Annotated in this window: 57 protein-coding genes; 43 read left to right on the top strand and 14 right to left on the bottom strand. The window is 35.0% G+C overall.

Annotated elements, in window-relative coordinates; all coding sequences use genetic code 11:
• Positions 1-22 precede the first annotated feature (22 nt).
• Positions 23-664 (top strand): hypothetical protein, encoded by a 642-nt coding sequence (locus tag ACRD7B_RS08590; RefSeq protein ID WP_430824105.1) that lies wholly within the window; start codon positions 23-25, stop codon positions 662-664.
• Positions 665-733: 69 nt separating this feature from the next.
• On the opposite strand, the gene dnaN is transcribed toward ACRD7B_RS08590, so the two are convergent.
• The 6 genes from dnaN to surE form a co-directional block, all read right to left on the bottom strand.
• Positions 734-1861: a DNA polymerase III subunit beta gene (gene dnaN, locus ACRD7B_RS08585; protein ID WP_430824104.1), complete on the bottom strand. Its 1128-nt coding sequence runs from the start codon at positions 1859-1861 to the stop codon at positions 734-736.
• A gap of 324 nt (positions 1862-2185) precedes the next feature.
• Entirely contained in the window at positions 2186-3883 is a 1698-nt protein-coding gene (gene gldG, locus ACRD7B_RS08580; RefSeq protein WP_430824103.1) for a gliding motility-associated ABC transporter substrate-binding protein GldG, read from the bottom strand.
• A gap of 12 nt (positions 3884-3895) precedes the next feature.
• On the bottom strand, positions 3896-4627 hold the full coding sequence (gene gldF / locus ACRD7B_RS08575) for a gliding motility-associated ABC transporter permease subunit GldF (protein WP_430824102.1): 732 nt from the start codon (positions 4625-4627) through the stop codon (positions 3896-3898).
• Positions 4628-4633: 6 nt separating this feature from the next.
• Positions 4634-5776: a lipid-A-disaccharide synthase gene (gene lpxB, locus ACRD7B_RS08570; RefSeq protein ID WP_430824101.1), complete on the bottom strand. Its 1143-nt coding sequence runs from the start codon at positions 5774-5776 to the stop codon at positions 4634-4636.
• Between the two features lie 28 nt (positions 5777-5804).
• Positions 5805-6101 (bottom strand): hypothetical protein, encoded by a 297-nt coding sequence (locus ACRD7B_RS08565; protein WP_430824100.1) that lies wholly within the window; start codon positions 6099-6101, stop codon positions 5805-5807.
• A 70-nt stretch (positions 6102-6171) separates the two neighbouring features.
• The gene (surE, locus tag ACRD7B_RS08560) at positions 6172-6954 is read right to left on the bottom strand and encodes a 5'/3'-nucleotidase SurE (RefSeq protein ID WP_430824099.1); all 783 of its coding nucleotides are present in this window, start codon (positions 6952-6954) and stop codon (positions 6172-6174) included.
• 262 nt (positions 6955-7216) lie between these two features.
• Between surE and pheT the strand changes: the two genes are divergently transcribed.
• On the top strand, positions 7217-9670 hold the full coding sequence (gene pheT / locus ACRD7B_RS08555; RefSeq protein ID WP_430824098.1) for a phenylalanine--tRNA ligase subunit beta: 2454 nt from the start codon (positions 7217-7219) through the stop codon (positions 9668-9670).
• A gap of 429 nt (positions 9671-10099) precedes the next feature.
• Here pheT and ACRD7B_RS08550 read toward each other — a convergent pair whose 3' ends face one another.
• The 7 genes from ACRD7B_RS08550 to ACRD7B_RS08520 all read right to left on the bottom strand — a co-directional run bounded on the left by ACRD7B_RS08550 (position 10100) and on the right by ACRD7B_RS08520 (position 17559).
• On the bottom strand, positions 10100-10690 hold the full coding sequence (locus tag ACRD7B_RS08550) for a cysteine hydrolase family protein (protein WP_430824097.1): 591 nt from the start codon (positions 10688-10690) through the stop codon (positions 10100-10102).
• A gap of 95 nt (positions 10691-10785) precedes the next feature.
• Positions 10786-11967: a C1 family peptidase gene (locus ACRD7B_RS08545; protein WP_430824095.1), complete on the bottom strand. Its 1182-nt coding sequence runs from the start codon at positions 11965-11967 to the stop codon at positions 10786-10788.
• Positions 11968-12213: 246 nt separating this feature from the next.
• The gene (locus ACRD7B_RS08540) at positions 12214-12639 is read right to left on the bottom strand and encodes a UPF0158 family protein (RefSeq protein WP_430824094.1); all 426 of its coding nucleotides are present in this window, start codon (positions 12637-12639) and stop codon (positions 12214-12216) included.
• Positions 12640-12689: 50 nt separating this feature from the next.
• Positions 12690-14435: a DUF4091 domain-containing protein gene (locus ACRD7B_RS08535; protein ID WP_430824093.1), complete on the bottom strand. Its 1746-nt coding sequence runs from the start codon at positions 14433-14435 to the stop codon at positions 12690-12692.
• 76 nt (positions 14436-14511) lie between these two features.
• A complete protein-coding gene (locus ACRD7B_RS08530) occupies positions 14512-15588 on the bottom strand; it encodes an AMP-binding protein (protein WP_430824092.1) in 1077 nt (358 codons plus the stop codon).
• 15 nt (positions 15589-15603) lie between these two features.
• The gene (locus tag ACRD7B_RS08525) at positions 15604-16650 is read right to left on the bottom strand and encodes an o-succinylbenzoate synthase (protein ID WP_430824091.1); all 1047 of its coding nucleotides are present in this window, start codon (positions 16648-16650) and stop codon (positions 15604-15606) included.
• Positions 16651-17559 (bottom strand): 1,4-dihydroxy-2-naphthoate polyprenyltransferase, encoded by a 909-nt coding sequence (locus ACRD7B_RS08520; protein ID WP_430824090.1) that lies wholly within the window; start codon positions 17557-17559, stop codon positions 16651-16653.
• Between the two features lie 183 nt (positions 17560-17742).
• Between ACRD7B_RS08520 and murB the strand changes: the two genes are divergently transcribed.
• From murB to ACRD7B_RS08315, 41 genes are all read left to right on the top strand, one after another.
• Positions 17743-18756, top strand: a complete 1014-nt coding sequence (gene murB / locus ACRD7B_RS08515; RefSeq protein WP_430824089.1) for a UDP-N-acetylmuramate dehydrogenase — start codon at positions 17743-17745, stop codon at positions 18754-18756.
• Between the two features lie 98 nt (positions 18757-18854).
• Positions 18855-19196, top strand: a complete 342-nt coding sequence (locus tag ACRD7B_RS08510; protein ID WP_430824088.1) for a type II toxin-antitoxin system RelE/ParE family toxin — start codon at positions 18855-18857, stop codon at positions 19194-19196.
• Positions 19197-19198: 2 nt separating this feature from the next.
• On the top strand, positions 19199-19528 hold the full coding sequence (locus ACRD7B_RS08505) for a helix-turn-helix domain-containing protein (RefSeq protein WP_430824087.1): 330 nt from the start codon (positions 19199-19201) through the stop codon (positions 19526-19528).
• Positions 19529-19563: 35 nt separating this feature from the next.
• On the top strand, positions 19564-20634 hold the full coding sequence (mltG, locus tag ACRD7B_RS08500; protein ID WP_430824086.1) for an endolytic transglycosylase MltG: 1071 nt from the start codon (positions 19564-19566) through the stop codon (positions 20632-20634).
• 42 nt (positions 20635-20676) lie between these two features.
• On the top strand, positions 20677-21300 hold the full coding sequence (locus ACRD7B_RS08495; protein ID WP_430824085.1) for a hypothetical protein: 624 nt from the start codon (positions 20677-20679) through the stop codon (positions 21298-21300).
• A gap of 30 nt (positions 21301-21330) precedes the next feature.
• Complete coding sequence (locus ACRD7B_RS08490; RefSeq protein ID WP_430824084.1) at positions 21331-21774, top strand: SPOR domain-containing protein; 444 nt, start codon at positions 21331-21333, stop codon at positions 21772-21774.
• A gap of 875 nt (positions 21775-22649) precedes the next feature.
• A complete protein-coding gene (locus ACRD7B_RS08485) occupies positions 22650-23846 on the top strand; it encodes an FprA family A-type flavoprotein (RefSeq protein WP_430824082.1) in 1197 nt (398 codons plus the stop codon).
• Positions 23847-24087: 241 nt separating this feature from the next.
• The gene (locus ACRD7B_RS08480) at positions 24088-24594 is read left to right on the top strand and encodes a UpxY family transcription antiterminator (protein ID WP_430824081.1); all 507 of its coding nucleotides are present in this window, start codon (positions 24088-24090) and stop codon (positions 24592-24594) included.
• Positions 24595-25074: 480 nt separating this feature from the next.
• Entirely contained in the window at positions 25075-25689 is a 615-nt protein-coding gene (locus ACRD7B_RS08475) for a Uma2 family endonuclease (protein WP_430824080.1), read from the top strand.
• A 38-nt stretch (positions 25690-25727) separates the two neighbouring features.
• Entirely contained in the window at positions 25728-26705 is a 978-nt protein-coding gene (locus ACRD7B_RS08470; RefSeq protein WP_430824079.1) for an NAD-dependent epimerase/dehydratase family protein, read from the top strand.
• A gap of 89 nt (positions 26706-26794) precedes the next feature.
• Positions 26795-27163 (top strand): four helix bundle protein, encoded by a 369-nt coding sequence (locus ACRD7B_RS08465; RefSeq protein ID WP_430824077.1) that lies wholly within the window; start codon positions 26795-26797, stop codon positions 27161-27163.
• A gap of 73 nt (positions 27164-27236) precedes the next feature.
• The gene (locus ACRD7B_RS08460; RefSeq protein WP_430824076.1) at positions 27237-28037 is read left to right on the top strand and encodes a hypothetical protein; all 801 of its coding nucleotides are present in this window, start codon (positions 27237-27239) and stop codon (positions 28035-28037) included.
• Between the two features lie 178 nt (positions 28038-28215).
• The gene (locus ACRD7B_RS08455) at positions 28216-29184 is read left to right on the top strand and encodes a Gfo/Idh/MocA family protein (protein WP_430824075.1); all 969 of its coding nucleotides are present in this window, start codon (positions 28216-28218) and stop codon (positions 29182-29184) included.
• Positions 29185-29457: 273 nt separating this feature from the next.
• Positions 29458-30045: an adenylyl-sulfate kinase gene (cysC, locus tag ACRD7B_RS08450; RefSeq protein ID WP_430824074.1), complete on the top strand. Its 588-nt coding sequence runs from the start codon at positions 29458-29460 to the stop codon at positions 30043-30045.
• A 368-nt stretch (positions 30046-30413) separates the two neighbouring features.
• A complete protein-coding gene (locus ACRD7B_RS08445) occupies positions 30414-31259 on the top strand; it encodes an ABC transporter permease (RefSeq protein WP_430824073.1) in 846 nt (281 codons plus the stop codon).
• 178 nt (positions 31260-31437) lie between these two features.
• Positions 31438-31665, top strand: coding sequence for a hypothetical protein (locus ACRD7B_RS08440; protein ID WP_430824072.1), 228 nt, complete (start codon positions 31438-31440; stop codon positions 31663-31665).
• A complete protein-coding gene (locus ACRD7B_RS08435; protein ID WP_430824071.1) occupies positions 31662-31985 on the top strand; it encodes a type II toxin-antitoxin system PemK/MazF family toxin in 324 nt (107 codons plus the stop codon). The genes ACRD7B_RS08440 and ACRD7B_RS08435 overlap by 4 nt, the downstream gene beginning before the upstream one ends.
• Before the next feature lie 206 nt (positions 31986-32191).
• On the top strand, positions 32192-32584 hold the full coding sequence (locus ACRD7B_RS08430; RefSeq protein ID WP_430824070.1) for a GxxExxY protein: 393 nt from the start codon (positions 32192-32194) through the stop codon (positions 32582-32584).
• Positions 32585-32670: 86 nt separating this feature from the next.
• Positions 32671-33978 (top strand): ABC transporter ATP-binding protein, encoded by a 1308-nt coding sequence (locus tag ACRD7B_RS08425; RefSeq protein ID WP_430824069.1) that lies wholly within the window; start codon positions 32671-32673, stop codon positions 33976-33978.
• Positions 33979-33987: 9 nt separating this feature from the next.
• Positions 33988-34938 (top strand): sulfotransferase family protein, encoded by a 951-nt coding sequence (locus ACRD7B_RS08420; RefSeq protein WP_430824068.1) that lies wholly within the window; start codon positions 33988-33990, stop codon positions 34936-34938.
• Between the two features lie 89 nt (positions 34939-35027).
• Positions 35028-36086: a glycosyltransferase family 2 protein gene (locus tag ACRD7B_RS08415; RefSeq protein ID WP_430824067.1), complete on the top strand. Its 1059-nt coding sequence runs from the start codon at positions 35028-35030 to the stop codon at positions 36084-36086.
• A 29-nt stretch (positions 36087-36115) separates the two neighbouring features.
• Entirely contained in the window at positions 36116-36880 is a 765-nt protein-coding gene (locus tag ACRD7B_RS08410) for a glycosyltransferase (RefSeq protein WP_430824066.1), read from the top strand.
• Between the two features lie 121 nt (positions 36881-37001).
• Positions 37002-38168, top strand: coding sequence for a TDP-N-acetylfucosamine:lipid II N-acetylfucosaminyltransferase family protein (locus ACRD7B_RS08405; protein ID WP_430824065.1), 1167 nt, complete (start codon positions 37002-37004; stop codon positions 38166-38168).
• 19 nt (positions 38169-38187) lie between these two features.
• Positions 38188-38928, top strand: a complete 741-nt coding sequence (locus ACRD7B_RS08400) for a GNAT family N-acetyltransferase (RefSeq protein WP_430824064.1) — start codon at positions 38188-38190, stop codon at positions 38926-38928.
• Between the two features lie 11 nt (positions 38929-38939).
• A complete protein-coding gene (gene rffA, locus ACRD7B_RS08395) occupies positions 38940-40070 on the top strand; it encodes a dTDP-4-amino-4,6-dideoxygalactose transaminase (RefSeq protein WP_430824063.1) in 1131 nt (376 codons plus the stop codon).
• Between the two features lie 346 nt (positions 40071-40416).
• Complete coding sequence (locus ACRD7B_RS08390; RefSeq protein WP_430824061.1) at positions 40417-41208, top strand: glycosyltransferase family protein; 792 nt, start codon at positions 40417-40419, stop codon at positions 41206-41208.
• A 1-nt stretch (position 41209) separates the two neighbouring features.
• Positions 41210-41851 (top strand): acyltransferase, encoded by a 642-nt coding sequence (locus tag ACRD7B_RS08385; protein ID WP_430824060.1) that lies wholly within the window; start codon positions 41210-41212, stop codon positions 41849-41851.
• A complete protein-coding gene (gene hisH / locus ACRD7B_RS08380) occupies positions 41848-42459 on the top strand; it encodes an imidazole glycerol phosphate synthase subunit HisH (RefSeq protein ID WP_430824059.1) in 612 nt (203 codons plus the stop codon). The genes ACRD7B_RS08385 and hisH overlap by 4 nt, the downstream gene beginning before the upstream one ends.
• A 47-nt stretch (positions 42460-42506) precedes the next feature.
• Positions 42507-43274: an AglZ/HisF2 family acetamidino modification protein gene (locus tag ACRD7B_RS08375; protein ID WP_430824058.1), complete on the top strand. Its 768-nt coding sequence runs from the start codon at positions 42507-42509 to the stop codon at positions 43272-43274.
• 215 nt (positions 43275-43489) lie between these two features.
• Positions 43490-43981, top strand: coding sequence for a transposase (locus ACRD7B_RS08370; RefSeq protein ID WP_430824057.1), 492 nt, complete (start codon positions 43490-43492; stop codon positions 43979-43981).
• 68 nt (positions 43982-44049) lie between these two features.
• The gene (locus tag ACRD7B_RS08365) at positions 44050-45219 is read left to right on the top strand and encodes an N-acetyl sugar amidotransferase (protein WP_430824056.1); all 1170 of its coding nucleotides are present in this window, start codon (positions 44050-44052) and stop codon (positions 45217-45219) included.
• Complete coding sequence (locus tag ACRD7B_RS08360; protein ID WP_430824055.1) at positions 45219-46361, top strand: glycosyltransferase family protein; 1143 nt, start codon at positions 45219-45221, stop codon at positions 46359-46361. Before ACRD7B_RS08365 ends, ACRD7B_RS08360 begins: the two co-directional genes overlap by 1 nt.
• A gap of 1 nt (position 46362) precedes the next feature.
• Positions 46363-47334: a Gfo/Idh/MocA family protein gene (locus ACRD7B_RS08355; RefSeq protein ID WP_430824054.1), complete on the top strand. Its 972-nt coding sequence runs from the start codon at positions 46363-46365 to the stop codon at positions 47332-47334.
• A gap of 21 nt (positions 47335-47355) precedes the next feature.
• Complete coding sequence (locus ACRD7B_RS08350) at positions 47356-48336, top strand: acyltransferase family protein (protein WP_430824053.1); 981 nt, start codon at positions 47356-47358, stop codon at positions 48334-48336.
• A 5-nt stretch (positions 48337-48341) separates the two neighbouring features.
• Complete coding sequence (locus ACRD7B_RS08345; RefSeq protein WP_430824052.1) at positions 48342-49418, top strand: glycosyltransferase; 1077 nt, start codon at positions 48342-48344, stop codon at positions 49416-49418.
• Between the two features lie 10 nt (positions 49419-49428).
• Positions 49429-50544, top strand: a complete 1116-nt coding sequence (locus ACRD7B_RS08340) for a DegT/DnrJ/EryC1/StrS family aminotransferase (RefSeq protein WP_430824051.1) — start codon at positions 49429-49431, stop codon at positions 50542-50544.
• A complete protein-coding gene (locus ACRD7B_RS08335; protein WP_430824050.1) occupies positions 50545-51177 on the top strand; it encodes an acyltransferase in 633 nt (210 codons plus the stop codon). It abuts the gene before it with no gap.
• Positions 51167-52282, top strand: coding sequence for a glycosyltransferase family protein (locus tag ACRD7B_RS08330; protein WP_430824048.1), 1116 nt, complete (start codon positions 51167-51169; stop codon positions 52280-52282). The genes ACRD7B_RS08335 and ACRD7B_RS08330 overlap by 11 nt, the downstream gene beginning before the upstream one ends.
• Positions 52283-52299: 17 nt before the next feature.
• Positions 52300-53286, top strand: a complete 987-nt coding sequence (locus tag ACRD7B_RS08325) for a CgeB family protein (protein WP_430824047.1) — start codon at positions 52300-52302, stop codon at positions 53284-53286.
• Positions 53286-54404, top strand: coding sequence for a glycosyltransferase family 4 protein (locus ACRD7B_RS08320; protein ID WP_430824046.1), 1119 nt, complete (start codon positions 53286-53288; stop codon positions 54402-54404). Before ACRD7B_RS08325 ends, ACRD7B_RS08320 begins: the two co-directional genes overlap by 1 nt.
• Complete coding sequence (locus ACRD7B_RS08315) at positions 54404-55711, top strand: hypothetical protein (protein WP_430824045.1); 1308 nt, start codon at positions 54404-54406, stop codon at positions 55709-55711. Before ACRD7B_RS08320 ends, ACRD7B_RS08315 begins: the two co-directional genes overlap by 1 nt.
• On the opposite strand, the gene ACRD7B_RS08310 is transcribed toward ACRD7B_RS08315, so the two are convergent.
• Positions 55697-57085, bottom strand: coding sequence for a glycosyltransferase (locus tag ACRD7B_RS08310; RefSeq protein WP_430824044.1), 1389 nt, complete (start codon positions 57083-57085; stop codon positions 55697-55699). The genes ACRD7B_RS08315 and ACRD7B_RS08310 overlap by 15 nt on opposite strands.
• Between the last annotated feature and the right edge of the window lie 586 nt (positions 57086-57671).

The following is a 57671-nucleotide window of genomic DNA, read 5'->3' as shown; positions in this document are numbered from 1 at the left end:
CATTAACAACAAACCTAAACTTATGATTACTTCTAAAACACCTATTCTCCTCTTTTGCATTTTGTTGCTAAGCTCATGTGCTGTGCAGCACAAGACGCTTCCTAAATTAAATATCTCCTATATCGAATCCTTTCACCTTAATGAAACGGATAGTTTATACTATGGCTATTTTAAAGACTTATTAGCCTTAACTGAGAATAGCAAACTAAAGCAGCGATGGGCAAAACGGAAGAATTATCAAATTATTGGCTTTGAAGTAATGAATACGAGTGAATCATTCACAAAGGGCTTTCAACTTAAATTTTACCATAATAACGAACGCATTATTCCACTTCGAAATGAGTGGATTGCAAAAAAGGCTCGCCAAAAAGTAAATAAGGTTTCATTAATAGCTTATCCAATGCACTTCATCGAGTTGTGTTTGTTTCCTCCAGAAAAACAAGAAGATGAAGATGGCTTTGACACAACAGATTATAGCACCGTATCATTGAAAGCTGCTGAAATGAATAACGAAGTTCGTAAAAAAGCTAATTCGGATCTACTGAAAGATTTGCAGGAAAATGATATCAGCCATAAGGTATTACCGAGAGGCCTACCAGTATATGGCATAATAATTATTGAAGGTAATATTCCTTTGGATCAACTACAAGTGAAACTGAAGTAACAAAGGCCAATAGAAAAGCCGTTTTACACAAGTTGGTAAAACGGCTTTATATATCTTAATCAATGCTTCTTATACATTAATCATCATAGGCATTAGCAACATCAACTCCTCTTCGTTTTCACCATTCTCGAAAGGTAATAAGATACCTGCTCTTGATGGATCAGACAACTCAAGAATTACATCAGATGAATTAAGGTTGTCAAGAATATCAGCTAAGAATCCAGACTTAAAGCCAATCTCCATTTCATCACCTTCGTACTGACAACTCAAACGTTCGTGAGCCGAAATACTAAAATCAATATCCTGAGCCGAAACAGTCATTTCATTACTCTCCATTCTCAATTTAACCAAGTTACTTGCCTGATTAGAGAAAATAGAAACACGACCTAGGGTATTGTGAAATTCACTGCGATCAATAATCACTTTATAAGGATTATCCTGAGGAATAACAGCATTATAACTTGGATAGTTTCCTTCAACCAAACGACACACTAACTTATAATTTGGCAAAGTGAAAAAGGCATTTTTGTCGTCAAATTCAACAACAACATCACCACTCTCCTTTGGCAAAACATTTTTCAATAAACCTGCCGGTTTCTTCGGTAAGATGAAAGAAGAAGAAAAATCAGTCTTAGCATCTAAACGACGATAGCGAACTAACTTATGTGAGTCAGATGCTACAAAAGTCATATTCTCAGGAGATAACTCAACCAAGATACCATTCATCACAGGGCGAAGCTCATCATCAGCCGTCGCGAAAAGTGTTTTGTTAATACCTTTTTGCAATAGATCAACAGATACCTGAAGGTTTGAGCTCTTATCAGCATCAAGCTGAGGTAACTCAGGGAAATCTTCACCATTCTGACCTACAACACTAAATTTACCCTTATCAGTTACGATATCAACCCCAAAACTTTCCATGTTAATGTCAAAGTTTAAAGGTTGCTCTGGGAATTTCTTTAATGTTTCCAATAAAATACGTGATGGAAGGGCGATGATGCCTTCTCCATCCGAATTATCAACTTCTAAAGAAGTAACCATGGTCACCTCCAAGTCAGAAGCAGTAAGTACTAACTTATTGTCTTTTAGATCAAATAAAAAGTTATCCAAAATTGGCAAAGTACTTTTATTGCTAATAACACGGCTTATTGCCTGCAAGTGTGATAGCAAATCTGTACTGGAAACAACGAATTTCATTAGTGTATGTATTTAAGTTTTTATCAAATATATCAAAAAAACAGATAATTAGTACCTTTTCCCTAATATCCTGCCACTTTTTGGCAGAATATTAGGGAAAAGGTACGTATGCAAAATTTATAATGCATATTACAATAAAAAGTGTATGAATTAGCATTCAAATTAAATGTATGCATTCATCTATTTTATAGCCGAAAGATACAAAAAAAGACTTTTGACAAAAGCCTGTCCTGATTCAATTTACAAAGAAGTTTTTAACAAAAAAATAAGCACCATCAAATACCTGAATATGAAAACCTAAGCATCCAGAATAAAATTTAATCGCTATTTACCGAAACGTCTTTTACGAATATATATGAATGTGATGCTTCCTGCGATAACCAATAAAATAGGTAAACCAACATTTAACCATTTCCAAAAAGCTGTGCCTTGCGACAACTTGGCTTTATCTAGTAAACGCAATGTTAAATGTCGCCCACGTAAATGCATCCACCCATCATCGTCGCACAGATAATTAACCGCATTAACTATGAAATCTTTGTTCCCATAGATTTGTTGAGAGCCTTCATCGTAACCAAGCGGTGTTATACGCGGATTACTATCTTTAAAGCGTACTTCGTTACGGATAATATCACCATCAGCCACAACCATCATTCGTGTGTTCTCACTAGATTGCTTGACCTTAATAGTTAAATCATCAAATTCTTTTGGTATAGGTCTGTTTTGGAAAACGGAAGGAAATACACCTTCCTGAATAATTGCAACCGGTTGATATGATGCATTAAACTCCGCTTGTTGTGGCTGTTTATTAACATCCGACATGTTTACAAAAACAGGCGTACCATTTAGTTTGGTGTATTGCGACGTTCGCAGAAGTACTTGACGATTCAGTGCCAAATTACTACCAACCGTATCGATGGTACAAGTAAAATCGCCTCGCACCAATTGAATATTCCGACTTATAGGGTGCGCGCTAGACGCTGCTAATAAAGGACTATACAACCAGGGTACCGGAACCAATTGTGCCTGCCCCTGAGGGCGAGCATTCATTAATATACGACCAGCCTGAATATCTTCAACCAAAACAGGATTAACTCTAATGCCATAACGAAACAGCTGATCATCAAGATTAACATCATTATAAAGGCCGATTGTTTGTGGTTGTTTGCGCAAACTATCAAGTGTCACATTCACAGCATCAATCAGATACAGTAGCCGACCACCATTCATCAAGTATTGGTCAAGAATAAATTTATCCTTCTCCGAAAAAGCCTTTGATGGTTTGGCTATAATAACTGCCTTGTAGTCATTAAGTATGGTGGGATCGGTCCCCAACCTACCTCTATCCACCTGATAATACCTTGATAATTCATCAGTGGCCTCTATCACATCCAACTCATCCAATTCGCCATGTCCTTCAAGAAATGCCACCTTTGGTTTTTCCTTAATCAACAATCGGCGTAATGCATCCGTGAATTTATATTCCAAACTCTCCATAGAGATGTTTAAATTCTCAGCTCCTCCGTAACCAGGAATGTTCTCCAGTAGATTCAAACCAATTATACGCTCATCGAAATACACCATGGCATAAGGGAAAACATAGGATTGAATTTTACGACCATCTTCGGCATTCTCAAATACTGTTTGAGCCTCAAAACCATAACTCTCCAATTCTTCCAGAAAGGCTTTCTTCTCATTGGCCGAACCTTCATTTGGATCGATAAATTCATATATCAGATGGCGCCCTGCAGTGCTTTTAAACTCTTCAAGCATCTCACGTGTAGCACGCGACAATTTTTGAAAGCCCACATTTAATTCGCCATGTAAATACACCTTGACATATAAATCAGAAGATAAATCTTCCAACAATTGCTCCGAATTTGACGACAGAGAGTGCCTTTTTTCGGAAGTTAAATCAAGTCGAAAAAACCATTTTGAAGCAATGAAGTTAAGAGCCAATAACACAGCTAATACAATAACTACATTAATTAGAACCTTTACTTTTGAATGACTAGTCTGCATAAAAAACTTGATTTATTTCTTTTGATTTGACAACACAAACTTCGTTAAAAAAACAAAGAAGAAAATAAGAGATAGAAAGTATATGATATCACGCGAGTCAAGCACTCCTCTACTCACAGAACTATAGTGACTATCAATACCAATCATACGTATGGTTTCGCTCATCGATTTTAATCCTGGTAAGGCCGCCAAGGAATCAAAACCTGTGTAAAATGTAAAACACAATACCACAGCTATCACAAAAGCTACTATTTGATTATCACTCAAGGAAGATGAGAAAGTACCGATGGCCACATACACTGCAGCTAAAAAGAATAACCCAATATACGATCCCCAGGTTCCTCCCATATCAAGGTTTCCAACAGGATTACCCAAACGCACAACACTAAACACGTACAATAAAGTAGGCAACAGGCTTATCGCAACCAGTATCAAACCGGCCAGATATTTTGATAATACAATCTGCATTTCCGAAATCGGGCGAGTTAATAATAAATCGAGGGTCCCCATTTTTCGTTCATCAGCAAATAAACGCATGGTAACAGCTGGCACAAGAAACAAGTACACCCATGGCGCCAAATAAAACAAGGATTCGAGCGAAGCATATCCCCCGAAAATGATATTCAAATCACCAGGTAATACCCAAAGAAATAAACCAGTTATCAATAAGAAAACCGATATTACCAGGGCTCCAATAATTGAACTAAAAAAAGAACTTATTTCACGTTTTAATAATGCTAGCATATTTAGTTATTTAGCTTTATCCACTTTTAAAGATTCTAACATTAGTTGAGCCGTTTTTGCACTTGAACCGGGACCTCCCATCCGTCGATGTAACTCTTCATAATCAGTTAACATCTCTTTGCGGCGTTCCGTATCAGCTAGTATCTCACCTAACTCATCCTGTAATTTTTCCAATGAAAAATCCTTTTGAAACAATTCTAATACACAAGCCTTATCCAACACAAGATTAACTAAGGAAATATACGGCACTTGAATCAATATCTTTTTCGCAATAAAATCGGTAAAGCCTCCACCCCACATTTTGTAACAAACCACTTGTGGGCAATTTAGAAGTGCCGTTTCTAAGGTAGCGGTACCTGAAGTTACCAGAGCCGCACGAGAATTTTGAACCAACTCATAGGTTTGGTTTAGTATAACTGCCACATCTTTACCTTCTGTATATTGCTTATAATCGTCCAGACTAAACGAAGGCGCACCAGCAATAACAAATTGAAATTCTGGAAATTTTTCCACCATCTGAAGCATATCGGATAGAATATATTTTATCTCTCCTTTTCTACTACCAGCAAGAAGTGCAACTTTTGGGCGATTATCCAATTTGTTACGCTCTACAAACATTTCGAAGGCCTCATTTTTATTTGGTCGGGTATCAATGGCATCCAATACGGGATTACCACTGTACTGTACCTCAACACCATGTTTCTTGAAAAATGAAGTCTCGAAAGGTAAAATGGTGAACATGCGATCAACCGAAGCTTTTATCTTTTTTACGCGTTTTTGGTTCCATGCCCAAACCTTAGGTGAAATATAATAATAGACCAATATCCCTTTAGCATGGGCATAATTGGCCATGCGTAAATTAAATCCGGCATAATCTACCAAAATAAGTACATCAGGATTATAATCAAGAATGTCATTCTGACACAAGTCAAAATTCTTACGAATGGTTCTTAAGTTCATTAACACATCCCACAAACCCATTACAGCTGTGTCTTTGTAATGACGAACCAATGTTCCTCCTTGAGCCTCCATAAGGTCTCCACCCCAATATCTGAATTCAGCCTCCGGGTCTTTTTCCTTAAAGGCTTTCATTAAATTCGAAGCATGTAAATCGCCAGATGCCTCACCAGCAATAAGATAATATCGCATTAATTCTTTTATTTAATCAAATGGAAACTTACAACATAAATTTAACAATGAGAACAACAATTGCATAAAGCAAAGTTGCCGTTACTATGCCTCTTGCAGCCAATAACCGCTCTTTATTAATGGCAATAAAGAATAATATTAAATTAGGAAGCACACTAATACTTAGCAGCTTCCCAAAACTCCCCATTCGCACCATCTCTGATAAAAAGGGCAAAAATTCCAAGCCTCCTTTATATAAGGCTGTATATAAGATTAAAGACATCAGGATGGGCACAACAAGACCAACCAGCAGACCAATAATCAGTTTATTACACTTACAGTTCATGTGTTTATAGTTTGTTTTTCATTTGCCACATGGAACTCGCCTCCATAGTCATTCTCCATTGTGAGAAAATTTACTTATGGCTCGTTTCATATGATTTCAATTCTGAGATTAAAGCATGAGCAGTTGAATCAAGTTGACATGGAACCAAGGAAGCATATCCCTGACTAAGCACATATTCATCTGTATCAGTCGCATCAGGTTCGAGGTTTTTGAAACTACCCGTTAACCAATAATAATCCCTACCCCTTGGATCTTTTCGTTCAATAAACTCTTCAACCCATCTTCCATTGGCCTGACGAACTGTTTTTAAACCTTTAACCTCATTACCATCCGGTACATTAACGTTTAAATAAGCGCCTTGAGGTAATTTTTGAGCTAACATATTCTTTATAACATCTCGGGCAATCTCAGCCGCTTTAGTAAAATCAGCCTCGTAACTATAATTAAGTAAGGAAAAACCAACTGACGGAATATCGCTTAATGCACCTTCGCGAGCTGCCCCCATAGTACCAGAATAATGTAAACTAATACTTGAGTTGGCCCCATGATTAATTCCTGAAACCACCAAGTCCGGTTTCCTATCCAGTAATTGATTAATAGCTAGTTTGACACAATCAACTGGTGTTCCATTTATTTTGTACAGCTTCAAACCTTTTTTATCCTTCACCAACTTAGCGTACAAGGGATGTTTTACAGTAATCGCATGTGCCATACCCGAGTACGACTCATTGGGTGCTGCTATCACCACATCGCCAAATTCCTTTAGAACCTTAACCAAAGCAACTAACCCTCCGGCTTTAATGCCATCATCATTTGTAACCAGGATAAGTGGTTTCCTATTTGTTTCCGTCATCCAAATATTCTTTAGAAAATCAAAGATATGTATTACGGTCTAAAGCAACAAAGCAATGTAAACATTCTCTCATGCGATTATCTTGCTAGTAGCATCATTTACTTAATGACAAACTTCACCGACATTAGGCTTAAAAATCGTTTTTATTATTAGCAATGAGCCATCAAAATCATTACTTTTGTCCGCTCCCGATAGCTATCGGGATAAGATAATCGTATTGCTATGAATACGATCTACAAATAACCATTAATGATTAATAAAAATGAATATTTCATACAACTGGCTTAAGAACTACCTTAACATTGACATGGAAACTGAAAAAGTTTCTGAAATATTAACCGACATTGGTCTTGAAGTTGGTGGAATTGAAGAAATACAATCCATTAAGGGTGGTTTAGAAGGTTTGGTTATTGGTGAGGTGTTAACATGCGAAAAACATCCCAATGCTGATAAGTTAAGTAAAACAACAGTTTGTATTGGAGCCGACGAGGCGTTGCCAATTGTATGTGGAGCACCTAACGTTGCCGCAGGACAAAAGGTAGTTGTTGCCACAGTTGGAACGGTATTATATAGTGGTGATGAAAGTTTCACCATCAAGAAATCAAAAATCAGAGGTGAACTTTCCATGGGAATGATTTGTGCCGAAGATGAAATAGGCGTAGGAAGTAGCCACGATGGTATCATGGTTCTACCTGAAGATATAAAGCCTGGCACCATGGCCAAAGACTATTTTAAGGTTGAAAACGATACCCTTATCGAAATTGACTTAACACCAAACCGTGTTGATAGTGCATCGCATTATGGAGTAGCACGTGATTTGGCAGCTTATTTAAAACAACATCAGTCTGGTGTCGAGCTTAAATTACCTGAGGTTGATTCTTTTACTGTTGACAATACAAATTTCCCTGTTGAAGTAAGTGTAGAAAATAATGAAGCATGTCCACGTTACTGCGGTGTTACTATTTCAGACGTAAAAGTACAAGAGTCACCAGAGTGGTTGCAAAACAAACTTAAAGCAATTGGACTTAGTCCGATCAACAATATTGTAGATGTTACCAACTTTGTATTGCACGAACTTGGGCAACCACTTCATGCTTTTGATGGCGCCAAGCTGAAAGGTAATAAAGTTGTAGTTAAAACATTGGCCGATGGTACCGAGTTCGAAACTTTGGACGAAGTGAAGCGTGAGCTATCGAGCAACGATCTTATGATTTGCAATGCCGAAGAAGGTATGTGTATTGCTGGTGTATTTGGCGGATCAGATAGCGGCGTGAGTGAGTCAACTACAAAAGTATTCCTTGAAAGTGCGTATTTCAATCCAGTATGGGTTCGTAAAACAGCCAAACGTCATACGCTTAGTACCGATGCAAGCTTCCGTTTCGAAAGAGGCATTGATCCTAACATTACGGTGTATGCTTTAAAACGCGCTGCCCTATTAATTAAGGAAGTTGCTGGCGGAACCATATCTAGCGAAATCATTGATATCTACCCTAATCCGGTTGAGCCATTCAAAGTAGAAGTAACTTACCGAAACATTGAACGTCTGATTGGGAAAAACATAGGAGAAGATAAAATCAAAAGCATTTTAACAGCTTTAGATATTGAAATTACGGAAGAAAGCGAAACAGGATTAAAACTGTTAGTTCCTCCATACAGAGTTGATGTATTGCGCGAAGCAGACATTATTGAGGAAATATTGCGTATCTATGGTTACAATAACATTGAGATGCCGGATGCTGTTCGCAGTACGATAGTTTATTCTCAGAAGCCAGATGACCACAAAGTAAAAACGCGTATTTCAAATCAGTTAATGTCAATTGGTTTTAACGAAATCATGTGTAACTCATTAACTAAAGCCGATTATTACGAAACGCTTGAGTCACATCCCCGCAATCAGGTTGTGGAATTAGCGAATCCTTTAAGCAACGACTTGAATGGCATGCGTCAAACCTTATTGTTTGGTGGTTTGGAATCAATTCAGCACAACCATAATCGAAAAAACAGCGATCTTAAGTTTTTTGAATTCGGTAATTGCTACACATACAAACCTGGGTCAGAAAAAACAGACTTAAATAATTACAACGAATCGCAACGCCTTTCATTATTCTTAAGCGGAAATAAGGCAGCAACTAGCTGGAATACGCCTGAAGTTGCCATTAGCTTCTTCGACTTAAAAAATCAGATTGAAAACATCCTAATTCGTTTAGGTCTTTCGTTTAATGATTTCAAAGAAGAAGAGACTAAATCAGATTTATTCTCGGAAGGATTAATATTACTATCAGGCGAAAAAGCAGTTGTTGAATTTGGTTTGGTTAATGCTAAATTATTGAAGACATTCGCCATTGACAAAGCTGTTTTCTTTGCTGAAATTAACTGGGACTTATTGCTTAAAAAGAGTGCTAAGAAAGGGATTACTTATACAGAAATTTCAAAATTCCCTGAAGTAAAACGTGATTTAGCTTTATTGCTTAATAAGGACATTAAGTTTGCTCAGGTAAAACAGATTGCGCTTAAAACAGAGAAGAAGTTACTTAAGAAGGTGTCTCTATTCGATGTTTACGAAGGAAAAAAGATTAGTTCTTCTAAAAAATCTTATGCGGTTAGCTTCATTCTTCAGGATGAAACCAAAACACTTAATGACAAGATCATTGATAAGATTATGAAAAAACTGATGGCCACCTACGAGCGTGATTTAGGTGCGGAAATAAGAAAATAATCTTAGGTATATATTTATCATCAAAGGGCAGAGCTGTAGTTCTGCCTTTTTTTGTCACAAAAAAAAAAAGAGAAGCATCGTTTGATACTTCTCTTTTTTCATCTAACCCTAACTCAAAATCCAAATCTATGAAATAAACTTATTTACTACTAAAACAGTATTTTATAAGTATTGTTCAATTTAGGACAAAAAAAAGAGGAATGTTCGACATTTCGAACATTCCTTCTTCAACCTAACCTTAACCCTAACTTATGAAGAAAGCTTCATAAATCTTTATACTGAAGTGAATTAATAAAGTTTGTTTAATCCGTTTGATTTAAACTTTTTTAACTCAGCAAAGTAATTCTAACCAACTTACTTCTTTAAACGTGCAAGCATATACTTTTGTTTACACATTTTAACATTTTCTACAAATATGACACTTTTTTTTTAAAATGGAAATTTTTTGAAAAAATCTTCCGAATTAATAACATTAGCATAACTCTTCAAAGTCGCCAAAGTTGATAAATGTACCTCTTGGGCTTCTATCGTCATATCGTTAAAAACAAGATCCCTTGTTGCACATGCATCTTCAACTAATGCAAGCTTATAACCTAAATCATAAGCGCCTCTTACAGCCCCCTCAACACACATATGCGTTTGCATACCAAGCACAACCAGGTTTTCGATACCATTTGCTTTTAGTACCTCATTTAAATTGGTGCCATTAAATGCATTTACCTCTGTCTTCTCAATAACTAACTCATCCCCTATTGGTTTTACTAATTCATAAATACCGGCTCCCGCCTTTGCTTTGTGTTTCACATGAACGACCAGCAAACCTTCCTTTCTGAAATGTTTTAAAATGGCTTGAGCCTTTTCAGCAGCCGGAATAGGTTCACTTAATTCGGCAGCTCCATCTGGAAAATAAAAATCTTGAATGTCTATTAATATTAAAGCTGTGTTTGAGCTTTCCTTTTGCGCTTGTACACTAAATCCTGCAATACAAAGAAATAGTACCAGTAATATTTTATTAATCATATCCAGAGTTTGTAGAATTTCATTAATTGAAACTTTAAGGTAACAAAAAAGGGTGACTACCGCCACCCTTTTCAATTATATTTTACGATCCTTACTTAAAGACCCAATTTCTTTTTAAGTGCTTTTGGTAAAGCATCTTTATGAATCATGATAGACATTGTTTTATATTTTACAAATGCCTCAGATGCATAAAAATAACCGTCATACTTGTTACCTGTATTCCAAGAGTTCTTCACTTTGAAATAAGTATTACCTTCTTGATCCTTTGAAATACCAGTTATTTGCATGCCATGGTCATCCGTTGTCTGGTAGTTATCGAATGCCTCTTGACGAAGCTCTGGTGTAATAACCTTTTCCTTTACTGGTCCATCAAAGCTGTAAAGTTTTTTGTTACGCTCAGCAGGTGTCATAGCTTCCCATTTTGATTGCTCAGAATCAGCCATTTCTTTAGCATCACTTTCGGGAACAATTGCAACTCCATTGCGATAAGAGAAACCTTTTTCGCTAACATCAGCAGCCCATCCAATGGTATATCCGTTCTTCAATGAGTTCTCAAAAATAGCCATTAAATCATCAAGAGCTACATTATAAACCTCTCCCCATAACCAGTTATCTGGTACTTCGATCACAAATTGCGAATACATTGGATGATGCGTATAAGACGACACCTGAATGTAATTATCAGGATTTAATCCAGTCTCTTCTTCTAAATAAGTTTGAGGTGTAAATGTTTTTCCATCTACTTCAAAAGACTCAGGCAACTCTCCTAAATAAGCATCTAAAATACCATCAAAACCATTCTTCCATGCAGGAGACAGTTTCTTATTTTTATTCTTTATAACACCATCTACATAGCTTTTAAGAACCTCATCCATTTCTCCATGAACATGATTCTCTTCACCATAATTCAAACCTGAATAAACTGATTCTGGAACCATACCATAGTTCTTCATTACATATACAGCATCCTGAAATGCTCCACCTGGTCCAAAATTTAAAGATCCATGTAAACGCACATATTTAACAGCTTTATCAGCATAACAGTGACGAACAACGAACATTTCAGATAAATCTGCTGGATTCTTTCCCAAACGTATCATTTCTGACTCGAAGAAACCTAATGCTGAAAAGCTCCAACAAGTACCCGAGCGGTGCTGATCTTTTACACATGTAGCCTCTAAATCGTAAACCGTTTCAAACTGATAACCTTCAGTTTTATCTTGAGCAATACTTGCCATAGCAAGAAATGCCACAAAAAATGTAAATAATATCTTCATAACGTATTGTTTTTTACAAATAAATAAAAGACTTGACAGACCACACATGACATAGTTCATATAATGAAACTAGCACATGCAGCTTACTGTTAAAAAAGATTAAAACACTATCAGAATTTGAGCTCTTCTACCTTTAATACCACCAACAGAAGTCTGTCTAAAAACTTTTTCAAACTGCTTGAAACTTTCATATTCAATTATCTTCCGTATACTTTATACAGTTTATTGGAAACTGGCATATAGTCTTTATTCAAATGATTCCAACTCGATTTGGTCTTGAACATAGCTAATATACCTCGAACTTTTAAAGTCAAACCATTGCTGTCGGTATTCTCCTGAATTGTCAATTTCCCATTTAAAATTTCTAAATGGTTTAGGCTTATTGAGTCCTTTTATTAATCTTTCTTTAAGTTTCAAGTCATCAATCATGTCCGTAAAGTCAACCATTAAATTAAACGACTCATGAGAACTCATTCCATGAAATTCAATGTAGGCGTCTTGATTTTCTTCAATTTCATTTATATCCTCTTCCCACGCTTCTTCCTCTGCGAGTTCCCAACTGTCTGAGTTTATGATTGTCTTTAATTCTCCGGTTTTTACATTAAAATAGCAAATCATCCCACATTCTAGATTTTCAGCTATTTCTTTAATGTTCTTTTGTGAGGGTCTCATTGATACGTATTTTTTTTGTGCCAACTAAACAATAGAAGCCACTCTTTACATTACTTAGCTAAATTCTCAAGCACTAAGCGGGCACGATCAACAGTTACATGAGCTGGTTCAGTATTAATTCCTGATAAACTAAAGCGAGATAACACATCATTCAATTCACCTTTCTGATCAGGATTAAAACCTTTGCTCAATAGACGAATCTTTTCATAGTCCTGAATACCTTCAATCAAACGTTCAAAGCGAATGGAACTTTTGGCACCCGGATAAATCAGATAATCTGCACCAGCCGGTTTACTATCTGTTCGCGAATCAATATAAGGTTCTTCTTCCCATACATTGAAACTCTCGTAATACAAGCCGTCTAAACCGTGCAATGCAGCATACCATGCTAACCAACTAGCCTCAGCAGGCTCAGAGAAAGTAAATAAATTAGGTCGCTCATTTTCACAAGTAATCACCAAACTGGTTTTCTTATTTACCGAACGTCTTTCTTTAATAATATCATCAACTAATATGTATTGAGGCGACATGGCAATATGGTTGACATAATCCAATGCTTCGGGATGGTATTTATAGGCTGCAAGATTTAGACTAAAGTTGGCTTCCGTTTCAGTATTAGCTGCTACAATCAAATTCAAATGCTCATTGCGCGTATCTTCAATAACCAAGCTCGTTTTATCGAACCACGCTTTTTGCTTTAAGTATCCAGCAAAATCTTTCATAAAGGCGTGCAGCCAACCATCTGTTAACTTCGAGGTATCGAGGTTAATGGACTCTATGGCAGTAGTTAACTCCGAGTAGTAATTTAAAACACCACTCTTGGGATAAAGTGAAAAAACATTAATATAAGCATCAATCCCTATTTCATTCATGTATTCAATCCACTGCTCGAAATTACTATAATTAAACTGCCATTTCCCATTCTTTAACTGCTTGCAACTCACAAGTGCCTTTTGCCCATTCCTAGTATCTTTTGATAAGGTTTCAAACAAATCGCACGACACACCTTTTTGTCCAGCCAGAGCAAGCAAAGCGTAATATGGTCTCATCTGCTCGAAGTGTTCTTCGCTCCATGCCTCAACTCTATGCCAATCTGCAATCGCCAATGGATCTTGCTTAAGGTTCAAATGAAAATTCCAATCAGACGGCTCAGGTAAGGTATGTTCCAATACCTCCATTGTAAACCTTAATTCTTGTGGCGAATTTTTATGTGAATAAATAAACAGTGATGTACGATATATACCCGGTGTAACATCTCTGGGTACATCAATATTTAACCACATTGGGCGAACAGTATTAGCCGCTAATTGCATACCAGGCAGTTCTTCAAGAAGGTCGCCCCTCAAACTAACATTACCTGCACTCTTATCTCTACTCCCACAGCCTTCACCGTAATTATCAGACAACACATACCTGATAAAACGAGTCTGTAAATTCTCAGCAGCTATGGTATCACCATGCTCCGAAACAATCGCAGACCACTCGCACTCCACCTGTTTAATATCACTTACAGACCACAGCACAATTTGGGATGATACACGCTCACCACGCCAAGCCGTAAAATGCTTTTCTTTGGTAACCACCTCCATTGGCACGCGATTACTTTTGTAACGCATGTTAGTTGAGGCTATGGAAGCATGCAAACCTCTACCCGTCTTTGCCCATAGTGGGTCAACAAAAGTATCTGGATTATTTGCTTCGGCATATGTCTCACAATCAACATCAGGGCGTTGATTAATACAAGCAAATTGGATAGCTAAAAACAAAAATAGAATAGTGCGAATGAACCAATTCATTGCAAGAAAATTTAAATATTATAAACTCTATTGAAATAACAAATATAGCATTTTGAGCATTCTACAAGCCCAAAAACTATTGTGAAAGTAATTCTTTAATTTCAGATCGTTTTATTTTTCCAGTAGCTGATATAGGAAATGATTTTAAGAAAATGATTTCTTTAGGCTTTTCATATTTCTTTAAATCATCAAAAATAGACTCATCAAATTCATAATGATCTCCCTCAATTACCAATACCACTCTTTGACCCCATTTAATATCAGGCAATCCAACAACAGCAATCCGTTCTTTTATAAAAGCGCTTAAAGTATTTTCAATCTGCTCTGACACAACCTTTACCCCACCCGTATTTATTACATTATCAATCCGACCCAATAAATGAAACTGTCCATCATCACTAATATCCACCAAGTCATTCGTCACTAATGGCTTCTCTAGCAAATCAGGCGCATCAATTAACAAACATCGATCCTCATTGATACTAATATCAACTCCCGGCAATGGATTAAATCCATTATTTCCCTCATCACTAATCGTTCTCAAAGCGATATGTGAAACTGTTTCTGTCATGCCGTATGTTTCCCAGCATTTAGTTTGCAGTGTAGCTAGGTTTGATTTCAATTCTTGTCCCACCGCAGCGCCTCCAATGATTAACTGAGTTATTAAATCAAACTTAGCTTTTGTTTCCAAATAAACTTCTTGAGCTTGCGCAGGAACCATGGCCACAAAATCAATGGACTCGTTCAGGTTTCTCAATGGATTTGATGACAAGCCATAATATAGAAGATTTAGTCGGCCCAACATAGAACGAAGCACCATCATCTTTCCTGCAATATATTTTGGCGATAAACACAAAAGCGCTTTATCACCGTGCTGCAAATTAAAGAAATGCAAAGTTTTTTGGGCAGACACAAGCATTGCTTTTTTGCTAACCTTAATTTGCTTAGGACGACCGGTACTACCAGATGTCTGCAAAACGATATAATCTGAACCATCTAACCAACATAGCAGAAAATCAGCTAAATCACTGAGACATTCATCACCACTACTTCTAAAAGCTGTACATAAATCAGTAATAGCAGGCGTGCCATTAAAAACATTACCCTTGTAGATAAAACTATTAACTTCAGTATGGTGAGGTACGGATTTCATATCGAACTCAACTTATTACAATTTGAAAGGATCGACCCATGACTTTTCAGCGTGATGAAACAAAGCATCGCCCTTAAGATATAGCGGTGATTGAACATTATTTGTGTAAACCTGACCAGTTCCAAGTCCCTGAGGCATCCTGTTTTTTAAAGTATAGGTCCATTGCGCTATGGCATTTAAGCCAACATTACCTTCCAATGCCGATGTTACCCACCAAGCAATATTATATTGCTGTGCAATAGCGATCCATTCCTCTGAGGCCTTCCACCCACCTAATAAACTTGGCTTTAATATTATATACTGCGGTTCGATGAGCGCTAGCAACTCTTTCTTTTTAGCAAATTGATTAACAGCAATTAATTCCTCATCCAATGCAATTGCCAGTGGTGTATTACGACATAATAGGCGCATTGCTTCCCATTGGCCTGCTTGAATGGGTTGTTCTATCGAATGTATATCAAATTGCGCAAGCTCTTTCAATTTATTACCAGCATCTTCAATCGCAAAAGCACCATTCGCATCAACTCGCAGCTCCAAAGCTTCTTTTGAGAAACGTTTTCTTATATTTTTGAGCACTTCAATTTCAGATTCAAAATCCAGTGCGCCTATTTTTAACTTAAGACACGAGAATCCTTGATCTAATTTTTGCTCAATTTGTTGATTCATATCATCAACGCTTCCCATCCATATTAGGCCATTTATTGCAATTGAGTCAGATCCGGATGTAAAAAGTGACGGGTATAATAGATAAGGATTACCAGTTTCCAATCCCTTAAAAGCCATCTCCAAAGCAAACCTTATAGCAGGCCAATCTACTAGTCGCGCATGAAAATCTTCCCGAAAGTCATTGATATGATCACAAACCAATTGCAATTGCAACTCTATTTGATCCATATTGTCAGGACTCAATCCAGGAATAAGAGAACATTCACCGATACCTATATTGCCTTTTTTATCTTCCAACTTAATATACCAACTAGGCTTCTCGTACAATACACCTCGAGAGGTACCACCCGGCTTTCGAAATTTCAATATATGTTTAGAAAAACTAGCTTTTAACATTTACAGATGTATTAATAATCCAAGCCCAAAAACCATTACAAAAACTAAAGTTGATAAGGCCAAACGCTTCAATTGAGGATCAAAGTCTTCTGATTTTTTCGCTCTATGAATGGACTTGAGATGAATCATAAATAACGGCATGGTAACAACAAACAGATAAGCGCCATAGCCCACGTCATTAAAGATCAGAAAAATAAACAAGGCCACAAAAGCCAAAACAATTAAAGTGTAGTGATATTTCTTTGCTGAGGCCAAACCAAACTTCACCACTAAGGTATGTTTACCAGCTGCTTTGTCACTGTCCAGGTCCCTCATATTATTTACATTAAGCACGCCTGCACTTAAGGCACCAACCGATAAGGCTGGAAGCATTACCATCCAATCCCAGACCAAAGCATGTAAAAAGAAAGTACCGCCTACACCAACGACACCAAAAAATAATAGCACATACAAATCCCCCAATCCACGATAGCCATAGGGGTTATTGCCCATGGTATATTTAATAGCGGCTCCAATGGCGGCTATTCCCAGTAGGAAGAATAATAAAAAGGTGATACTCAAAACATCTCCCAGAGCAATATAAACAAGACCTATTCCTGATAATAAAGAACAAGCAACAAAAACGCCAATGGCTAGTTTCATACTCGACAAACTTATCTGTCCACTCTGTACCATTCGCGCCGGCCCTTTACGTCCATCATGATCAGCGCCATTTACAGTATCCCCATAGTCGTTCGCTAGGTTGGATAGAACTTGTAAAAACAAAGTGGTTAACAAGGCTAATATAAATACAGGCCAACTAAAAACATCATAAAAACAGGCCACAAAACTCCCCATAATAATTGACGAAAACGCTAAAGGCAGCGTTCTTAGTCTGAAAGCTGTTAACCAAACTTTAATGCGAGACATAAAACTTCATTTTGAGCAAAAGTAATTAATTGTACAATTATTTAAATAAAAATCACCTAAATGCTTGCCATAGCTTTTTAACATTTTTACTACTGCACGCCATATCCTAGGCATATTATTCAATAAGGCGAAGCAATCATCTGCTAAATATTTTAATATATTTGCGACTCAAACCAACTATGTATGCCGCAGATATTAAAAAACGTCAATCTTAAACCATATAACACATTTGGCCTTGAAGTACATGCTAAGGAGTTGGCAGTGTGCTCCTCTTTAGAACAACTACTTGAATGCATTCATGATTTAAATAGCAATCCTCAAAAACACATGGTGATTGGTGGTGGCAGCAACCTTTTGTTTTCATCTGATTATAATGGCCGACTGATCCACCCGCTTATTGAAGGGATTGAAATTCTTGATCAGAATACAGAGGAGGTATGGATTGAAGTTGGTGCTGGTTTTGAATGGGATGATTTGGTACAATACTGTGTTGAAAATAATTGGTACGGTATAGAAAATCTATCCTACATCCCTGGGAAAGTAGGTGCATCTCCGGTGCAAAACATCGGTGCATATGGCGTTGAAGTGCAAGACTGTATTGAATCTGTAAAAGGAATACACTTAGAAACCGGAAAACCATTCTCTTACACAAAAGAAGAATGTCAATTTGCATATAGACAAAGTATTTTTAAGTCTGCATTAAAAAATAAGGTGGTTATTGTTTCGGTTGTTTACAAACTTTCGAAAAAAGAAGTTTTCAACCTTAGTTATGGACCTGTTAAAGAAGAAATCAACCGTATAGGCAAGCCCACATTGCAGTTAGTTCGAAACACAATTACAGCCATTCGGAAAAGCAAACTACCTGAACCGGAAGTTTTGGGCAATGCGGGGTCATTCTTTAAAAATCCAGTTGTAGAGCAAGTTGTATTTGAATCAATAGCTAGTAGATATGACAAAGTGCCTTCTTATTTATTGGATAATAACAAGGTAAAAATACCCGCAGCCTGGCTCATTGAAAAAGCTGGATGGAAAGGAAAATCTCTTGGACAGGCAGCCGTTCACGACAATCAAGCCTTGGTTATTATTAACAAAGGAAAGGCGCAAGCTCAAGAAATTATTGAGCTTTCAAAACACATCATCATGGATGTTGAAGAAAAATTCGCAATTACTCTGGAACCAGAAGTCAATATTATTTAAACGTAACTTTTTATGTACTACATTTATAATTAGCACCTTTATAAAGTTTCATTATAAGGAAACTTTTCATTAACTTTGTACAGTAATGAAATCTTAATATGAAGCAGAAATTTGAAATTATATTTTTAGATGAAGCTATTAAGTTTGTGAATAACCTTGATAAGAAATCAAGGAACAAAGTACTTTATAATATTGATAAAGCTAAATACGTAAACGACCCAAAATTACTTAAAAAACTTGAAGGTGAGATTTGGTATTTCAGAACTAAGTTTATGACACTGCAATATCGACTATTTGCGTTCTGGGATAAATCTGATAATATTGACACATTAGTAATAGCAACACACGGCGTTGTTAAAAAATCCAACAAAGTCGCAAAAGCGGAAATTGATAAAGCAGAAAGAACTAGACAAGAATACTATACAAACAAAACTCGTTAATCATGAATAAGATAAGAAACATGAAGATGATGACTTTAGACGAACTTAAAGATAAACATATTGGAAAAGTTGGTACTATCGAACGCGACGATTATGAGTTTGAGCTTAAAGTTGAGATACTTGGTGAAATGATCAAATCTGTTAGAAAAGAACGCCAATTAACCCAAGAACAGTTAGGGGAACTTGTTGGCGTTAATAAGTCTCAGATTTCCAAACTTGAACGAAATACGAAAAATGTAACAATAGAAACAGTTTTGAAGGTTTTTAGAGCACTAAAAACAAATATCAAATTCACTATTGAAAAATTAGACGAAAATTATGGACTCGTATAGCAAATTTGAGCCATCTACAATTCAAAAACAGTATTATGCCTTTGAAACAACGAACCCAACGAAAAAACTCAAATAAGTTACTGGTATTACTTTTAATAACATTAATCCTTCTATGTGTTGGTATCTTCATGGGGCGAAAGTATTACGCTTACATTTTTTCGCCCAACATAAGCATCAGTGAGAGTCAAAATGGTTTCCTACACATCCCCACAGGAACAGATTACAAAGGCTTAATTAAGCTGCTCGAACAAGGTGATTTTCTGATAAAAACGGATGGCTTTGAATGGGTAGCAAAACAAAAGAAATACGGCTCTAATATTAAAGCTGGAAAATACAGGTTACGTAACAACATGTCTAACAACGATCTGGTAAACCTATTGCGCTCAGGTAATCAGACAGCCGTAAAACTTACTTTTAATAACATTCGAACCAAAGAAGAGCTCGCAGGTGTCATAAGTAAATACATCGAAGCTGACAGCACCAGTCTGCTATATTGCTTCCAGGACGAAACCATACTGATGGATTACGGATTTAACAATCCTACTTGCCTTGGGCTTTTTATACCCAATACTTACGAATTTTGGTGGAATACATCTGCCGAAGGTTTTGTTAAACGAATGCATCAGGAATATGAAAAGTTCTGGACCAAAGAAAGAAAAGAACTTGCTCAGAAAGCCAAGCTGACACCTCAAGAAGTTAGCGCCTTAGCTGCAATAGTTGATGAGGAAACCATAAAGGCAGACGAAAAGCCAATGGTAGCAGGCTTATACATTAATCGTTTAAACAAAAAAGTAAGACTTCAGGCCGACCCCACTGTTAAATATGCGCTGGGTGATTTTAGCATCCAACGTGTCTTAAAAAAAGATCTTGAAATAGATTCGCCCTACAACACCTATAAATACGGAGGTTTACCCCCCGGCCCAATACGTATTCCGTCCATCAATGGATTAGAAGCCGTATTAAACCACAGTAAGCATAAATACATGTATATGTGTGCCAAGGAAGATTTTTCGGGTTACCATAATTTTGCACTTACACTTAAGCAACATAACCAAAATGCTGCTAAATTCCATAAGGCCTTGCAGAAACGACGCATATACAGATAGTTCAAAATAGTTTATACATTTAAGGAAGAAAATCGATGCACTATGAATGAGCCTAATACTTTAATACGTGTGCGTGACTTTATTTTTTCATCGCAGTTAAACAAACTGGACTTAAACAAAATCGCACATGGCATCAACAAGCCATTAAACGAATTATTACTAGAATTCCCACACCCCGAGGCATTGGCGAAACGGCTCTTACAACTTGATTTCGAAGAGTTAAATGCCATATTGGACAAAAACGTTTTTGAGAAAGAAGGAGCGGTCGACAGTATTATCCTAGCTAGCATTTCAATCTTTCATGCCTTCGAAACGGTTTCTCCATTTAAAAATCGATTCGTTAAGAAGCTTTACCCTGAACTATATAAAACACATTTAAAACTTAAGCTCAGTCTTATTGAAGATCATCTCTCCAACAATCTAACAAAAGGAATAAAGAATGGAGAATACCACCAAGAACTTGCAATTAATGAAGTACTAAAGAAATATATTGACCGCATTAAAGCCATTCATTCAGAGAAAATAATGAAAACTGAACACTTTACTTTTTCAGCCATATTTCATAATATTTTCGAAGATTACATAAAAGAAGTAGCTACATCTGAAAATTGGCATTATTTTCGCAACCGAAAGCAATTGATTGACGCCTTAAATTTTGGCAAATAAACACATTACACACCGATAAAAACTTATAGAATGAAACTATCAACCTTAGTGACCTTAATTTTAGCCGTATTTATTTTTAGCTCATGTGCCTCATTAAAAAAAGGCTCTTCCAGTTTCGACGATAGCGACAGCCCATACCTAAGTGAGCAAACCAAACCAACCGTTAAAAAAGAAGTTCCAAAGAAAATTGTTGTAAAAGAAGAAAAAGTAACCGTTGTTGAAAACACCAATGCCGAGGTATTCAAATACTACGTAATTATTGGTTCGTTCAAGGTACTAGACAATGCCAAAAACTATAAAAAAGAATTAAGCTCAGAAGGTTTTACACCGGTTATTCTTGAAAATGAAAAAGGATTATATCGCGTTTCTGTTTCTGCCTACAACGAAGAACAAGCATCAAGAACGAAAATTGGTAACATCCGGAGCAAATATGAGAAATACAATGATGTGTGGTTATTAATTCGAAAAAAATAGATTGATTTTTTTCCCTTAAAGCTCTTTGTCGCAAGCAAAGAGCTTTTTTGTTATATTAACTTATTTCCCATACAATTAACTTCTTATATGGAGCAGTTGACATTCTTGCAGATAAGAACTATTGATACTGAGATATAGAGCTTTTGATATCAATTGAGTTTTACTAATAAGTTTTTACGCTGGTTATATAAAAAATAAGGCAAACTCGCATTTTAGGATAAAACCTTTTGTTTTCGTAACTCTTTTAGAGAAATAATCCTGAAAAGGATTAAATATAAATAGGCCCGTACGAAGTACGGGTAATTAGAAGTGTTGAAAGTTACAACCGCAAAGTGGTTGAATTAAAGTTGTTCACAACAAAAACTTTTCATTAAATTCTATGTTGTGTTCATTTAATAGTTCAGCATATTCCTCTCTGAATGTTTTTACTTTGTGATGTTCCTGCTGGCTCTTTACATATTCAATTAAAACCTCTAAAAAGGTAAGGAGAAAATCACAATTCAACCACGTTGTGGTTGGTATTTAGTTAACTTTCCCCCTGGATTCCATCCTGGGCTAATCACATTAATCCCCATAGGGGATTTTTGAACATCATTACTTTTCCCCTTAATATGGAAAATTATTATCCTTTAAACAAACGTTAATAAATTAACACTATAGTTTATGTAAACTCTATTAAAAGGAAATAACTACCCAATAGATAATTCAGACTTTAAACTCCCCACAACAGTTTAAAGCGCCCCCTTTTAATCAAAAGGAAGAATGGTTTCAGTACGATATATCATCTTTTTTTTCTTTATAGTACATATCTTTTTTCTATTTTTGCGCATTCATTTACCGAAATAAACAAAAGACAAAGATAAAACCAGATTATAATGTATAAACAAGTTAATCTTTCCGATAAGATCTACTACGTTGGGGTAAACGACCGACGAACTGCTTTATTTGAAAACATGTGGCCTTTAGATCGTGGCGTATCGTATAACTCATACGTTATTGATGATGAAAAAGTAGCCATTATTGATACGGTTGAGGCTGGTCATTTTGAGAAATGGATTGCAAAAGTGAGAGCCATTTTAAAGGGGCGTAAAGTTGACTACCTTGTGGTTAACCACATGGAACCAGATCATTCAGGTGCCATTCGTATTCTTACCGAACTATATCCTGATATGGAAATAGTTGGCAATAAGAAAACACTGCCAATGATAGAAGGTTATTATGGCATTAACTCCAATTTCAAAGAAGTTAAAGAAGGTGATAGCATTGACCTAGGGTCAAACAAATTGACATTTTATACGGTGCCTATGGTACACTGGCCAGAATCGATGGTATGCATGGAAGAAAGTAACAATATCCTGTTTTCATCCGATGCCTTTGGTAGCTTCGGTACGCTTGACGGTGGTATTTTCGACGACGAATTAGATTTCGAACACTATGTGGACGAAATGCGTCGTTACTACTCTAATATTGTTGGGAAATATGGCAACCCTGTTCAAAAAGCCCTTAAGAAATTGGGTGGATTAGATATAAAGATGATTGCTCCCTCACACGGTCCAATCTATCGTGAGAACATCGCACGCATGATTGACATGTATGACCAATGGAGTCGTTATGAAGGCGAGGAAGGCGTTGTTGTTGCTTATGCTTCGATGTATGGAAACACAGAAGAAATGGCAGAAGTTGCCGCAAGAGCAGTGGCCGAATATGGCATCAAGAATGTTCGCGTTTATGATGTTAGCAAAACACACATCTCTCACATTATCTCTGATGTGTTCAAATACAAAGGAATCATACTAGGTAGCCCAACATACAGCAACGAGTTACACCCTAACATGGAAGCCTTTGTAATGAAATTGCAACACTTGGGCGTTGTAAACCGCTACTTTGGTGTATTAGGTTCATTTACATGGGCAGGTGCTTCGGTTAAGAAACTAAATGCTGTAGGTGAAAACCTCAATTGGGAGGCTATTGCTGAAGCTGTTGAAGAAAAGCATGCACTTAAGGAAGGCAAATACGATGCTTGTTGGCAGCTTGGTAAAGCTATGGCCGAAAAACTTATAGCAGAAAGATAGAAACATTTACTACATATCAATAAAAAAATGGAGTACTCATATAAGTGCTCCATTTTTTATATACGCACCTCACCATTCTCCAATTCACATACAACACATACCTGTTAATTATTAAGGCATTAGAAGTCCCTAAATAATTAAGGCATTAAGTGTAATAAATCATAGCATCATTGATCCTATTCAAAGGCCTGTGATTCCTTATTTTTTTATTAAATTCGTCCTTTAAATTAGAATTAAAGTTTTGGACGAACCGAATTCATATACTTGGTATGCTTTATATACAAAATCGCGTGCCGAGAAAAAAGCATTAGAACAATTAAAAGCACTTAATATAGAGGCCTATCTCCCATTACGAAAACGCTTGAAGCAATGGAGTGATCGTAAAAAATGGGTGGAAGAACCTATTATTGGCTCCTATATATTTGTTAAAATTCGATCTTGTGATTACCGTCGTGTTTTCGAAGCAAGAAGTATTGTTGCTTACGTCTCCCACAAAGGTAAAGCATGTCCAATACCCGATTCTGACATTGAGGCCATGAAACGTTGCATCGAGAGCAACCTTGATTTTGGGGTTGAAAATGAAGCAATTAAAAAAGGTCAATTAATTACTGTAACATCAGGCCCTCTGGAAGGTATAAAGGGTGAGGTAATTGATATTAAAGGTACCAAAAAGTTATCTTTAAGCATTAGTAATATTGGTTATACACTGGTTGTGGATTTAGCCGAAGCATCCATTGCTAAAGCGTAATAACAAAACACAACCGCCACATATTCAACACACAACACACTCACCCAACTGTGACTGAGGAGGCGAAGCTATGAATAAATGTAGGTATTAGGTGGTAGGTATTAGGTCTTGGGTATTAAGGGCCACTATAGAGAATGAATTAAGGATGATAGATTAATGATGAGGATTAGGAATTCAAGGTTCTCTGAACCAAACTATGTAATGAGCGAAGATTCTGCTTGTTGACTAATCCGATCCTGAAAAATAAGTCAATGTGCTAATTTGGAAATGACTCAATTTGGAAATGTGTAAATTTAAAGAAAGCGAATAACGATAAGTGATAACTGATTAACGATTAAGGACGTAAACATTCAAATAATGAATCCATGTGCATAAAGCATAATTGAAAATTGATTCATATTTCGTACACTTTTACTCAATTTTAGCGCAGGCTACAAAATGGACTACTAATACATACTTCAGCATTAGCTATAACATTCGATGTATACAAACATTAATCAACTTGATTTAAATAAGGCATACACCTTTAAAGATTACCTCACATGGCAATTCAAAGCCAGAGTGGAAATAATCATGGGTAAAACATTTAAGATATCACCTGCCCCTTCTCCACTTCATCAAGAGGTATCAGCAGCCTTGAGTGGAGAGATATATAATTTTCTAAAGGGAAAAGCATGTAAGGTTTTCACAGCCCCATTTGATGTACGTCTTGATAAGGATAAGGATGGCATTCATACAGTAGTTCAACCAGACCTAAGCATTATTTGTGACCTTGCAAAGATTGATGATAAAGGCTGTTTGGGAGCTCCGGATTTAGTTGTCGAAATCATATCTCCTTTAACAGCTAAAAAGGATTTACATGAGAAATACGATCTATATGAAAGGTGTAAAGTGCAAGAATATTGGATTATTCATCCGTATGAAAAAACATTAACAGTTTTTGTTTTAAGTAACAGTGGAAATTACATACCCTCAAAACCGTTGACCCAAGGTGATATTATAAAAAGTCAAACCTTAGAAGGCTTTGAACTTAATTTAACAACTATTTTTCCTAACCAAGCGCAGGAACCAGAGCAAGAATATAAACGATTGTGATATCAAAAACACCTAACACCCAATACCTAACACCGAAAATGAAAATATTAATTACAGGCGCAGCTGGTTTCATCGGCTTTCACCTAAGTAGACTACTTGCATCAAATGGTATAGAGGTAGTGGGTATTGATTCGCTGAATGAGTATTATCCAGTTCGTTTAAAGCTTGATCGCCTTAATGAACTGAAGCAATACAAAAGTTTCTCCTTTAAAACGATTAACATTTGTGATAAGGAGGCATTAGATGTACTTTTTGAAAATGAAAGATTTAGTACAGTCATAAATTTAGCAGCTCAGGCTGGTGTTAGATATAGCATCGATAAACCATACAAATACATCGACAGCAACCTAATTGGTTTTATTAATGTCCTAGAAGCATGTCGTAATAATCCGGTTAAGCATCTAATTTATGCCTCATCCAGCTCTGTTTATGGCAATTCTAATGATATTCCTTTTAGTACCAACGATCGTACCGATGAACCGGTATCCTTATATGCGGCCACCAAGAAGTCAAATGAATTAATGGCTCATAGTTATGCGCATTTATATAATATTCCCATAACTGGTTTACGCTTCTTCACGGTTTATGGACCTTGGGGAAGACCAGACATGGCGTACTTTTCGTTTACAAAGAAAATTCTTAAGGGTGATAAAATTGAAGTATTTAACGAAGGGAACATGGAGCGTGACTTTACGTACATCGACGATATCGTTAATGCCATAGAAAAGCTCATCGATTTACCTTTCGATAAAAATGGGGAACAAGAAAAACCATACCGTTTGTTTAACATTGGGAACAATAAACCGGTGAAACTAATGGATTTTATCAGCACCTTGGAGAAGCACATCGGTAAACAAGCCATTAAAGAGTTCTTGCCCATGCAAAAAGGTGATGTATATAGAACATATGCCGACATATCCGACTTGGAAGAACGTATCAACTTTACGCCCGCAACCAGTATAGACAGAGGATTAAAACACTTTATTGATTGGTACACGAAATATTATAGTGGCTAGGCAGTAGGTGTTAAGGGTTAGTTGTTGGGGAGGAAGGATGAAGGATTATGGATTAGGGAAGTAATTACGTTACCATAAAAGTTTGAAGTATGCAATTTAGCTTTGAAAAATTGGATGTATGGCAATTATCAAGAGAACTGGTAAAGGCTATCTATGAAGTAACAAGTACTTTTCCTGACAAAGAGATATTTGGACTAACAAGCCAACTAAGACGGGCATCAATCTCAATATCATCCAATATTGCTGAAGGTAATTCCAGATTCTCTCCTAAAGACAAAAGTCATTTTACCGAAATGGCATATACCAGCTTAATGGAAGTAGCGAACCAACTAATCATTGCATGTGACCTTAATTATTTAAACACTGAAGAATTAGAGGCGTTTAAAAATAAAATAGATACTATATCTCATAAATTAACAGGCTTATATAATTACCAACGTCAACAACCCAAACGATAAAATCATCAACCATATACTTAATCAATAATCCTTAATCGTTCATCAATACTCCTTAATCAGTAATTAATCTGCAATGCAATACGACCAAGACCTTCCACTCGAAGAATACATATACACCGAAGCACTAAAAGAACGCCACGAAGATCTGGATCGTTTTAAAACACTATTAGCTGAGGGTAACCAAAGTAATGAAGAGAATGCGGTAGAATTACTTTATGTATCAAAACGTTTATTTTATAATCAGTTTGGACTGGAAGCAATAATGGAATCACGTCAGCAAATGATGAACTTCCTTGAAATTGAAGTAGATGACGATACTATTCCGCAAAGCATGAGTGGTACACAAAGTGATGAACACGACGAAAAGATTGAAGAGCTACTGAATGCCTTGGATGACATTGAAGATTTAAAGAAGCTGAAAGTAAAAAAGCTTGCTCAAGATTATCCTGAAGTGCCTTTCTTCACATATATGCGTTTAATATTAATGCATGTTAAGGAGTTAGCCACTAAACGCATTATGGCGCAAATAGAGGACGATTTATCCATTATGACAGAAGATGTTATCCTTAAATTGGAAAAAGACACCCTCTTAGCTAGAGAAAATAAATCTTGTGAATTAATCACGGATAATCTGGTAAAAGAAGGAAGCCTCAATAAACTATTTAATAAGCGCACCAGCATTCATTCCTTCGAACTAATGACAGTCCATACAGCCATCTACGAATATTTAGTGAGTAAGAATGAACTATTATTACTAGATGCCTACATGTTTGCTACGAACGCACTTTTTCCGGAATGGGAAGATGCCTGGAGCGACAAGGAATTGTATAGCGAGGTATTGAAGGTGGAGTTTTGCAAAAAAATTATCAATTAAGGATTATCGATTAAAGATTAGTGATTAAACGAGATTTATAATCCTTAATCTCTCATCAATAAATCAACATTCACACTTCCAAAACCCCGCTCCTACGGAGCACCCCTAAAGGGGAGAAAACACAAGCGAATAAAACTAATTAAATAGCAAAAATTCGCGCAATTAGCGGACAAGAAAAATGAAAAACTTTGCACTTATAGGCGCAGCAGGCTACATAGCACCAAGGCATTTAAAAGCCATCAAAGAAACAGGTAACCAGTTAATAGCTGCCGTTGATCCCTATGACGGAGTAGGCATCATGGACAGTTATTTTCCTAATGCTGACTTTTTTGTGGAGTTTGAGCGTTTCGATCGTCATATAGAGAAACTAAAACGTGCCAATACACCTTTAGATTTTGTATCAGTCTGTTCGCCAAATTACTTACACGATTCCCATATTCGCTTTGGATTAAGAAGTGGTGCTGATGTAATTTGTGAGAAACCAATCGTTTTAAATCCCTGGAACATCGATGCCTTACAAGAGATTGAGGAAGAATCAAAAAACAAGATTTATACCATACTTCAATTAAGGCATCATCCAAGTATCATCGCTCTTAAAAAGAAAGTTGAAGAAGGTGGACCCGACAAGATATATGATATTGACTTGACTTACCTAACATCACGTGGGCATTGGTATTACACCTCATGGAAAGGGGATATAAGTAAGTCAGGTGGTATAGCTACCAATATAGGCGTACATTTTTACGACATGCTAAGCTGGGTATTCGGACCTGTTCAAAGTAATACGGTACATGTTCATACCCACGACCGGGCAGCAGGTTACCTTGAGTTCAAACAAGCCAGGGTGCGCTGGTTCTTATCCATTAATTACGATACCATTCCACAGGCTATTAAAGATAAAGGTATGCGCACCTATCGCTCCATAACAATGGACGGAGAAGAAATTGAGTTCAGTGGTGGTTTTACCGACCTGCATACACTAAGCTACGAAAGTATACTAAAAGGTGAAGGCTACGGAATTGGTGATACACGTCAAGCCATTGATATAGTACATAACATCAGAAACACTAAAGCTGTTGGGCTTGTAGGAGATTATCATCCTCTTTGTAAATTGGAACAAGCAAAGCATCCGTTTGATAGAGATTAGACCGCAGCAAGCTGCTGTTAGATAATAGATCGCTTCGCTGTTAGACAATAGAAGAATACATCGAACATCCTAGCACAATTACCTCGCTCCTGCGGAGCACCTCCCGATAATCCCGATAGCTATCGGAATCGGGAAAGGCTCTAAAAGGGAATATAATTATTTAATTCGCGACAATTCGTGGACATAAATTTACCCTGAGGAACGTTGAAGGGAAGCCGAAGGGCAATCTTGATACTTTTAAAAAAAATAATTAGCGCAATTAGCGGACAAAACATGAACAACATACACCCAACAAACATTTACCTTAACCGAGACGACAAAGAGCAATATCTCAAGCAAAAAGCTAAAGTCATCTGGATAACTGGCCTCTCTGGTTCAGGAAAAAGCACCCTGGCACATGGCTTGGAACGACGTTTAGCAGAACGTGGTTACTTAACTCAAGTATTAGATGGCGACAACATACGTACAGGTATTAATAATAATCTTGGTTTTACTGACGATGACCGTACCGAAAACGTACGCCGTATAGCAGAGATAAACAAGTTATTTTTGAACTGTGGCATCATTACCATCAATGCATTTATCTCCCCAACCACCGAGATACGCCAAATGGCGCGTGAAATTATTGGCAATGACTTTATCGAAATATTTGTAGATGCCTCTTTTGAAACATGCAGCCAACGCGACCCTAAAGGCTTGTATAAAAAAGCCCTGGCTGGTGAGATTAAGAACTTTACCGGACTGGATGCACCATTCGACCGACCTGAAAATACTGAGGTAATTGTTGATACTAACACGTTGAGCATTGAAGAAGGCGTTGACTTAGCATACCAATATATAAAATCCGAGATAAGGTGGTAAAGTTGCAAGGTTAAAGAAGAAAGTAGTAAACCTAAATAATGTTAATAAATTCACGTAACAATATTACTTTTGCACCGTTTCAATTAATTGCAATGGTGTATCCCTGTGACTCACCGAGCCGAAGGCATTGCAGTAAGTGATTCAATTCATGAAAAGAATTTATGGAGCGGCTCATTTTTAAAGAGCTTGCCAAAGAGCCGCTCCTTTTTAACCCATTCACGCCCATCCTATGGAGCAACTCCTGATAAAACAGGATTACTTGTTCCGAGCTTGACTCGGAAGGCTCTAAAAGGGAAACAAAAAACACAATAATAAATTCGCGTTAATTCGTGAATTGAAAATCAGCGTAGCTAAATTAGCGGACAACAATGAAAGATTACGACTTAATAATACGCCCCAAGCGACACGCATTCGACATCAACTTTAAAGAAATATGGTCCTATCGCGACTTATTGAAGATGTTCGTAAAGCGCGATATCATAACCGTTTACAAACAAACTATACTGGGCCCTATTTGGTTTATTGTGCAGCCTGTACTAACATCTCTAATGATGATGATGGTATTTGGGCGCATTGCAAAAATCAGTACCGATGGCACGCCTCAAATATTGTTTTACCTTGCTGGGGTAACCATATGGAACTATTTCTCAGAGAGCTTTAACACAACAGCCAAAACCTTTACTGAAAATGCTAATATTTTTGGAAAGGTCTATTTCCCTAGGTTAATCATGCCCTTCGCTAAGGTCACAAGTGGTCTCATTAAATTTGGTATACAGTTCACCTTATTTTTATTGGTCTATTGTTATTACCTATTTGCTCAGGAAGGCTCTGTTAATCCGAACTGGACCATTGCATTACTGCCAGTATACATTCTTTTAATGGCCATGTTTGGTTTGGGTGCAGGCATCATCTTTACAAGCTGGACAACCAAGTACCGCGACTTAACCTTCTTGTTAACCTTTGGTGTGCAGTTATTGATGTACGCTTCACCAGTTATTTATCCGGTTAGTACCATAGAGCCAGGCCTAATGAAGGACATACTGATGCTAAACCCCTTCACCCCTATCCTTGAAGGCTTTAAATACGCCTTTCTTGGAGCCGGTCATTTTTCATGGGCAAGTCTTGGTTATAGTGCGATTGTGGCAACGGTCATCTTATTCTTAGGCATCATCATCTTCCATAAAACAGAACGTAACTTCATTGACACGGTGTAAAAGATCCGCTAATGACGCTAATTAAACGAATTAAATTATTGGGAATAAAAATTAGCGACAATTCGCGAATTGAAAATCAGCGTAGCTAAATTCGTGGACAAAAAAACAATCACATATAAGTGAATTTAATTGACAAATCAATCCTCATTTGATATCTTGTTGCGATTAAGCGAAAACTATGAATAAGCAAGCTCTGATAGAAAATACAATACAAACTTTAAATCAACTTCCGGCCGAAAAGGTGGACGAAGTGCGTGATTTTGCTGAGTATCTGTTAAGTAAATTAGATGATTCAATCATTTCAGAAGGTGTACAACTACTTTCATCCTCTTCTTCAGCATTTAACTACCTTAACGATGAAGAGGATTTATATACGGTCAATGATTTAAAGGAAAAATATAAATGAATAAAGGCGACATTGTATTAATTCCCTTTCCATTCACTGACTTAAGTGGTGTCAAAAATCGTCCTGCCTTAGTTCTTGTAGATGACAACTCCGATGTAACGGTATGCTTTCTGACAACACAGTTAAAATATCAATCAGAATTAGATATTAAGTTAGAACCATCATCTGCAAATGGTCTTAAAAGAACATCTATAATTAGACTTAATAAGATTGCTACCATTAATAATGAACTAGTATTAGGAAGACTGGGAAACATGACAACTCCTGAAATTAAAGTACTAAATAATCACCTTATAAAGCTATTTAAAATCGATACATAGTTAGTTTTTTGAAATCATCATCTTCCATAAAACAGAACGTAACCTATCGACACGGTGTAAAAGAATCCATGCTTTTTTATTGGATTTACATGATAAAATATTAAGATCCACGAATTACACCAATTACACAAATAATAAAAAAGAAAATTAGTGCCATTCGTGAATTGAAAATCAGCGAAGCTAAATTAGTGGATAAATTAATTTATATGCCTGACCTGCTCAAACAACAAGAGTTAATATATAAAGACGAAGCTTATATAATCGTCGGAGCCTGCATGACCGTTCATCGTCAATTAGGATGTGGCTTCTTAGAAGCAGTCTATGCTGAAGCATTGGAAATGGAGCTAGCAAGTCAAGGCATACCTTTTAACCGCGAAGTACCTATTGGCATTGAGTATAAAGGACAACCTTTGAAGAAATCATACATAGCAGATTTTATTTGCTACAACAAGATAATAATTGAACTTAAAGCTGTTAATTATTTAGAAAGTGTGCATGAAGCACAAGTTCTGAACTATTTAAAAGCAACAAGACTTAGATTAGGAATACTTGTTAACTTTGGTGAACAATCGCTGAAGTATAAACGAATTGTATTATAGTCTACCTGCAATGGACTAGTAGATATAAAATTGAAAAAAACTATCCACTAATTACGCGAATCTCACTAATTAAAAGAAAAAAATTAGTGACAATTGGTGAAATTCGTGGACAAAAAAAGAAACGTACAGTGAGTAATACTGTTATTAAAATAGAAAACCTTAGTAAAATATATAGGTTAGGTGAAGTAGGAACTGGTACTTTAAGCCACGACCTTAACCGATTCGTACGCATGAACATCCTCGGCCAGGACGATCCCTATGCCAAGGTAGGCCATGTAAACGATCGCACCCAGAAAGCCGAGAAAGGCGAATTGGTAGCCGCCCTACGCGATATTAACCTCGAAGTAAAAGAAGGCGAAGTATTAGGTATCATCGGTAAGAATGGAGCTGGCAAGAGCACTTTGCTAAAACTCCTTAGTCGTGTCACCTCCCCCACAACTGGCAGCATTAAAGTGAAAGGCCGACTTGCTTCCCTCTTAGAGGTAGGCACCGGTTTTCACCCCGAGATGACTGGCCGGGAGAACATCTATATGAACGGCACCATCATGGGCATGCGAAAATGGGAGATTGACCGTAAGTTAGATGAGATAGTAGACTTTGCCGGTGTAGCCAAATACCTCGACACCCCCACCAAACGCTACTCTAGCGGTATGACGGTGCGCCTGGGTTTTGCCATAGCTGCCCATCTGGAGCCCGAAATACTGGTAGTAGACGAAGTATTGGCCGTAGGCGATGCCGAGTTCCAGAAAAAAGCCATAGGTAAAATGCAGGATGTCAGCCAAAATCAAGGTAGAACGGTATTGTTTGTTAGTCATAATATGGCGGCAGTTAAAAATCTGTGTCCGAAAAGCCTTATTTTAAAAAATGGCTTACTAACCAATATTGGACTAACTGAGGGCATTATAAAGCAGTATATAGACGATAATAAAATAAACACCTCGAAAGTTGAATTAAAATCTAAAGAGTACGGCGTTGAACTACAGAAAATTATCATTAATGATAACAAAAGTTTGGTAAGTGGACAAAGCGCAAATTTTACATTCGAGGTATTTTTTCATTCAAGTATTAAGAATCCAGCATTTATTGCTGGAATTAGAAGCTTGGAAGAAGAAAATTTATTGTTCCTTTCAACAGAACCTATTAGCGGTTACTCAAGCGGAAATTGTAAAGGTTTAATAAAAGTTAACCTGACAATACCAAATATTAATTTAGCTGGTGGAAAATATAATTTGATTTTTGGAGTTTCTCTCCCAAATATTACATTCATTATTCCACCTACCAAAGTGGCAGATATTGAAATAAAGGCAGAGGATGTTTATAATTCTGGTAATGTCTTAAACAATACCAAGAGCTATCTTATTACAGAACACAATTGGCAAGTAATCAATATTTAGATATTAATAATGACCGATAAGAATCTCATTTTTATTGTTTCTCAGCCAAGGTCTGGCTCTACCCTTTTACAAGCCCTGCTTTCTAATAATAATCATGTTGCCACTGTTAGTGAACCTTGGCTATTACTTCCATTCTTCACCTATAATAAACCTGAACTTGGTTTGGCAAAATATTCTAGTAGGCTAGCTTATGAAGGTATTAATGATTTTAAGTCTAAAATTAACAAAGAAAAATTTGACAATGACTTATCTAACTTTTTATTAAATCAATATGAGCAAATTAGAACTAAAAATGAATCATATATATTAGATAAAACACCTCGTTATTATGAAATCTTAAATGAAATAACATACCATTTTCCTAATGCAAAGATTATTATTCTAAAACGAAATCCCTTTGCTGTTTTATCGTCAATTATTAAAACATGGAATCAAGATAGTTTACAAAAATTACTATTTCATAAAAGGGATATCTTAGTAGCTCCTAAACTACTGCATCAATTCACGATAGAGCAAAAAAAGAATAGAAATGTTGTTTCGATACAATATGAGGAACTATTAAGTAATCCAGAACATCATACTAAACAACTTTATAAATGGCTAAACCTTCCATACAATGCAGAAATTCTGAATTACTCAAATAACCTTAAGTTTAAAGGAAAAATGGGAGATCCTACAGGAATCATAGCCAATAAAATACCTAACTCGTCTCATATTGATTTATGGAAAGAAACTTATAACGAGAAAAAATGGAAAGATTTTTTTAATGGTTATGCTAATTTTCTAGGCTCTGACTTCTTAAATGCTTATGGAGAGTATGATCAAATAAATGAGAGGTTTTCGAAGAAATTTGATCAATTTATAAAACAATCTAAATGGAACTTTTATGAATCTGAAATACCGTTAAAAAGGATTATAAAATACCGCATATTCTCAAAATTACGACTAACTAAATTTTAAACATCACTCGAAACGTAAACAATACTTTTAGCAATTTTGATGGATAAAAAACTCTCAGTATAAGGCAACAGTAAAAGACTAAATCTTTAATGGTTAAAACAATTAATTTATCGCTTCCAATTTCAAACAACAATAGTTCAGATGTTTGGCCAAACAATAATAAAGTCGAACTACCTTTTTATGATCAAGATATTATATGGCCTAAAATATCAATAGTTATCCCAAGCTATAATCAAGGACAATATATTGAGGAAACAATCAGATCTATATTGTTACAAAACTATCCAAATCTTGAACTAATAATAATTGATGGCGGTAGTACTGACGATACAGTTAATATCATAAAAAAATATGAAAACTATATAACTTATTGGGTTACGGAAAAAGATAATGGCCAAAGTGATGCTATTAATAAAGGTCTAAAAAAATGCACAGGTGATTTGTTTAACTGGTTAAATTCAGATGATTATCTTCAACCATTTGCGCTATTTTATATCGCCAAAGAATATATAAAAAATAAATGCCTTGTTGTATCTGGCTTAACTACGGCTTTAACAACTGATAAAACACAACACACAATTCCACCAGTAAAGATCTATAAAGATATTAATAAAACTATTCAAGAATGTGGCTTTAATCAGCCAGGTTTATTTTACAGCATGCCATGCATAAGAGCTCTTAAGGGTGTAAATACAAATTATCATTATGCCATGGATCTTGACATGTGGAATCGTTTCCTATTTACCTATGGACAGGAACGGGTAGTTAAAATTAACAAAACTATAGCCATCTTTAGATTGCACAATAACTCCAAAACATCTATTGAAAGTGAGAAGGAAGCATCCCAATTTTCATCAGATATAAATGGAATGTATTATGCTTATGCTAAAGTTATTAAAAAGGAAAAAATTTGGAGATCTCTTTCAAATGTGGATCAAAAATATTATCCCATAAATACAATTAGTTCTATTCCAAAGGAAAGTTTAAAGAGTTTCTTTAATTATTACTTTTATCAATTATTTAAATCTCACTTGTATCAAAAGAGATTCAAAAAAGCTTTTGTGGCAAGCAAAGGCATTAAAAAAATTTATTTATATAAGAATCTTCTAAAAGACATTAAAATTAATAAATTCATCCGTTCTTCATAATTTCAACAAAAAGTAAAATTTTACAATATATGGTTTCGAATAAAGATGTGACTTTAGTAATAACAAGTTGCGATAGACTTCATTTACTCAAAAGAACCATTGATAGTTTTGAAAAATACAATACTTATCCGATTAAAGACCGAATAATCATAGAGGATTCGGGCAAAGAGAAGGTTAAGAAGGAATTAATAAGTCTCTATGGAGACCATTATAAGATAATTTTTAACGACAAGCCTTTAAAACAAATTAAAAGCATTGATAGAGCCTATGCTGAGGTTAAAACCGAATATATCTTTCATTGCGAAGATGATTGGGAATTTTACAGGCCTAATTTTATAGAAGATTCATTAAAAATCTTGGAAGGTAGGTCACAAGTTAAGCAAGTTGGCTTAAGAAGTATCGAACATGATATCAAAATTCATCATCCTTCTATTAAAGTCTTTCCCAACTCTTTCTGTGTTGAAAATATCAGATATTATAAATTCGAAATGATAGAAGAGTTTAAAGAATATGATTGGATAACTTGTTCTTTTAATCCAGGCCTTCTAAGAACAAAAGATTATAAACTAATAGAAACATATGCGTCAAAAGCAAGTACCGAAGGAGGAATTAGTTTATGGTATAAAAATCAAGGCTATTATGGTATTACTTTAGAAAACGATGCTGTTAAGCATATTGGATGGGAAGAAAGCTCAATGGGACATTATCAAGAACATTACAATTTTGGTGTACGATTTAAAAATTGTTTCAAATCTATTCTAAACCTATTAGGATTTAATTTGAAGTACAATTAGTACACTTACAAAAATTGCAAACTTCGTATTCTTTAATTATAACATTTATAATATAATTATTTTGAGGAAGTAGAACAATGTTTTTAAATCTATTTAACCTTAATTCCCGAAAAAGTAGATTATGATAGTACATTTATTAGATGATGAAAAAATTTTATCTTCTATTATAAATTTTAACATATACGAAATTAAAGTTGATCATACTTTTGTTATTTACACAAATAAAGAAAGACTAGAATCACTTAATAAAGAATATCATGCAATTCCAAATATTCTATTTATAAGTTCTATAAAAGACATTCCCAAAGAGTTAAAGAAAATAGAAGTAACACTTATCGCTCATAGTCTTAATTACTGGAAATGTAAAGCAATATATGAATTCAGAAAAATTAAAAAAATTGCATGGATATTTTGGGGAGCTGATGGTTACAATCTTATAGCTATAAAGAAAAATATTTATCAGGAAATAACCAATAAGAAAATTATAAGAAAACAGAAAGGTTACTTTAGAACAAAAATAAAGCACTTTTTATTTCCAATTTATAAATTATATTCACTTTATATTTTAAAATCTCTGGACTATGATACAATTCTAAGAATGACAATCCCAAAAATAGACTACTTTGTCACTACACTTCCACAAGACTATCACTTATTCAAAAAATATATAAAAGAATTTAATTCAACATTTATCCCTTACATTTACTATTCGTACGAAGAAATTATCGCCAAAAACCTACTTAATAAAAATGTTGAGGGAAATGGAATACTATTTGGAAATTCCAGCTACCCAACTAACAATCATTTAGATGGGCTTGTTAAACTTTCAAAAATACCATTGGGTAATAAAAAAATTTATACACCTCTTAGCTATGGTGATTTAACATATTGTGAGAAAGTTATCGAAATAGGCACTAAGCTTTTTAATGATAATTTTAAACCTATTAAAGAATTTATGCCTCTCAATAAATATACTTTGATCTTACAAAAATGTCCAATAGTAATAATGAACCATGATAGACAACAAGCTGTAGGTAATATAATTGCCTCATTATATCTTGGAGCAAAAGTATATTTATCGAAAAATAACACACTCTATAAATACCTAAAAGACTTGGACTTAATCATATACTCCATAGACTTCGATCTTAACTTAAATAACAAATTCGCTCTTGAACCTCTTCATCCAAGTGAACAGTTAAATAACAGAAGAATTGTAATGAAAGTATTTAGTAAAAAAAATAAAATACAATTAAGTATAAATTTATTTAATACGCTAAGTAAGTAATACCTAATATTCTCTTATTATGACATTATTAAAACAATATATTAGTGATTTAGATACCAAACGTTTCGGATTCAATATTGCCAAAATTAACGATATTGACATTTTGCTAAATCCTAAATTGAAAATTTTCGCTAACAAAATTGGGATCAAACTAATAATTAGCAGACAATCAGTTGAAAATATTCAGGCAATTAATAAGTTAGAAGCAATTGGCTTCAAAACAAAAGATTACCAACATACTTTTAGTTATAATCTAAAAAAAGAAATACCAATTTTCCAGAGCAAAAGCTTTAACCTTCGTGAAGCGGAGATTAAAGACGGTGAAGCGATAAAAAACATTGCTCAAAATTCTTTTTACAATTATGGACATTACTTTTCTAACGAAATGTTAGATAAAAGTAATTGCCTGGAAGTTTACACTGATTGGGCATATAGAAGTCTTACAGATAAGTCTATTGCGGATCACATGATAGTTGCAGAACAAAACGAAAAAATACTCGGTTTCTTATCTTTTAAAATCTTTCATAACAATAGGGAATCATTCGCTGCGGGAGGAATTGGAGCTGTATCACAAGAAGCAAGAGGTTTAGGTGTTTTCAAAGGAATAAATATTGAAGGACTTAGATGGGCCAAGAACAATGGAATTGATCGCATGGAGCATAATGTTTTAGTGAATAATTATCCAGTAAATAATTCATACATAGGCTTAGGCTTCAAGGTTATAAGGGCTAATACCACACTTCATTTAATTACCTCCTAATATCAATTGAAATGATTCCATTTAATAAACCATATTTATCAGGAAAAGAAGTCCATTACTTATATGAAGCAGTGCATTCAGGACAAATAAGTGGAAATGGTATTTATACTAAAAAGTGTCATTCATTCTTTGAAAATAGATTTAATTTTAATAAGACCTTACTAACAACAAGTTGCACCGATGCTTTAGAAATGTGTGCACTATTGCTAAATATTCAGCCCGGAGACGAAATTATTATACCATCATATACTTTTGTCAGCTCTGCATTAGCATTTATTAGACAAGGGGCTAAAATAGTATTTGTTGATAGCAAAAAGGACCATCCAGGAATTAATGAAAATTTAATTGAATCATTAATAACCGATAAAACAAGAGCTATAGTTCCTGTGCATTATGCTGGCATCGCCTGCGACATGGATAAAATTATGCAACTAGCAGATCAATTTAATTTAATGGTCGTGGAAGATGCAGCACAAGCAATCGACAACTATTACAAAGGTCAAGTATTAGGAGGAATAGGCCATTTAGGTTGTTATAGTTTTCATGAAACAAAAAATCTACAATGTGGAGAAGGTGGATTATTAATTATTAATGATAAAAAGCTTATAAAGCGAGCTGAAATATTATGGGAAAAAGGTACAAATAGAGCAGAGTTTTTCAGAGGTGAAATAAATAAATATGGATGGGTTGATACAGGAAGTAGCTTTCTCCCAAGTGAACTTAATTCATCTTTTCTGTTTGCCCAATTGGAAAACATAGATTTAATTCAATCAAAACGAAAAGATATTTGGAACAGGTATTATGAGGCCTTGACTCCCTTACATAATAGTGGTAAAATAGCGCTACCAAAAATTCCCAATTATACTGAACAAAATGGTCATCTTTTCTATTTTACATGTAAAACCCCAGATATAAGAAAAGAATTGATAGGATTCCTTCGAAAGCATGATATACATGCCGTATTTCATTACCAAAGTTTGCACCTTAGTGATTATTATAAGGACAAGCACGATAACAGGTTATTACCTGAAGCAATGAAATATAGTGATTGTTTAATAAGACTTCCTTTATTCTTTGAATTAACATTAGAACAACAAAACTATATAATAAATAAAACCATTCTATTTTTTAATTCTAAGTAAATTGATAGGTAACGTTTTAAAAAAAAATTATAGACTTCTCATCTATTCATTTAAAGGAAACTATGAATATGCATGTAGTCAGTTTAGGTTCACCAATACTCTCTATGCCTTTACATTACACTTCATCCATTCAAAACATAAACAAACTTATAAAAAAGCTGTTGTATTTAGTTTAGAAAAAGGTGACCTTGGAAGATATATATTTAATCTAATTAACACGTATAGGTTAAGCGAATATGATATTTACCTTAAACCGAGCTATTCATTTTACAAGTCGTGTAGTGGCTTATATATATTTGAGATATTCAAATTCTTAAATACATCCATTTTCTACACCAAAAGACAGTTGAATAAATATGATTACGCCATATTTATAAGTGATATTAAAGTAAATTCGGTCGATAAAATTTTTAAAAAAAATATAACCATTGATTACCAACTAGCTTTTAAAAATCACCCTTACACATTACCTTTTCCTTTTCATCCTCTCTTATATATCAATAATGGATTCAGGAAGTTAGAACATGTTGATATATTTTTAAATGAGATATCAAGCACGACAAAAAAAGTTGAAATTGGTTTTGCTGGTCAAATTAATCACCCGAGCTATACTCAACTAAATCAACACTTTCCGGATTTAATAAATAGAAACAGAATATTTGAAATTTTATATTCTAATTTCGAAGAAAGCATTACTACAGAACTTGAAAATGGTACTAATAAAATATTTCTAAGTGATAGTAATACAAATCGTATTGCTCATAAAGATTGGCCGATAACGCTTGCTACTTTCAAGTTCTTCATTGCTCCACCTGGCTTTGAAATGCCATTTTGCCACAATATTATTGAAGCAATGGCTTGTGGAGTAATACCAATTTTACAATATGACACCTATTTCGTCCCCCAATTAGAAAATAACATCAATTGTCTTACATATAAATCAAAAGAAGATCTAATTAATACCATTGACTTAGCGTTAAAAATGGATAATAAAAATATTGAAAGTATACGAGATAACGTTTTAGAATATTATAGCAAAAATTTATCACCAATCTCCTTCATCAAAAAAATTGAGAAACACTCAAATACCTCAATGACAATTAGTGTCATAAGTGGCAAACATAGCCTAATAAAATAATATGCACTACTTTCTACGTAAACCCTGGCAAATTCCAATAGCAATTATAACCAAATTGCCGTTTTTTTCCTTTATCAGAAAAACCAACAATTATCAAAATCCAATATCCTTTAAATTTTGGTTTAAACAAAAAGTATTGGGAATTGGAGGAAATAAGCTAGTTTATTGGCCAGTACATCCAACAAGCCAAGTGTTCGATTGGGAGAATATTTATGCAGGAATTGACTCTTGCCCAGGAATCATGAAAGGATGTTATATTCAAGGAAAAGGTGGCATTACAATAGGTGATTATACTCAAATTGCACCCAACGTTATAATCGTTAGCGCCAATCATGATATATATGATTCTCGCAAACATATCCCTAAAAGAGTTAGCATAGGTAAATACTCATGGATTGGAGCTGGTGCCAAGATTATGCCGGGTGTAAGACTTGGTGATTTTACAATAGTTGGCGCGGGCGCCGTAGTCACCAAATCATTCGAAGATGGCCATTGCATAATTGGTGGAAACCCTGCTCAAATCATTAAAAACCTTGATAAAGAGAAATGTGTGAGATATGAACATCCTCACAAATACTATGGTTATCTATCTGAAGATAAATTCCGAAGACTCAAAGAGAAGCATCCAAACATTAGCCAATGATCACCATTATCGATTATAAAGCGGGCAATATCCGTTCCATACAAAACATGTTACGCAAATTGGGTTATCAAAGCCAGATAAGTGATAAAGTTGAAACCATTGCAGCCGCAGAGAAACTCATTCTGCCAGGTGTAGGCTCTTTCGATCATGGTGTGGAACAACTGCAAACCTCAAATTTATTTGACACCATCGTTGAAAAAGCAACGAATGGCACGCCACTATTGGGTATTTGTCTGGGCGCTCAATTAATGGGATTAAACAGTGAGGAAGGGAAACAATCCGGTCTTGGTTTTTTTAATATGCGCAATGTGAAATTTGATACTAATAGATTGAATCTGCAACAGAAAGTTCCACACATGGGCTGGAGTCATATTAATTTAAGAAAGAATTCGAGCATTATTAATAATCAATCTGAGGATCATCGTTACTATTTTGTGCACTCCTATCATTTTTCAACAGATGACGCTGCTATTGTAAGTGCCACTTGCAATTATGCTTACGAATTTCCCTGTGGATTGGAAAAAGGGAATATTTTTGCCTTGCAGTTTCATCCCGAAAAAAGTCATCGATACGGCATGGAGATACTTAAGAAATTTGCAGAACTTTAGTTAGTTTTCCTTGATCACCACACATTAATAACTAATACTTAACCAAATTGCGTAGAGTTAGAGTCATACCCGCATTACTTCTTCAAGATGGAGGCTTAGTTAAAACAATATGTTTTAGCAAGGCTAACTACATTGGCGACCCCATTAATGCGGTCCGCATTTTTAATGACAAAGAAGTGGATGAATTAGTCATCTTAGATATATCAGCTACTCCAAATAAACGGCGTCCAAATTTTAATGCCTTGGAGGATATGGTTTCCGAAGCTTTTATGCCATTGGCTTACGGTGGTGGTTTAAAAACACTGGATGATATTAAGCGAGCCTTTGACTGTGGTATAGAAAAGGTGGTACTCAATAGCATTACGCATGAAAGCCCAGAGTTAATAACAGAAGCGGCTAGAATTTTTGGCAATCAAAGCATCGTGGTTGCTGTGGATGTGAAACTTGGCTTATGGGGCAAATACAAGTTAGTATCAAATAGTAGACAAACAAAACACAAAGAAGACATAGTGAGCTATTGTCAACGCATGGAGTCAGCTGGTGCAGGTGAGATAATGCTTACTGCTGTCCATCACGAAGGCACCTTTAAAGGTTATGATACAAAATTGATCAACGCTTTAAGTCATCAAATAAATATTCCTTTAGTGGCTAATGGAGGAGCTAGAAACATCGAAGATTTTAAAGAAGCTATTGATGCCGGAGCGTCAGCTGTTGCTGCTGGTAGTCGCTTTGTTTATACTGGTCGCGAAAATGGCATCATGATTAACTATCCAAAACAAGAAGAGTTAAAAACTCAATTATTTGAGAAATTATAAGATCAGAAGATACAGCTGCTGTTGGCAGAACCAAAATTAAAATGCAAATACTAGAATCCAACCACTTTTATCATATTTACAATAGGGGTATTAACAGTTGCAATTTATTTAAAGAAGAAAGCAATTACCAGTACATTCTTAATTTGTATGATAAGTATATTTCTTAAATTGCAGATACTTTTGCATGGGTTCTGATGACAAACCACTTTCATCTATTGCTACAAATAAAAGGTGATATTATATATAAGTCTGCAAACACCGACAGGTTAAAAAACGCTGTCGGGTTTAGTAACAATAAATGGGAAACGATAGACAAACCTGACAGCGTCACTGACCTGTCAGCGTTAAAAGTCCCTAATCCCTCGAAACATTTTTCTCATCTCTTTAACAGCTATTCAAAATACTTCAACAATAAATATAACCGCCATGGGGCCCTTTTTGAACGGCCTTTTAAACGAAAACTAATTGATTCTGAAGAAAATTTAAAGCAAGTTGTTTTGTATATCCACAACAATCCCGTTCATCATGGCTTCACGGATCATCCGGTAGAATATGGATGGAGCAGCTATTTAAGTTGTGTTTCGAATAAACAAACTAAAATAAAACGACAAGAGGTTGTTGATTGGTTTGACAATTGTTCTAATTTTGAATTTTGCCATAAAAGCAAACTAAATCTTGAAAAAATTGGCCAATATTTAGGAATATAAAATATCAAAACCTGACAGATCTACACGCGAAATGCGAATCAAATCTGTCAAGTTTAAAAAATATCATAATGAATATCATTAAAGACAGCATATATCATCCAGGACTTTTACTGGGTCGCCCCTATCAGATGTGTACCAAGACAGTTATGGACACAACTGATCCAAACATAAGCTTTGACGCAGCAGGCGTTTCTAATCATTACCACGATTACCAACGTGCGGCTCAAAATAACTTATTGCCAGAACCTCAACGAAGTGAAAAACTGCACCAATTAGTGGAAAAGATAAAAAAAGATGGTCAAGGAAAAAAATACGACTGTTTGATTGGTCTTTCGGGAGGTGTTGATAGTACTTATGTTGCATTACTGGTTAAACAGTATGGATTACGCCCCTTAGCCGTACATTTAGATAATGGATGGAATTCTGAACTGGCCGTACATAACGTCAATAACATTGTAAACACGCTTGATTTCGATCTTCATACGCTTGTAGTCAATTGGGAAGAATTTAAAGATATTCAGTTAGCTTACCTAAAAGCGTCTGTAATTGATATTGAAGTGGTGAGCGACCATGCTATACAAGCTACCATGTGGAAATTAGCAAAGGAACGAAATATTGGTTATATCATTAGTGGTACCAATATTGTTACTGAGCATATCTTACCCTCCTCGTGGATATATAGCAAAATGGATTATGCCAACTTAAGAGATATTCATCAAAAGTATGGTTCTAAAAAAATTAAAACCTACCCTACTCTTAACTTCAAAAAATACGTCTATTATACCGGATTTCATAAACTTGTTCCGATATCTATTTTGGATTATGTTGATTATAACAAAGAAGAAGTTAAAGCAACCATTACAAAAGAGCTAAACTGGCGCGATTATGGTGGCAAACATCATGAATCCGTCTTTACCAAATTCTATCAAGCGTTTATTCTACCTCAAAAGTTTGGCGTAGATAAAAGAAAGGCACACTTAAGTACGCTTATTTGCTCGGGTCAAATTACCCGTGAAGATGCTTTAAAAGAATTGCAAACGCCATTATATAATGATAATGAGCTAGCTGATGACATGCAATATGTACTAAAAAAATTCAGATTAAGCGAAGCTGAATTTGATTCAATAATGCGCACCCCTCCTCGTCCACATCAGTCTTTCAAGTCCGATCGAGACCTTAAGGCAAATTACATGAAATTATTGAAAAAAACCGAACGCTTGCGTCGAATAATTCGATAATGGAACTGAATAATAAACGTATATTAATTATTTCGCCAGAACCATGGGGTAAAATGCTTCTTTCGAAGCACCATTATACTTTAGAGCTGCTTAAAAAAGGTAATACAGTATATTTCCTTTCAGGTCAGAGTAATAATCACAAGTGGAAAATCAGTAAAGCCGACTTTACTAATAAACTTTTCTTTATTAGCTATCCCAGACTACCTTTATTGGAAAAAATTCGATTTCACTATAGATCTTTATATCTATTCATTTTAAGCGTAATTATACCTCAACTAAATAGGAAGATTGGGAAAACAGACTTATTGATTTCGTTTGATTGCAATGGCGTATTTCCAAAACTAAAAATGTTCGAAGCAAGTAAAAGGCTTTTTTTTCCGGTTGATCAGATTCCCCACAAATACAGATCAGAATATTCAGGATTTGAGCATGTATTATCAATTACACCAATTATTTTAAACAGTATACAAACCAATAAAGAAAAGCATTTATTTCACCATGGCTTAAACAGCGCGTTCGCTCAAAATGCCCTTAACTTATTAAAAAGCAATCAGGCTGCTTCAGACAAAAAAGAAGCAATTAAGGTGGCATATGTGGGAAATTTATTGATTGGTGAAATTCTAGATCGAAAATCGTTAACAACAATTATTGAAGAACATCCTCAAATAGAGTTTCATTTTTTTGGACCTTACAGTGCAAAACAATCTAACATAGGAGCAAGTGCTAATGATGAATCAGTAAGTTTTATAACTTATCTAAAGAAACAATCAAACTGCACGCTACATGGGGCAATGTCGCCCGATAATTTAGTAACTCAACTTAACGACTTTCATGCTTACCTTCTCTGTTACAACAATCTATTCGATAAAAACGAAGGCTCCAATGCACATAAAATAATGGAGTATTTAAGCTATGGAAAAGCAATTATTGCGAGCAATGTAAGTATGTTTAATAAAAATAGCCATTTATTACACATGCTTCCAGACTGGAATAATGATAACTATCCAGGGCTCTTTAACAAAATTATTAAGGAGCTTAAACAACATAATGAGGTTGCCAAACAAAAAGAACGAATTAATTTTGCCCTAAGCAATCAATACAAGGATAAAATCATTCAAATTGAAAATATCATAAGTTTATAGAATGGATAAAAATTTTGCAATTATAGGCGTAGCCGGGTACATAGCTCCACGTCATTTAAAAGCCATTAAAGAAACCAATAATAATTTGCTTGCTGCTCTCGATCCGTATGATGGCGTTGGCATTATGGATAGTTACTTCCCTAATGCAGATTTCTTTGTGGAGTTTGAACGTTTTGATCGTCATGTTGAAAAATTAAAGTACGACAAAAAAATTGAGCTTGATTATGTATCCATTTGTACGCCTAATTATCTTCACGATGCACATATTCGTATGGCTCTACGGAGAGGTGCCGACGCGATATGTGAAAAACCATTAGTACTGAACCCCTGGAATATTGATGCATTAATGCGTGTACAGGAAGAAAGTGGAAAGAAAATAAATAATATTCTTCAACTGCGCCTTCATCCGAGTATTATTGCTCTAAAAAAACGTATTGACGAAGGACCAAAGGACAAAATCTACGACATAGATTTAACTTATCTTACATCTCGCGGACACTGGTATTATACTTCATGGAAAGGAGATGAAAGTAAGTCTGGCGGAATTGCGACAAATATAGGTGTACATTTCTTTGACATGCTGACCTGGATATTTGGCAAGGTAGATAAAAATGTGGTTAATATTCATACACACGATCGTGCAGCAGGTTATTTGCAGTTAGAAAAAGCGCGGGTTCGTTGGTTCCTGTCAATTAACTATGATACCATACCTAAAGAAATTAAAGAAAAAGGATTAACCACATTCCGTTCTTTAAAAATTGAAAATGAAGAATTTGAATTTAGTGGTGGATTTACTGACCTACATACGGAAAGTTATAAACAAATTCTTGATGGAAACGGTTTCGGAATAGAAAATACACAACAGTCTATTCAAATTGTACACGATATACGACATTCAGATGGCATTGGTCTGAAAGGAGATTATCACCCTTTTGCAAATGAAACATTGGCGAAACATCCTTTCAAGAAATAAGTATAGGTCAGCAATAAATTAATGAAAAAGTTCATATCAATAATACTGCCATTAAGAGGCCTAGCTGCATTAATGGTTGTATTGTTTCATTTATTTTGTCTATCAAACAACTACTTTACCAATGAAACTCTTCTAAGCATTTTCAGGTTTGGGAAATATGGGATACATATCTTTTTTATTATTTCAGGCTTTGTCATAACTTACTCCTTGATTGACACAAAGTATACTTTAAATAATGTACTCCAATTCTTTAAGAAAAGAATAGTAAGAATTGAACCTCCATATATCTTAACTCTATTGTTATGTATCGTTTATTCCATATTAAGAGAATTTACACCTTTTTATAATGGGACTTCTACAATACCAGATATATGGCAAGTAATGCTGCATTTAGGTTATCTTATTCCGTTTTCAGGTTACCCATGGATTAACATTGTATTTTGGACTCTAGCAATTGAGTTTCAATTTTATTTACTTTTTGCTATTATCTACCCCTTATTTCGCAAAAAACCTTTAATAAGAATAATAACGTATACAGGGTTTATTTCTCTTCATTTTTTTAGTCCCATTAATGATTCTAATGTACTTTACTACTCCCCACTTTTTCTAGTTGGTATTATATTGGCCTTACACATCAATAATATTATTAAACGTGATGAATTCATATTCACATGCATTACAATCGCTACATTTACTATATATTTTCTAGGATTAACAATATTTCTATTTCAAATATTTACATCATTAATTATATTATTTCAACCCGGAATAAAATCTCGGTTATTTAATTTCTTAGGTAAAATATCTTATTCTTTATATCTTATTCATACTTTAATTGTATTCTTTATTATTAATATTGCACATAAACTACCTTCTTCAATTGGAGCAAAAGTATTTGTAACGATAATTGCTATCACCGCAACAATAGGTATTTCATATTTACAATATATTTTTGTAGAAAAACCCTTTATTAAATTATCAAAAAGAATAAAATATAAATAGAGAAAATGAAATCCGAATTCAATATGCAAGAGCCGAATATCATAATTTCACCTTCCGGCAGTTTTTATGGAAGTGAAAGAGTACTCTTAGATTACCTTTCTAAAACAAGTAATAGCTTCATTGTTTTTGTACCTGCAAACTCGATTTTTGAGGAAAAACTATTAAAACTATCAACAGAAGCAGATGGAAAATTTAAAGTAAAATCGTTCAAAAAAATATATCTATTATACATTAGTATTGCATTCATGCTTTTAAAAGGAAGCATAAAAAAGGTATATGCCAATGAAGGAGGCCATATTAAGTTTTTACATTTACTTGCCAAAATATTTCCTAAAATTAAATTCTATTCACATTTAAGAATTAAGGAAGATACTGATCATAAAAGGTATTCAAAGCCTTTACCAAACCTTCTTCTTATTTCCGTATCTGAATTTATATCTGGTTTTATTAAACCAGAACTTAAAGCAAAAACCATAACTCTTTATGATCCTTATCAATTTAGATCAGATACAAGACTTGATATAAAAGAAAAGAAGAAATATTCAATAGCAATTATAGGTCGTATTGCACCAGTTAAGGGTTTAACTAATATTGAAAACTACTTTAAATCCATACAACATGCTATAGTTCCCAATATCTCCTTTAATTTTTATGGCCAAACTAATAACGACCCTATTTCCAAAAAATTTGTTGAAGAAATCAAAAAAATAAAATCTCTTAATATTAAATTTTGGAATCATATAGATGACATTAGTGATATCTATGATAATTCAGATATAATCATGCATTTTAACGAGAATGAGCCAGTTGGTAGAATCTTTTTTGAGGCAATTGATTATCTTAAACCATTTATTGGTTTTAATTCTGGTGGCATTGGTGAGATTGCGAATAACATTAAATATAAAAACATTGTCACATACGATACTCAAGGCAATTGGATTGAAAACATTAACAATCTTTTGCAAGATATAATTAATAACTACCTTGTTTACCAGAAACAAATGTTGGGGTATAAGAAAAATGCTCAAAAAATTTACGCTTTAAATTTATACACCCAACAACTTGATAAATTACTAGATTAAAAAAAACGTAATGAATTCATTCATCCCTATATCCATTCCATCAATTACTCCATTAGAACATGCATTTGTTAATAAAGCTGTTACATCCGGTTGGGTGTCATCAATGGGGCAATACATCGATCAATTTGAAACAGAATTTGCAACTTTCTGTGGCGTAAAACATGCCATATCCGTATCAAATGGTACGGTCGCCATTCACCTGGCACTAGCTGCTATGGGTATTAAAGAAGGTGATGAAGTTATCATTCCGGATCTCACTTTTATTGCCACTGCAAGCGCTGTTAAATTATCAGGAGCAAAACCTGTTTTTGTTGATATTGAAGATGATACTTTAGGCATTTGTCCGAGTGCCATTCGTAAGGCTATTTCGCCAAAAACTAAAGCTATCATGCCGGTTCACTTATATGGCCAACCGGCAAATATGAATGCCATATTAGATATTGCTAAAGAATTTAATTTAAAGGTAATAGAGGATGCAGCTGAAGCGCACGGAGCTCTTATTGGGGAGAAAAAGGTTGGAAGCATTGGCCATGCAGGTACCTTTAGTTTTTATGGTAACAAAATTATTACAACTGGTGAAGGTGGTATGATAACAACAAATGATGATGAGCTGAACGAACGCTGTCGAATATTACGCGACCATGCCATGGACAAGAATAAACGCTACTGGCATAATGAACTAGGCTATAACTATAGGATGACCAATATGCAAGCAGCTCTTGGTTGCGCTCAAATGCAACGTATTTCGGAGCTCATTGCGAAACGAAAACAAATATTTGACTGGTACAATACACAATTAGTTAACATTGACAACATTAAATTAAATCAAAGTAATAATTGGTCAACACCGGTATACTGGATGATATGTCTGGAGCATAAATACTTTAATGAGGAATCACGTCAACGATTCATGGATCTTCTAAAAGCCAACAATATCGATTCGCGCCCCTACTTTTATCCAATTTCTGATATGCCAATGTTTAAAAACATTCAAACAGACGTAACCCATCATATTTATTCAAAAGGCATTAATTTACCAACCTTTCATGATATTACCGAGGAGCAAGTAGATTATATTTGTAAAACAATCGTAAAACTTTTACCGAATTTTAATAAGAAGTTTTAAATGAGTCTGTTTGCAACACTTTTCGAATCAAGTATTCGCCATATTTCTGGTGGCTTTGGAAGAAAACTACGTTATCTTTATTATAGAAGACGTCTTGGTCATTGTGGCAAAAATGTTATTATTGATGAGGGTGTATACTTTAGCAACCTTAAAGATATATTTATTGCCAACGATGTATGGATCGACAAAAATTGCATTTTAATAGCTGGACCAGCTATTAGTTCAAAAAACAGCAAGTTTCATAAAAACTCGCACTACACCAAAGAGCTTGGACAGATTCATATTGGACATAGTTCACACATTGGAATCAACACCATTCTTCAAGGACATGCAGGAATCCAAATTGATGAATATTTCACAAGCTCTGCAGGTTGTAAACTGTATAGTTTATCAAATGATTACAAGAAATGTAAATATGGCACAACTGGAAAAGAAGAAATACACTACATTTCTTCACCCATCAAAATAGGTAAAAATGTTTGGTTAGGATTAAATGTAAGTGTTATTAGTACAACTATTAATAACGATTGCTTTATTCTCTCAAATTCTGTTGTAAGCGATTATTTGGAGGCCAATTGTGTAGCTAAAGGAGCACCAGCTATTAAGGTGAAAAACCGTTTTAATGAAGAATAACAAAACAGTAATAATCCATTTCCAACCTTTGGAGTACTACCCACCGGTTCAAAATGCCATTAATGAATTTGCTCCAAATATGGCTTTGAGTGTTTTTTCGATACACAATGATAGTATTAAAAATAAGTTTGTTAATAATCGTGTAAGTATTATTCGTCCAGTTTGTTTAAATACACAAGACTCTAAATCTAAACGATTACTAAAGTATATTCTATTCAATTTAATTACGATAATAAAGATACTAAAGCTACGCCCAAAAAACATCCTGTATTATGAGACAGAATCAGCATTTCCAGCTTATTTTCTAACAAAATACTTAGGTGTAAAAAGTAAGCTGTTTATTCACTACCATGAATATAACACACCCAATCAATATCGTACAGGCATGGCATATACTCGCTATCTTCATAAAAAAGAAACGTACTTGTACAAAAAGGCATGTTGGATATCTCATACAAACCAATATAGAATAGATATGTTTTTATCGGATTTACCGATGATAAATCCTGAGAAACTCATTCAGCTTCCTAATTACCCTCCAAAGAAATGGGAAGCGGTTCAAAAAAAGGCATTAAAAAAGTTAACATATCCAATAAAGTTGGTTTACGTTGGTTCTTTATCAACTAAACACATGTATACCCAAGAATTATTCGAATGGATTCGCCAAATGGAAGGTAAATTTTTTCTCGATATTTATGCCATCAACATTCGACAAGACGCCTTGGATCTTATCAATCAATATGGATCAAAATATATTCAGTATAAAGGAGGTCTAAATTATGACAATATTCCAAATAAGTTAGAAAACTATGATATAGGATTAGTTATATACAAAGATTATTCTCCTAATGTGAAATATTGTGCGTCAAATAAAGTATTTGAATACTTAACTTGTAATCTTGATGTTTGGTATTCAAAAGAAATAATAGGAACTCAACAATATCAAACTAAAAATTCATATCCTAAAGTTCAAGCAGTTGATTATACAAAACTGGAAAAACTAGATTACCAAAGTCTGATTAACAGAAATGGTTATGAAAGAAAAGAGTTTAATTTTAGAGCAGAAGATGTATTAAATCGACTAAAAAAACAACTCACAAACTAAATCAGAATGTTTTTCTCATGAAAATTATAATACCTAATCACCGTCCTGCAGATAGTTTTGTTGATAATGTAGCACATACATTAGAAAAAATGGGTCATCAAGTTTTAACCATGCCCAACATATCCAATCGCTTAATTAACTCACCAATATATAGATATACTAATGAGTTTATTAAAAAAGCCAATCCTAATCAATTAGACAATCGCGAAAAATGGCTACTTAAAAATGCTAAAGAATACAAACCAGATATTCTATTCACACTTACACAAGCAATAAAAGAAGACGTTTTATTTCAAGTTAAAAAATCAGGTGTGAGGCATTGTATCGCTTGGTGGGGTGATACACCAGCAAATATGCGGGATTTTGGCTTACTATCCTCTCAATGGGATCTTATCTACATAAAAGATCTAAATGCTGTAAACAAGTTTAAGCGTTTAAGATTGAATGCACATCTTATGCATGAGGCAATGAACCCTACTTGGCATAAACCTTTAATAAAAAAGAAAAACAACCGAATTTCAGTTGCTGGAACCTTCTACGGATATAGACAACACTTAGTATCAAAACTATTGAATGAGGGAATTGAAATGGAATTAAATGGTGGGCGATTACCACGATGGGTACTACCTGAAATTAAATTGATTCACCAACAGAAATTTATCGTAAGAGAAGAAAAGAGTAAGGTCTTCGGTGAAGCACTTGCCTGTCTTAATTCAACAGATCTTTCAGAAGGAAATTCTTTAAATTGTAGAGCTTTTGAGATAGCAGGAGCTGGTGGTCTGCAGCTTCTTGAATACCGCTCGATTGTTACAGAATGTTTTGAACCTGGAAAAGAAATACTCACCTTTGATACTTTTGGTGAACTACTCGAACTTATTACTCGAATCAAAAAAGATAATAAATGGGCAAATCAAATTAGTATTGCAGGTCACAAAAGAGCCTTGAATGAGCACACATATGAACATCGTTTAAATAAAATTTTTAAAGACAGACAACAACTTTAATGAAAGTATTATACATAACGCCCGGCTGCTTTGATAAAGGAGGAATTAGCCGCTATTCAAGATATCAAATAGAAGCTTTGAGAGAGAACTCTGAATTAAACCTTAAAGCGCTTTCCCTTCTTGGACCTGATGCTAACTCTATTGAAGAAGATTTTCAAGTAGATTGGAATGCATCCTCTAACAACATTTGGTCTCAAATAAAATTAGCAATTATTATTATTAAACATGCTTTATTATGGCAACCAAAAGTGATTCATATTGCTCATATAAACCTATCAGGATTGGCATGGTTTGCCTCACTTTTATGCCGAGCAAAAGTAGTATTAAATGTATATGGACTAGAAGTATGGAGTGGTTTATCGTGGGATGCAAAACTAGGTTTACAAAAAGCGCATAAAATAATCTCAGATTGCCGTTATACCAGAGACTTCATTCTGGATAATAAAATGGTCAAAAATGATAATATTTCAGTCATATGGGATTGTGTTGATCATCAGAAGTTCTTTCCAGCGGAAGTACCTGCTGACGTGTATAACAAGTACAATATCCCAACTGATAAAAAAATAATTCTTTGTCTGGGACGCATTAGTCACAGTGCAAGGCATAAGGGATACGAACGATTGATTAAGGTATTCAAATCTATTATTGAACATGGTGTAGATGCCTGCCTGGTATTTGCAGGTAGAGGGGATTATTTAGATGAACTTAAAAATAAGGTTAAAGAGTTAGGTATAGGACAGTATGTTGTTTTCACAAATTCAGTAGATGAACAGGATTTACCTGATATTTATCGATTAAGCCACGTTTTTTCATTAGTCAGCGACAGAGGTAAGGGACGAGGTGAAGGTATTCCTTTGACTCCTCTTGAAGCAATGGCCTGTGGTAAACCAGTTATTGTCGGTAATCACGATGGTTCTCAAGAGGCAATTATTGATAATAATGGATTCGTGATTGATCCCTTTAATTATGATGTTCATGCTAAACACTTAAGAGAACTTTTATCTAACGAAACTTTACATCAAGCTCAAGTGGAAAATGCAAAGAAAGTTTCCATTAATCATTTTTCTTTCGAAATTTTCTCAGATAAACACAAACAGTTTTACGAAGAACTAAGCTAATGCTTAAATATCACATTCAAATTTCAATAGTTTATGTATTGATCATGTTGTGGTCAAGTGATAATACGATGGCATTTATTGGCGCACTTACTTTGGGAGAACTCTTCAGAATGATAAACTCAAAATCATTGTTTCCAATAAAGGAAGCAACTTCCTTTTTATTGGTTCTTCAGCTACTTTTTGCTCCCTTTATTCTATACAGGTATCTTGATAATCAATCATTTTATGCAATGAGTATTGACGAATCAACATACTTTAGTTTTGTTATTCCCGCAACTCTTGTTTTTAACTTCTTATTGTATACCTCCTTCAATAAGGAAAACAAATTTTCACCTATAAAAAAGGATGATCGTAATTTACAAATTGGCATTATTCTTTTTATTGCCGGATTTTTAGCATCATACCTTACACCATTTATCCCAGGGTCATTACATTTTGTTATTGCCCTAATAAAGAACTTCCCTTTAATTGGAGTGTTTTATATATTTTTCTCCAATTATAAATATCGTGTGCAAATCATACTTTTATTTACCCTAATGAATGCGCTGTCCATCATCTCAGGTGGCGTTTTTATTAATTTATTCATATTTGCCTTTTTTGTTTTTAGTTTATTTGCTTATGAATATAAATTTTCGTTTCGTATAAAAACCTTAAGTATTATCGGCGCCATATTTTTTGCCTTTCTAATTCAATCATTTAAACAAGAGTATAGAGATCAGATTGGCAATAATAAGGAATCGGATATTGGTGTATTTATGGATATGTCAATGAGTAACATTCAAGAAATTGACCTGTTATTCTCTGAACGTAATATTAAAAAATTTATTGACCGTATCAATCAAGGGTGGATTCTATCTGATATACTAAAAAGAGTTCCTAAAATTGTTCCAATTGTTGACGGTAAATATTTCTACAGGGAATTGGAAGGCATCTTCCTTCCTCGCTTTTTGGCACCAAATAAAGCTGTGGTTGGTGACCACAGCAAATTCTTATACGCTACTGGACGTCAGCTTAATAACCAAACTGCAATGAATATCGGTTTTTTTGGGGACGGCTATGTCAACTTTGGTTTTTTAGGTGGTATTATTTTTTCTGGCTTATTTGGGCTATTCATAAACTTATCCCTTAAGTACGCCTATAAAAAAGCACAACTATTCCCTACCTTACTATTCTGGCTTCCACTTATCTTTTTTTATGTAATGCGTGCGGGTAATGAATTTTATATTATTGCCAATTGGATGGTAAAATCGGCGGTTCTGGTAGCTTTAATCTTCTACTACTTCAGGCATCAATTACGTGTCAAATAAGTGATAATATTGTTCCTGTAATTTCTCATCACTCACAAACTCCTCGGCCCTATTTCTTGCCCCCTCGCACCAAACATCAAACTCCTCCTGCTCCATCTGCACAAGTGCACTTAGCACCGAGCACCATGTTTTTTTTCTAGTATCATCATTTCCCTTTCCACCCTGCCTCGACTGCGCTCGGCAAGCGTTCTCATATCTGGTATTTTCCAAATCATAAACAGCGGACTTTGAACTTCGGACTTCGGACTCCAAAGAAATATCCCAACCAGCTCTAATATTTTCCAACCCTCTCCATGGCGTTTGATCACTTATCAACACAGGCCGCCCTGCACTTAAACTTTCCAATATTACATGTCCAAAATTCTCACCTCGTGTAGGCATATACAAGGCATGATAATTTTGAATAGTCTCTCCTACCAATTCAGCATCCACTGTTCCTTTGTAATTTACTTCAATATTTGCAGGTAATTGCTTGATCACACCTTCACATTCCCGCCAATAGTCCTCATCGTATATTTGGCCATATAAGTCAAAAGTAATATTCCAATCATAATTTCTTAGCTCATCACCGAGTTTGGTTGCCGAGTTTGGTTGCCGAGTTTGATTGCCGAGCAGAGTCGAGGCAGAATCCAGGCACTGTCGAGGCAATGTTGAAGTGTTGTCGAAAGCCCCCAATTCCAATAATCGCTCCAAAGCAAACAAAGTATTTTTTTCCGGTGCTATACGTGCCAAACTTACTAGTTTAAGCTCACCACTTCTCTTTTCTAAGGTTTTAATTTCAGGTAATTCCCGTTTAGGTAAATTGTCAGCAACTAAAACCTTCAACCCACCCCGATAGCTATCGGGGCCTAACCCCTTCTTAATATCTTGCTCTTCCTTCTCGTTGGTAGCATGAAAAACAACATTCTTGTAAAGCCCTGCCAGCTTAGCTAGTTTTAGAAACAAGCGTTTTTTCCGGCCTTTTACATCAATAGCACTCTGTGCCAACATACCTCGTGAGGCTACAATTGTTTTATTTACTTTAGCTTTTCGCGCAACAACAAGTGGTAGTATGGAAAATTTCCACGAATAAACACCATTAACATAAATCACATTCGCCTTAACTTCCTCAATCAAACTTTTAAACGTAGCCTTATTCTGGTGATCAAAATCGGCATAAAACACCTGCACCCCCGAAATATACTCTTCCCAACAATTGCTTTTAACAGAAGTATATGCTGTTGTTTCAGTGTAGTCTGTATTACGGGTTATGATATAAAAATCATACTCATCTTTAAGGTACTCCACCATATTAGCCATTGAACGCACCGGCCCCCCAGCCTTATAACCTGGTAAAAACCAATCGATAAAAATGAGAATCTTCTTTTTTTGCATAAGTAGAATGTGTCTAAGCACGAAGATAATATAAAGTGCGTAGTCCCGAATTAGAAGTCTGGAAAAATAGGAAGAAAATAGGATAAGTCCGAAGTCCGGAGTTAGAAGATCGTATTCGTCTCTAAGCGTTAAATAAACGAATGACATCTATCTGATAAGCTTTAAATAAAGATGTCATCCCTAATTCGTATTCACTGAGATGCTCCCTGAGCATTTGTCGAAGGGGAAGATTGTTTCCGTTTTACGCTAGACGTAGAAAAAAATGGGTAAAATCTATTGTCCAAGGATCGGTTCTCTATTACAAGATGGCTAGAAAGAATCGTTCCATATTTAATATGCCAACTCACAAGGCTGTCGTAAGCTCAAGCGTCTAATCATACACCAATTAATCCCTCATCCGTAATCTCTAATCCTTAATCATTTTCATTTATCATTAACAATTAATCACTAAGCATTCCATCTTCACGTCCTCACACCCAATTATTAAATGATATTGTAAGCTTCCCCAAAAACTGGACAGTTTAAGAGTAGACAAAAAAGTTTTAATTTTGAACTGTATTTATGAAACGAAAGACATTTACCCCAC

Origin of the sequence: Carboxylicivirga fragile, assembly GCF_050589805.1 — a bacterium.
Lineage (GTDB): Bacteria > Bacteroidota > Bacteroidia > Bacteroidales > Marinilabiliaceae > Carboxylicivirga > Carboxylicivirga fragile.
This window is presented reverse-complemented; position numbering and strand designations above follow the sequence as displayed.

Excerpts from the sequence above, each read along its gene's own strand:
- ACRD7B_RS08350 (WP_430824053.1), top strand. The coding sequence starts at position 47,356 with ATGAAAAAGTTCATATCAATAATACTGCCATTAAGAGGCCTAGCTGCA.
- ACRD7B_RS08400 (WP_430824064.1), top strand. The coding sequence starts at position 38,188 with ATGACATTATTAAAACAATATATTAGTGATTTAGATACCAAACGTTTC.
- ACRD7B_RS08470 (WP_430824079.1), top strand. The coding sequence starts at position 25,728 with ATGAAAATATTAATTACAGGCGCAGCTGGTTTCATCGGCTTTCACCTA.
- ACRD7B_RS08320 (WP_430824046.1), top strand. The coding sequence starts at position 53,286 with ATGAAAGTATTATACATAACGCCCGGCTGCTTTGATAAAGGAGGAATT.
- ACRD7B_RS08345 (WP_430824052.1), top strand. The coding sequence starts at position 48,342 with ATGAAATCCGAATTCAATATGCAAGAGCCGAATATCATAATTTCACCT.
- ACRD7B_RS08365 (WP_430824056.1), top strand. The coding sequence starts at position 44,050 with ATGAATATCATTAAAGACAGCATATATCATCCAGGACTTTTACTGGGT.
- ACRD7B_RS08405 (WP_430824065.1), top strand. The coding sequence starts at position 37,002 with ATGATAGTACATTTATTAGATGATGAAAAAATTTTATCTTCTATTATA.
- cysC (WP_430824074.1), top strand. The coding sequence starts at position 29,458 with ATGAACAACATACACCCAACAAACATTTACCTTAACCGAGACGACAAA.
- ACRD7B_RS08340 (WP_430824051.1), top strand. The coding sequence starts at position 49,429 with ATGAATTCATTCATCCCTATATCCATTCCATCAATTACTCCATTAGAA.
- ACRD7B_RS08465 (WP_430824077.1), top strand. The coding sequence starts at position 26,795 with ATGCAATTTAGCTTTGAAAAATTGGATGTATGGCAATTATCAAGAGAA.
- ACRD7B_RS08510 (WP_430824088.1), top strand. The coding sequence starts at position 18,855 with ATGAAGCAGAAATTTGAAATTATATTTTTAGATGAAGCTATTAAGTTT.
- ACRD7B_RS08530 (WP_430824092.1), bottom strand. The coding sequence starts at position 15,588 with ATGAAATCCGTACCTCACCATACTGAAGTTAATAGTTTTATCTACAAG.
- ACRD7B_RS08525 (WP_430824091.1), bottom strand. The coding sequence starts at position 16,650 with ATGTTAAAAGCTAGTTTTTCTAAACATATATTGAAATTTCGAAAGCCG.
- ACRD7B_RS08505 (WP_430824087.1), top strand. The coding sequence starts at position 19,199 with ATGAATAAGATAAGAAACATGAAGATGATGACTTTAGACGAACTTAAA.
- ACRD7B_RS08385 (WP_430824060.1), top strand. The coding sequence starts at position 41,210 with ATGCACTACTTTCTACGTAAACCCTGGCAAATTCCAATAGCAATTATA.
- ACRD7B_RS08520 (WP_430824090.1), bottom strand. The coding sequence starts at position 17,559 with ATGTCTCGCATTAAAGTTTGGTTAACAGCTTTCAGACTAAGAACGCTG.
- murB (WP_430824089.1), top strand. The coding sequence starts at position 17,743 with ATGCCGCAGATATTAAAAAACGTCAATCTTAAACCATATAACACATTT.
- mltG (WP_430824086.1), top strand. The coding sequence starts at position 19,564 with ATGCCTTTGAAACAACGAACCCAACGAAAAAACTCAAATAAGTTACTG.
- ACRD7B_RS08495 (WP_430824085.1), top strand. The coding sequence starts at position 20,677 with ATGAATGAGCCTAATACTTTAATACGTGTGCGTGACTTTATTTTTTCA.
- ACRD7B_RS08430 (WP_430824070.1), top strand. The coding sequence starts at position 32,192 with ATGCCTGACCTGCTCAAACAACAAGAGTTAATATATAAAGACGAAGCT.
- ACRD7B_RS08535 (WP_430824093.1), bottom strand. The coding sequence starts at position 14,435 with ATGAATTGGTTCATTCGCACTATTCTATTTTTGTTTTTAGCTATCCAA.
- ACRD7B_RS08315 (WP_430824045.1), top strand. The coding sequence starts at position 54,404 with ATGCTTAAATATCACATTCAAATTTCAATAGTTTATGTATTGATCATG.
- ACRD7B_RS08540 (WP_430824094.1), bottom strand. The coding sequence starts at position 12,639 with ATGAGACCCTCACAAAAGAACATTAAAGAAATAGCTGAAAATCTAGAA.
- ACRD7B_RS08485 (WP_430824082.1), top strand. The coding sequence starts at position 22,650 with ATGTATAAACAAGTTAATCTTTCCGATAAGATCTACTACGTTGGGGTA.
- surE (WP_430824099.1), bottom strand. The coding sequence starts at position 6,954 with ATGACGGAAACAAATAGGAAACCACTTATCCTGGTTACAAATGATGAT.
- ACRD7B_RS08545 (WP_430824095.1), bottom strand. The coding sequence starts at position 11,967 with ATGAAGATATTATTTACATTTTTTGTGGCATTTCTTGCTATGGCAAGT.
- ACRD7B_RS08445 (WP_430824073.1), top strand. The coding sequence starts at position 30,414 with ATGAAAGATTACGACTTAATAATACGCCCCAAGCGACACGCATTCGAC.
- ACRD7B_RS08455 (WP_430824075.1), top strand. The coding sequence starts at position 28,216 with ATGAAAAACTTTGCACTTATAGGCGCAGCAGGCTACATAGCACCAAGG.
- gldF (WP_430824102.1), bottom strand. The coding sequence starts at position 4,627 with ATGCTAGCATTATTAAAACGTGAAATAAGTTCTTTTTTTAGTTCAATT.
- hisH (WP_430824059.1), top strand. The coding sequence starts at position 41,848 with ATGATCACCATTATCGATTATAAAGCGGGCAATATCCGTTCCATACAA.
- ACRD7B_RS08435 (WP_430824071.1), top strand. The coding sequence starts at position 31,662 with ATGAATAAAGGCGACATTGTATTAATTCCCTTTCCATTCACTGACTTA.
- ACRD7B_RS08355 (WP_430824054.1), top strand. The coding sequence starts at position 46,363 with ATGGATAAAAATTTTGCAATTATAGGCGTAGCCGGGTACATAGCTCCA.
- ACRD7B_RS08565 (WP_430824100.1), bottom strand. The coding sequence starts at position 6,101 with ATGAACTGTAAGTGTAATAAACTGATTATTGGTCTGCTGGTTGGTCTT.
- ACRD7B_RS08420 (WP_430824068.1), top strand. The coding sequence starts at position 33,988 with ATGACCGATAAGAATCTCATTTTTATTGTTTCTCAGCCAAGGTCTGGC.
- ACRD7B_RS08490 (WP_430824084.1), top strand. The coding sequence starts at position 21,331 with ATGAAACTATCAACCTTAGTGACCTTAATTTTAGCCGTATTTATTTTT.
- ACRD7B_RS08360 (WP_430824055.1), top strand. The coding sequence starts at position 45,219 with ATGGAACTGAATAATAAACGTATATTAATTATTTCGCCAGAACCATGG.
- ACRD7B_RS08440 (WP_430824072.1), top strand. The coding sequence starts at position 31,438 with ATGAATAAGCAAGCTCTGATAGAAAATACAATACAAACTTTAAATCAA.
- ACRD7B_RS08460 (WP_430824076.1), top strand. The coding sequence starts at position 27,237 with ATGCAATACGACCAAGACCTTCCACTCGAAGAATACATATACACCGAA.
- ACRD7B_RS08415 (WP_430824067.1), top strand. The coding sequence starts at position 35,028 with ATGGTTAAAACAATTAATTTATCGCTTCCAATTTCAAACAACAATAGT.
- ACRD7B_RS08325 (WP_430824047.1), top strand. The coding sequence starts at position 52,300 with ATGAAAATTATAATACCTAATCACCGTCCTGCAGATAGTTTTGTTGAT.
- rffA (WP_430824063.1), top strand. The coding sequence starts at position 38,940 with ATGATTCCATTTAATAAACCATATTTATCAGGAAAAGAAGTCCATTAC.
- ACRD7B_RS08550 (WP_430824097.1), bottom strand. The coding sequence starts at position 10,690 with ATGATTAATAAAATATTACTGGTACTATTTCTTTGTATTGCAGGATTT.
- dnaN (WP_430824104.1), bottom strand. The coding sequence starts at position 1,861 with ATGAAATTCGTTGTTTCCAGTACAGATTTGCTATCACACTTGCAGGCA.
- ACRD7B_RS08475 (WP_430824080.1), top strand. The coding sequence starts at position 25,075 with ATGTATACAAACATTAATCAACTTGATTTAAATAAGGCATACACCTTT.
- ACRD7B_RS08335 (WP_430824050.1), top strand. The coding sequence starts at position 50,545 with ATGAGTCTGTTTGCAACACTTTTCGAATCAAGTATTCGCCATATTTCT.
- ACRD7B_RS08410 (WP_430824066.1), top strand. The coding sequence starts at position 36,116 with ATGGTTTCGAATAAAGATGTGACTTTAGTAATAACAAGTTGCGATAGA.
- ACRD7B_RS08310 (WP_430824044.1), bottom strand. The coding sequence starts at position 57,085 with ATGCAAAAAAAGAAGATTCTCATTTTTATCGATTGGTTTTTACCAGGT.
- ACRD7B_RS08330 (WP_430824048.1), top strand. The coding sequence starts at position 51,167 with ATGAAGAATAACAAAACAGTAATAATCCATTTCCAACCTTTGGAGTAC.
- pheT (WP_430824098.1), top strand. The coding sequence starts at position 7,217 with ATGAATATTTCATACAACTGGCTTAAGAACTACCTTAACATTGACATG.
- ACRD7B_RS08590 (WP_430824105.1), top strand. The coding sequence starts at position 23 with ATGATTACTTCTAAAACACCTATTCTCCTCTTTTGCATTTTGTTGCTA.
- lpxB (WP_430824101.1), bottom strand. The coding sequence starts at position 5,776 with ATGCGATATTATCTTATTGCTGGTGAGGCATCTGGCGATTTACATGCT.
- gldG (WP_430824103.1), bottom strand. The coding sequence starts at position 3,883 with ATGCAGACTAGTCATTCAAAAGTAAAGGTTCTAATTAATGTAGTTATT.